Source organism: Rathayibacter sp. AY2B9 (assembly GCF_002931595.1).
GTDB lineage: Bacteria > Actinomycetota > Actinomycetes > Actinomycetales > Microbacteriaceae > Rathayibacter.
The window spans coordinates 231,230-286,727 of sequence record NZ_PSUB01000002.1 but is presented as its reverse complement, the minus strand read 5'-3'; the positions used below and the strand labels follow the sequence as shown (position 1 = coordinate 286,727).

Below are 55,498 nucleotides of genomic sequence, written 5' to 3'. Positions count from 1 at the left end.
ACGTTGATCGTCCCCTGCCCGCCGTGGAGGCGCTCCAGCACTCGGCCGGGCTCGAGCGTCGAGCGCCCGGGGAGGTCGAGCAGCCGCAGCTCGACGTCGACGTTCTCGGGGTGCCCGGCCGTCCCCTCCGGATACGCGAGGTAGAGCAGGTGCGCGCCGTCGGGCGACTCGTGCGGGAACCAGTCGACCGTGTCCGACTCGACCAGGCGGGAGAGCGCGGAGCCGTCGAGGCCGATGCGGAACAGCTGCGCCCCGCCCCCGGCCCGCTCGGAGTTGAAGACGAGGGTGCGGCCGTCGGCCGAGACGTCGACGCCGTCGTCCGCCGGCTCGTCGTCGGTCAGGGCGGTGAGCGCGCCTCCTCCGGCCGGCATCGTGTAGACGTCGGTCCGCCACCGCCCGGAGGCGTCGCCGCCGCCGATCAGCGCGAGGGTCGCGCCGTCGGGCGAGACGCCGTGCAGGTAGTGCTTGAAGCGCGCGCCCTCGCGCTCGGCGGTCAGGCGGCGGGCGGGGGCGGAGCCGTCGAGCTCGACCGCGTAGAGGTGCCCGTCGCGCGCCGAGACGTAGGCGAGCCCGCCGGACGGGGCGAGCACGTGGTCGTTGTTGAGCTCGGCCGGCACCCCGTCGAGCGGGATCGGCTCGAGCACGGCCGCCCCCTCGAGCGGCAGCCGGAAGAGGCCGCCGTCGCCGTTCACGATCAGGGCGGAGCCGTCCGGAGTCCAGTTCGGCGCCTCCACGAGGACGGAGTCGGACTCGAAGACGGTCGTCGACTCCCCCGTCGCGAGGTCGTGGACGCGGAGTCGGCAGAGCTGGTCGGGGAGGAGCGAGCGGGCCATGCTCCCCACGGTAGGGCCCTGGCGGATCACGACGGGGCCGTCAAGCCTCTCCGCACTCAGGTTCCGCGGGAGGGCGCTCCGATATTCTTGACCGACTTATGCGCTGGGTACACCTTGGGAGGAACATGTGATGCTCCTCATCCTCGTGATCTCGTTCGCGATCGCCGTGGTGACCCCCTGGCTGGTGGACCGGTTCGGGCCGAAGACGTTCTACGCGCTGGCGCTGATCCCGGCCGCGAGCTTCGTCGCCACCGCGACCGCCCTGCCGACGATCCTCGACGGCGGCGAGATCCGCGAGTCCGTGCCGTGGATCCCCGCGCTCGACATCGCCCTCTCCTTCCGCCTGGACGCGCTCTCGATCGTCCTCGCCCTCGTGGTCAGCGGAGTCGGCGCCCTGGTCCTCGCCTACTGCGCGACGTACTTCAGCCGCGACGAGCCCTCGCTGGGCCGGTTCGCAGCGCTCCTGTCCGCGTTCGCCGGAGTGATGTACGGGCTGGTCACGGCCGACGACGTGATCATCCTCTTCGTCTTCTGGGAGGCGACGAGCGTCCTCTCCTACCTCCTCATCGGCCACTACAGCGGGCGCAAGGAGAGCCGGGGTGCCGGTCTCCAGGCGCTCCTGGTCACGACTCTCGGCGGGCTGGCGATGCTGGTCGGGATCATCGTCCTGATCGTGCAGGCCGGCACCACCAGCCTCTCCGGGATCGTCGCCGCCGCCCCCTCCGGCCCGATCGTGTCGACGGCGCTGGTGCTGGTGCTGCTCGGCGCGTTCTCGAAGTCCGCCCTGGTGCCGTTCCACTTCTGGCTGCCGGCCGCGATGGCCGCTCCCACGCCGGTCAGCGCCTACCTGCACGCCGCCGCGATGGTGAAGGCGGGCATCTACCTCGTCGCGCGCCTCGCGCCGGGCTTCGCCGACGACTCCGTCTGGCTGCCCGTGGTGGTGAGCGTCGGAGTCTGGACCATGCTCGTCGGCGGCTGGCGCTCGCTCCGGCAGTACGACCTCAAGCTCGTGCTGGCCTACGGCACCGTCAGCCAGCTCGGCTTCCTGACCGTCGCCGTCGGCTTCGGCTCGCGCGACGCCGCGCTGGCCGGACTGACCCTGCTCGTCGCCCACGCTCTCTTCAAGGCGCTGCTCTTCCTCACCGTCGGCATCGTCGACCACCGCGCCGGCACGCGCGACCTCCGCAAGCTCAGCGGCCTGGGACGGCAGGCGCCGGTGCTCGCGGGCGCCGCCCTCGTCGGCGTGCTGTCGATGGCGGGCATCCCGCCGCTGCTGGGCTTCGTCGCCAAGGAGGCCGTGTTCACGAGCCTGATCTCGGCGATCGAGCAGGGCTCGTTCTGGGCCTGGGTCGCGCTGGTCGGCCTCGTCCTCGGCTCGATCCTCACCGTGGCCTACTCCGCGCGCTTCTTCTGGGGCGCCTTCGCCCGCAAGAAGGGGCTCGAGGACACGCACCTGCACGCCGAGCCGTGGACCTTCACCGCCGCCCCGGTGCTGCTGGCCGCCGCCAGCGTGATCGGCGGGATCGCCGCCTCCGTGCTCGACCCGCTCGTCGCCGTCTATGCGGACACCCTCCCCTACGCCGCCCCGGACGCCGACCCGGAGCTCGCCGCCGCTGCGGAGACCTCCGACCACGGCGGCTACCACCTCGCGCTCTGGCACGGCTTCGAGCCCGCGCTGGCACTCAGCGCCCTCGTGATCGCCGTCGGACTCCTGCTCTTCGCCAAGCGCGTCGCCGTCGCGCGCGCGCAGTCGATGCTGCCCAACCGGATCGACTCGGCCGAGGGCTACTGGGCCACCGTCCGCTGGCTCGACCGTGTCGCCAGCACGGTCACCGAGTTCGTCCAGCGCGGCTCGCTCCCCCGCTACCTGACGGTGATCTTCGCGGTCTTCGTCCTCGGCGTCGGCGGTGCTGCCGCCCTCAACCGCACCTGGCCGGGCGATCTCGTCTTCTGGGACAGCCCGGGCCAGCTCGCGGTCGCGGCCGTGATGATCCTCGCGGCGGTGCTGTGCGCGATCGCCCGCAACCGGGTCGCCGCCGTGCTGCTGGCCGGCGCCACCGGCTACGGGATGGTGGCCCTCTTCGCCCTGCAGGGTGCACCGGACCTCGCCCTCACCCAGGCGCTGATCGAGACGGTGACCCTCGTGGTCTTCGTCCTGGTGCTGCGCCGCCTCCCGACCCGCATCGCCGCGAAGCACCAGCCGATGCGCAAGCGCCTGCGCGCCGTCATCGGCATCGCGGTCGGAGCGGTCATGGCCCTCGCCGCCACCATCGCCCTCGGCGCCCGGACCGCGACGCCGATCTCGGCCGAGCTGCCCCGCCTCGCCTACGAGGAGGGCAAGGGCCGCAACATCGTCAACGTCCTGCTCGTCGACATCCGCGCCTGGGACACGATGGGCGAGATCTCGGTCCTCGTCGTGGTCGCCACCGGCGTCGCGAGCCTGATCTTCCTCTCCAGCCGGGCCGGAGGCGCTCCCCGCCTCGAGTCGCAGAGCGCCGACGACCGCCGCGAGCGCGCGATGGACCTGACCGCCTCCTCCGCCGACGCCGAGCGCGACGGCGACCGCGGCTCCTGGCTCGTCGCCGGGCGCACGCTCCGGCCGGAGAACCGCTCGATCGTGCTCGAGGTGCTGGTGCGCCTGCTCTTCCACCCCGCGATGATCGTGTCGGTCTACCTGCTCTTCACCGGACACAACACCCCGGGCGGAGGCTTCGCGGGCGGCCTGCTCGCCGGTCTCGCCCTCGTCGCGCGCTACCTCGCCGGCGGCCGCTTCGAGCTCGGCGAGGCCGCGCCGATCGACGCGGGCAAGGTCCTCGGACTCGGCCTCTTCTTCGCCGTCGGCACCGCCGTCTCCTCCCTCGCCTTCGGCCTCGAGGTCCTCGAGTCGAGCTGGCTCGACCTCGAGGTGCCGGTGCTGGGCGAGCTCCACCTGGGCACGTCCACCCTCTTCGACATCGGGGTGTACCTGATCGTGATCGGCCTCGCCCTCGACATCCTCCGCAGCCTCGGCGGCGAGGTCGACCGCCACGGCGAGGAGGCCGAGCAGGGCTCCCCCTCGGGCGACGGCGTCACGCACTCGACGGACAGCACCCCCGGCCCCGGCCAGGGCACGGTCGACGGGCTCGAGACCTCGCTCCCCACCGGCTCCACGGTCGTCGGCGGACCGGGCAGGGGGGACGGCGCATGAGTATCACCCTCGTCCTCGTCGTCGTCATGGCGGTGATGTATGCGGCGGGCGTCTACCAGATGCTCGAGCGCAGCCTCACCCGCATCCTGATCGGGTTCCTGCTCGTCGGGAACGCGACCAACATCCTCATCCTGCTGATGGCCGGCCGCTCGGGGATCGCGCCGTTCGTCACCGACGACGGGCGCTCCTACGAGCAGATCGCCGCCGAGATGGCCGACCCGCTGCCGCAGGCGCTGATCCTCACCGCGATCGTGATCACCTTCGGGGTGTCCGCCTTCCTCCTCGCGATGATCTACCGCCGCTGGCGCCTCGCCAACGCCGACCAGGTGGAGGACGACGAGACCGACGCCTCCGTCCGCGAGGACGCGGCGGGCATCTCGGCCCAGACCACCGCCGACGACCGGGCGCTCGACGTCCTGCTCGAGTCCAGCGACGAGGGCACCGCCGCCAAGCACGGGGAGAGCGCCATGACCGACGACAGGAAGGAGGACCGATGAACGCCCTGATCCCGCTCGTCGTCACCCTCCCCCTCCTGGGAGCGGCCGTCGCGCTGATCCTCGGACGCCACCGGCGCGCGCAGATCACCGTGAACATCGTGACCCTCTCGAGCGTTCTGGTGATCTCCTCGGTGATGCTCGTGCTGGTCCTCACCGGCGACGGAGGCGGCAGCGCCGTCTACGTGGGCGGCTGGGAGCCGCCGTGGGGCATCGTGCTGGTCGTCGATCCGCTCGCCGCGCTGATGCTCGTGATCACCTCGATCACCCTGCTGGGCGTCCTGCTGTTCTCGGTCGGCCAGGGCCTCGTCGACGGCAACCGCGAGACGCCGGTCACGATCTTCCACCCGACCTACCTGATCCTCTCGGCGGGCATCCTCAACGCCTTCGTCGCGGGCGACCTCTTCAACCTCTACGTCGGCTTCGAGATCCTGCTGGCCGCGAGCTACGTGCTGATCACTCTGGGCGGCACCGCACCGCGGATCCGCGCCGGCACGACCTACGTGGTCGTCAGCCTGGTCTCGAGCGTGTTCTTCCTCTCGGCCATCGGCCTGCTCTACGGCGCCACCGGCACGGTCAACATGGCGCAGCTCTCGATCCGCATCGCCGAGCTCCCCGCCGACGTGCAGCTGGTGCTCCACGTGGTGCTGCTGCTCGGCTTCGGGATCAAGGCGGCCGTGTTCCCCCTGTCGTTCTGGCTCCCGGACTCGTACCCCACAGCTCCGGCGCCGGTCACCGCCGTCTTCGCCGGACTCCTCACCAAGGTCGGCGTGTACGCACTGATCCGCACCGAGACCCTGCTCTTCCCCGGCGGGAGGCTGAGCGAGGTGCTGCTGGTGGTGGCGCTGCTGACGCTGATCGTCGGCATCCTCGGCGCCGTCGCGCAGGCCGACATCAAGCGGATGCTGTCCTTCACGCTGGTCTCGCACATCGGCTACATGGTCTTCGGGATCGCCGTGGGCACCCCGGCCGGCTACGCGGCGACGATCTTCTACGTCATCCACCACATCACCGTGCAGACGACGCTCTTCCTCGCGACCGGCCTGATCGAGCGCGTCGGCGGCACCACCTCGATCCTGCGCCTCGGCGGGCTGCTCAAGGCCTCGCCGCTGCTGGCGCTGCTCTACTTCATCCCCGCGATGAACCTCGGCGGGATCCCGCCGTTCACCGGCTTCCTCGGCAAGGTGGGGCTCTTCGTCGCCGGCACGGAGTCGGCCGTCGACCAGCCCTCGTGGCTGATCTGGGCCGTCATCGCCGCCGGAGCCGTGACCTCGCTCCTGACCCTCTACGCCGTCGCGCGCGTCTGGAACATGGTCTTCTGGCGCCGCCAGGAGGAGGTGCCCGGCTACGAGTCGCCCCTGATCGACCAGCTGCAGGAGGACCCCCACGACACGGGCAGCATCCGCACCCGCCACTCGCCGCCGATGATGGTGCTCGCCACCGCGGGGATGGTCGTGGTCGGCGTCGTGCTGACCGTCGGCGCCGGTCCCCTCTACGACGCGAGCGAGCGAGCGGCGAGCGCGGTCGCCGACCCCGCGACCTACATCGCGACCGTCTACCGCGACTCGTCCTTCGGAGAGGAGGGGCCGCGATGAGCCCCCGCCGCCGCGTCGACATCTGGAACCGCGTCGCGATGTTCGTGACCCTCGTCGGGATCTGGGTGCTGCTCTGGGACGACGTCTCGGTGCTGTCGATCGTCACCGGCTTCCTGGTCGCCCTGCTGATCACCCGGGTGTTCTACCTGCCGCCGGTCGAGTTCTCGAACCGCATCAACCCGTGGTTCGTGCTCCTCTTCCTCCTGCGCCTGCTGGCCGACATCGCGGTGGCCTCGGTGCGGGTGTCCTGGCAGATCCTGACCCTGCCCGTCCCGGTGCACAACGCCATCGTCGCCGTGCACCTGCGCAGCCGCTCCGAGGGGATGCTCGTCTGGACGACGGAGGCCGTCTCGCTCGTCCCCGGCTCCCTGGTGATCGACGTGGACCCGCAGCTGAACGTCCTCTACCTGCACGTGCTCGGCGTGACCCACGACGAGGGCGAGCGGATCGACGAGGTGCGCCGGACGGTCCTCCGGACGGAAGCGCGCATCGTCCGGGCCATCGGCTCCCGCGAGGACGTGCAGCGCGTGAATCGGCCGATCGAGGCCGGATCGGGGGTGGTCCGGTGATCGACTGGCTGATCTGGATCCTGGTGCCGGTCTTCGGCGCCGCGTGCCTGCTCGCGCTCGTGCGGATCCTCCGCGGTCCGTCCGTGCTCGACCGGGTCGTCGCGGCCGACGTGCTCGTCGCGACGATCATCTGCGGGATCGGCGCCGAGATGGCGGTCAACCACCACGCGCGGACCCTGCCCGTCGCGCTCGGGCTCGCGCTGTTCGCCGTCTTCGGATCGATCAGCGTCGCCAAGTTCATGGCCAACCGCGAGGAGGACTGACATGGACCTGTTCTTCGACGTGCTCACCGCTGTGCTGCTGCTGGTCGGCGCCCTGCTCTCGCTGCTGGCCGCGATCGGCCTGATGCGGTTCGACGACCTGCTCTCCCGGATGCACGCGGGCACGAAGCCGCAGGTGCTCGGACTGATCTGCGTGATGCTCGCGGTCGCCATCCGGAACCCCGGCTTCGCCGCCGCGGGGACCATCGTGCTGGTGATCGGCTTCCAGCTGCTGACCGTGCCCGTCTCGGCGCACATGGTCGGCCGGGCGGCCTACCGGGCCGAGGCCGTCTCTCCCGGGTACCTCGTCGCCGACGAGCTCGCGGAGGCGGTCACCCGCGCCGACGAGCAGGCCCGCGCGACCGGGCCCGAGACCGCGCACGCGTCCGAGGAGCGGGCGCGCACCTCCTCCGCGCCCCCGCCCGAGGACGAGGACTGCCCGGCCGCGACCGCCTAGGCGACGAGGACGAGCTGCACGGCGGAGGCGCCGGTCATGCTGCGCAGCGCGAATCCGCCGATCGCGAGGGTGACGGCGACCAGGCCGCCGACCAGCAGCACCAGCAGCGGCACCACCCACAGCAGCGCCCGTCGGCGTCGGGCTCGGGCCTCGTCCGGCGTCTCTTCGATCACCCGTCGACTGTACGGGACGGCGGGGGCGTGCCCCCGGCGCCCACGAGCCGCCCGATAAACTGGACCTCATGACCCTGGACTCCGCTCTCTCCGGCGCGCCCGAGAACTCCCCCGGCCCCGACTCCGAGGCCGAGCACCGCCGGGGAGCCGAGTGGTGGCGCACCGCCGTCATCTACCAGATCTACCCGCGCTCCTTCGCGGACGCGGACGGCGACGGCATCGGCGACCTGCCCGGCATCGCCTCGCGCCTCGAGAGCCTCGCCGAGCTCGGCGTCGACGCGATCTGGCTCTCGCCCTTCATGACCTCGCCGCAGAAGGACGCGGGCTACGACGTCGCCGACTACTGCGACGTCGATCCGCTCTTCGGCACCCTCGCCGACTTCGACGCGATGCTCGCCCGTGCTCACGCCCTGGGCATCCGGATCATCGTCGACCTCGTCCCCAACCACTCCTCCAGCGCCCACCGCTGGTTCCAGGAGGCGCTCGCCGCTCCCGCGGGCAGCGCCGAGCGGGCGCGCTACCTGTTCCGCGACGGCCGGGGCGAGTCGGGCGAGCTGCCCCCGAACAACTGGGAGTCTGTCTTCGGCGGCCCCGCGTGGACCCGCGTCATGGAGCCCGACGGCTCGGCCGGCCAGTGGTACCTGCACCTCTTCGACACCTCGCAGCCCGACTTCGACTGGACGAACGAGTGGGTGCGCGAGCGCTTCCGGGAGGTCCTCCGCTTCTGGCTCGACCGCGGCGTCGACGGCTTCCGCGTCGACGTCGCGCACGGGATGATCAAGGCCGAGGGGCTGCCTGACTACACGCCGCCCGCCGACAGCGGGTCGATGGGCGGAGTCGCTCCCGCCGACGGCGAGGAGCCCGCCACCGCCCCCTACTGGGCGCAGGACGGCGTCCACGAGATCTACCGCGACTGGCACTCCCTGCTCGCCGAGTACCCGGACGACCGCGTGCTCTGCGCCGAGGCGTGGGTGCAGCCCCTCTCCAAGCTCGCCCGCTGGGTCCGCCCCGACGAGATGCACCAGGCCTTCAACTTCGCCTACCTCGAGACCCCGTGGAGCGCACCCGCCCTCCGCGACATCATCGACTCCTCCGTCGAGGCCTTCGCCGCCGTCGGCGCCCCGTCGACGTGGGTGCTGTCGAACCACGACGTCGTGCGCCACGCGAGCCGCCTGGCCCTGACGTCCGACAACCCGCAGGGCTACGGCATCGGCCCGCGCACGCCGGGACTCCCCGACCCCGTCCTGGGGCTGCGCCGCGCTCGTGCCGCGACCGCCCTCATGCTCGCGCTCCCCGGCTCCGCCTACGTCTACCAGGGCGAGGAGCTCGGGCTCCCCGAGGCGATCGACCTGCCGGACTCGGCGCGTCAGGACCCGACCTGGTTCCGCACCGGCGGCGAGCGCTACGGCCGCGACGGCTGCCGGGTGCCGATCCCGTGGGAGGCGGACGCGCCCGCGTACGGCTTCAGCGGCTCCGGCGACTCCTGGCTGCCGCAGCCCGGCGACTGGGCGCCGCTCGCCCGCGACCGCCAGCGCGGTGTCGAGGGCTCGACGCTCGAGCTGTACCGGTCCCTGCTCGCGGTGCGCCGCGCCGAGGACCTGGGCTCCGGCGCCGTCGAGTGGCTCGGGGGCTACCCGGAGGACGTCGTGGCGTTCCGCAACGGAACGGTCACGGTGATCGCGAACCTCGGCGAGGCTCCGGTCGAGCTGCCCGTCGGCTCCGTGGTGCTGTCCTCGGAGGAGCTGCACGAGCCGGCGCTGCCGGCCGACACCACGGTCTGGCTGCGCGCGGAGTAGCGGGCCGCGGGGTCCGCCCGGCGGCTCCCGCGTCCCGCCGCCGGGTCAGCGCCCGGCGTTGGCTTTGAGCCAGAGGTAGGAGTCGACCTTCGTCACGCCGTCGAGGCGGATCTCGAAGTGCAGGTGCGGGCCGGTCGACATGCCGGTCGTGCCCACCAGGCCGAGCAGCTGGCCGACCTTCACCGGGTCGCCCTCGTTCACGGCCGCCGAGCCGTGCTGCATGTGCGCGTACACGCTCGAGACGAGCTGCCCGTCGATCTCGTGGTCGACGATCACGTGCACGCCGAGCGAGCCCTCGCCGTCGATGACCGTGCGCACGACGCCGTCGGCGATCGCCTGGATGGGCGAGCCGTCGCCCGGGTTGAAGTCGGTGCCGCCGTGGTTCACCGAGCAGCCCGCGCAGTTGCGGTAGCCGAAGCGGTCGCCCACCGGCACGCCGACGGCGAAGGGCCACTGGATCGACGCGTTCGGGTCGTTCGTGAAGCCTGTGTCGGAGGTGCGGACGATGTCGGCGACGTTGGTCTGCGTCTTGCGCTCCTGCACGCCGAAGCCGTCGCGGGCGACCGTCTCGGCGCTGACCTCGCCGGCGACGAACGACTGCGCGCCGCGGCGGGCGTCGGCGCCGAAGGGGGTCGAGAGGCTCTGCGCCTGCACGTCCTCCGCGGTCAGGAGCGATGTGGCCGGCAGAGAGGTCGCCGCCACGATGGCCGCGACGAAGGAGAGGGCGACGAGTGGGCCGACCCGGGCCCGGCGCACGGGCCGGAGCGGCGTCGCGCGCGGTGCGGGGACGGGGGCCGGGGCGCTGCGGACCGAGGCGACGCGGCGCTCCGCCTCGCGCAGCTGCTCCGCCGTGGGAGCCGCGAGGAGGTCGTCGGAGCCGCTCGCGAGCGAGACGTCGGAGGCGAGGGCCAGAGCGCGCTCACGCTCGCGGAGCTCGCGACGGGAGAGGGGTGGAGTCGATTCGCCGGGGGTCGATGCAGGGGCAGCGGGGGCGGGCGAATCGGGGCTCACGAAGTCGATGTCTTCCGTCGGGGGCAGGGGACGAGCGGGCCTCCAGGGAGAGGCACCGCTCGGTTACGTGAGCGCAGCCTGTGCGAACATCACGAATTCATAAAGGATAACCGCGGCCGGCGGGATCCGGCCAGAGGCCGCCGCGCACAGGCGCGATCGGGGCACGACTCGCGGCGAGCCCCGGCGGGATCCTGCGCCGATCCGCCTCTCGACGCACGGAATCCTTGCCGGCTCGGCCTGGGAGAGCGGTTACACCTCGTCCGCACGCAGGCGGCGCAGCAGATCCTCCAGCTCGGCGAAGAGAGGATCCGGTGCCGCGATGAGCAGCCCGGAGCCGAAGGGTGCGCCGTCGAGTCCCGCGACCCGCGCACCCGCCTCCTCGGCGATGAGGGCGCCCGCAGCGAGGTCCCACGGGTTCAGGCCCCGCTCGTAGTACGCGTTCAGCCGCCCGGTGGCCACCGAGCACAGGTCGAGCGCCGCCGAGCCGATGCGGCGGATGTCGCGGACCGAGCCCAGGAGCTCCTGCACTACGGCGCCCTGACGCATCCGGCGGCCCGCGTCGTAGCCGAAGCCGGTGCCCACCAGCGCGAGCGAGAGGGAGGAGGGAGCCGAGACCTGCAGCACGACTCCGTCCCGCTCGGCTCCCCCGCCTCGGCTGGCCGTGGTCACCTCGCCCGTCGCTCCGTTCACGACCGCGCCGGCGAGCGCGGTCCAGGTCGCGGGATCCGGCTCCCCCTCCACCACAGCGATGCTGACCGCGTAGGAGGGGATGCCGTAGAGGTAGTTGACGGTCCCGTCGATCGGATCGACGACCCAGGTCAGCCCGCTCGTGCCGCCCCCCGACCCCGACTCCTCGCCGAGGAAGCCGTCGTCCGGACGCGCCTCGGCCAGGCGCCGGCGGATCAGCTCCTCGACCTCCCAGTCCGCGGCCGTCACCACGTCCTCCGGAGACGACTTCGACGCGGCGATCTCGACACCGTCCTCCCGCCGCTGGCGGGCGAGGTGCGCCGCCTCGACGGCGATCGAGCGGGCGATGGCGAGGAGGGGTGCGTTGTCGCTCATGGCCCCAGCCTAGGGATCGGGCCCATCATGAGGGGATGAGCACCCCTATCGCCCTCACCGGAGCCACCGGAGCCGTCGGCGGCCGCGTCGCGCGCGAGCTCGCCGACGCCGGTCACGCCCTCCGCCTGCTGGTCCGCGACCCGTCCCGCGCGCCCGAGCTCCCCGGGGCCGAGGTGGTGCGCTCCTCCTTCGCCGACGCGGGCGACTCGCTCGAGGGCGTGCGCCTCCTCCTGATGGTCTCCGCCTCCGAGAACGAGGAGCGCCGCGCCGAGCACCTCGCATTCGTCGACGCAGCCGCCGCCGCGGGTGTCGAGCACGTCGTCTACACCTCCTTCGCCGGAGCCGCACCCGACGCGGTCTTCACCCTCGCCCGAGACCACGCGGCCACCGAGGACGCGATCCGGAGCTCCGGCATGGGCTGGACGTTCCTCCGCGACAACCTCTACCTCGACTTCCTGCCCGCGATGCTCGGCGAGGACGGCGCGATCCGCGGACCCGCGGGATCGGGCCGGGCCGCCGTCGTCGCGCGCGAGGACGTGGCCCGCTCGGCCGCGGCTGTCCTCCGCTCCCCCTCCGAGCACCGCGGAGCCGCCTACGAGCTGACCGGGCCCGAGGCCCTCACCCTCGACGAGGTCGCCGCGACACTGACGGCGGCGGGCCGCCCCGCCGTCTACGTCGATGAGACCCTCGAGGAGGCGTACGCATCTCGCCGCCGGTGGAACGCACCGGACTGGCAGCTGGACGCCTGGGTCAGCACCTACTCCGCGATCGCCGCCGGACAGCTGGAGCACGTCTCGGGCGACGTCGAGCGGCTGACCGGACGGCCGCCGCTCTCCCTCGCGGGGTTCCTGGAGCAGGAGGCGCGGGGCTGAGGCGACGGCGCGGGCCGGACCGACGGCGCGGGCCGGGACGACGGCGCGCGAGGTGCGACGGGACGAAGAGGCCGGGCCCGGCGATTCGCCGGAGCGGCGATCCGCCGGAGCGGTGCTCCCCCGGAAAGGCACTCCCCCGGAAGGGCGATCCCCCGACATGCGGAACGCCCCGCGCATCTCGTGATGCCGGGGCGTCTGCTGGTGTTCCTGCTCGGTGGCGAGTGAGGGATTCGAACCCCCGAAGGCTACGCCGTCTGATTTACAGTCAGATCCCTTTGGCCGCTAGGGTAACTCGCCGTGGCGCACCCGACCGCGTGTTCACAACCGGAGGCGCTCAGCAAGGATACCCACGCGACCGGCGGATCGGAAATCGGTGCCACGCGGCCTCAGTCCGCCTCCGCCGCGTAGCGGGACGCCGCCTCCGCGACCTTCCCCGCGTAGCTCCCGGCCGGGTTGTAGGCCGCGATCGCCGCCCGCCATCCCGACTCCGTCGAGAGGTCGCCGCCGGCGTCGCAGAGGTACCGGGCGGCGGTCACCGCCTGCTGGTCCACGTTCTGCGGATCCCATCCGCTCGACGCCCACGCCATCCACGTCGCCGGGATGATCTGCAGCGGACCCATCGCCCGGTCGACCTCGGCGTCGCCGTCCAGAGCCCCGCCGTCGTTGTCGGGGACCCGGTCGAAGCGCGTTCCGTCCAGGCGCGGACCGTAGATCGGCTCCGTCGGCCGCCCGTCCTCGCCCAGCTCGCCGCCGTCGATCGTGCCGTGCCTGCTCTCGACGTAGCCGATGCCGGCCAGGGTCGCCCAGTCCAACCGGCAGTCGGGGTCGACCGACGCCGTGAGGAGGGCCGTGCCCGCGTAGGCGGTGAGCGCACGCAGCGGGATGCCGCTCCCCTCGGACGCCGTGCCCAGCCACGCCTCGTCGGCGAGCAGTCGCACCGGCGTCGCCGCGGCCTGCTCGGGATCCTCCAACACGACGGGGTCGGCCGCGACGGGAGCGGTCGCCGCGGGAGGGACGGTGGACAGGCCCTCCTCGACCGTCAGCGCGGGCGGCCGCTGGCCGCAGCCGGCCAGGAGGAGGCCGGCGAGCGGGACGAGGACGAGAACGGGGAGGCGGCGCACCCCTCAGAGGTACCAGCCGCGCCTGGGGCCGGGCTCCGCCACGCCTGAAAGCTAAACTCGGAGCCATGGCAGATTCAACGTTCGACGTCGTCAGCAAGATCGACAAGATGGAGGCGGACAACGCCCTGAACCAGGCCCACAAGGAGGTCGAGCAGCGCTACGACTTCAAGAACGTCGGCGCCTCGATCGCCTGGAGCGGCGAGAAGATCCTGATCAAGGCCAACACCGAGGAGCGGGCGAACGCCATCCTCGACGTCTTCCAGTCGAAGCTGATCAAGCGCGGCATCAGCCTCAAGAGCCTCGACGCGGGCGAGCCCTTCGCGTCCGGCAAGGAGTACCGGATCGAGGCCACCCTCAAGGAGGGCATCGACCAGGAGCACGCGAAGAAGATCAACAAGCTCATCCGCGACGAGGCGCCGAAGTCGGTCAAGTCGCAGATCCAGGGCGACGAGCTCCGCGTCTCCTCGAAGAGCCGCGACGACCTCCAGGCGACCATGGCGCTCCTGCGCGGGGCCGACCTCGAGCTCGACCTCCAGTTCGTCAACTTCCGCTGAGGAATGACGCACACGGGAGCACGCGCGTGACCGCCGGAATAGACGAGCCCGACCGGCGGGGCCGCACCGGACTCGACAGGGACGGGCTCGACCTCGTCGGGAACCCCGACGTGGTCGTGAAGGAGGTCACCCTCCTCTCGAGCGACTGGTACGTCCTCCGCACCACCCGCTTCGACTACCGGCACCGCGACGGCAGCTGGACGAGCGAGCAGCGCGAGACGTACGACCGGGGGAACGGCGCGGCGGTCCTGCTCTACGACGCCGACGCGCGCACCGTCGTCCTGATCCGGCAGTTCCGCTACCCCGCGTACGTGAACGGCGACCTCGACGGGATGCTCCTCGAAGTGCCCGCCGGTCTCCTGGACGAGGACGGGCCCGAGGAGGGCGCCCGCCGCGAGGCGTCCGAGGAGACCGGACTCGAGGTCGACCGGCTCGAGCACGTGTTCGACGCGTTCATGAGCCCCGGCTCGGTCACCGAGAAGCTGCACTTCTACGCGGGGCGCTACCGCGCGGGGACCCGCAGCGGAGCGTTCGCGGGACTCGCCGACGAGGGCGAGGACATCGAGGTCCTCGAGCTCTCGTTCGACGAGGCGCTGACCCAGATCGGCGTGCAGATCGTCGACGCGAAGACGATCATGCTCCTGCAGTGGGCGGCCCTGTCCGGCCCGTTCTCGCGCTGACCCGCGGACGTCGCGGCTGCGGACGCGTCAGCGCGCGTACTCGGCGAGGGCGCGTCCGGTCAGCGTGTCCGCCGCCGCGAGCCCGACCGGAGTCCCCTCGAAGACGATCGTCCCTCCGTCGTGCCCGGCTCCGGGCCCCACGTCGATGATCCAGTCCGCGTGCGCCATCAGGGCGCGGTGGTGCTCGATCACCACGACCGAGTTCCCGGAGTCGACCAGCCGGTCGAGCAGTCCGAGCAGCGTGTCGACGTCCGCGAGGTGCAGGCCCGTGGTCGGCTCGTCGAGCAGGTAGACGGATCCGGACGAGGCCATGTTGATCGCGAGCTTGAGGCGCTGACGCTCGCCCCCGGACAGCGTGTTCAACGGCTGTCCGAGCGTGAGGTAGCCGAGACCGACGTCGACGAGACGGGCGAGCACCGTGTGCGCCGGTCCGCTCGCGAAGAACTCCGCGGCGTCGACGATCGGCATCGAGAGCACCTCGTGGATGTTCCTCCCGCGGAGGCGGTACTCGAGCACCTCAGCGGTGAACCGCTTGCCGTCGCACTCCTCGCAGACCGACGAGACCGTCGCGGCGGGGCCCAGCTCGGTGAAGATCATCCCGGCCCCCTTGCAGACGGGGCAGGCGCCTGCCGAGTTCGCGCTGAAGAGCGCCGGTCTCACACCGTTCGCCTTCGCGAAGGCCGCCCGGATCGCGTCGAGGACACCGGTGTAGGTCGCCGGATTGCTGCGCCGCGACCCGCGGATCGGCGACTGGTCGGCCACCACCACGCCCGGCCGACCCGCGAGCGAGCCGTGCAGGAGCGACGACTTGCCCGAGCCGGCGACTCCGGTGACGACGGTCAGCACGCCCAGCGGGACGTCCACGTCGACGCCGCGGAGGTTGTGCGTGGAGGCCCCGCGGATCTCCACCGCCCCGGTCGGACGGCGCACGGCCTCCTTCAGCGGGACGCGGTGACCGAGATGACGGCCCGTCAGGGTGTCCGACGTGCGCAGCTGCGCCACCGTCCCCTCGAACCGCAGCTCGCCGCCGTGCGCGCCGGCCCTCGGACCGAGGTCGACCACGTGATCGGCGATCTCGATGATCTCCGGCTTATGCTCGACCACCAGGACGGTGTTGCCCTTGTCCCGCAGGCGGCGCAGCAGCTCGATCATCCGCGAGACGTCGTGCGGATGCAGACCCGCCGTCGGCTCGTCGAAGACGTACGTGACGTCCGTGAGGCTCGACCCCAGATGCCGCACCATCTTGACCCGCTGCGCCTCACCGCCCGAGAGGGTGCCCGACTCCCGATCGAGCGACAGGTAGCCGAGGCCGACCTGGACGAGGGCGTCGAGCGTCCCGAGGAGGGTCTCGACGATCGGAGCGACGGACGGCGCCTGCAGTCCGCGGAGCCACGCGGCGAGGTCGGTCGCCTGCAGCGCGGCGCACTCGGCGATGTTCCGGCCCCCGATGCGCGACTCCAGTGCGGCGCGGGTGAGCCGGCCGCCTCCGCACTCGGGGCAGGCGGCGAAGGTGGCCACCCGCTCGGCGAAGGCGCGGATGTGCGGCTGCGCCGCCTCCTTCGCCAGGTAGAGGCGGGTGACCTTCACCAGGAGGCCCTCATAGGTCATCGTCATCCCGGCGATGGCCATCTTCGTGGCCGGACGGTAGAGGAACGCGTCCATCTGCTCGGGCGTGAAGTCGGCGATCGGCACATCGGCCGGATAGAGGCCGGACTCGGCGAGGCCCTTCCAGTACCAGCCGCCGACGACGAAGTTGGGGATCGCGTCGAGAGCACCGCCCTCGAGCGACTTCGAGCGGTCGATCAGCGCGTCGAGGTCGATGCTCGACACCCGGCCCGTCCCCTCGCACCGGGGGCACATCCCCTCCGGCAGGTTGAAGGAGAACGCACCGCTCGTGCCCGCGTGCGGGTCGCCGATCCGGCTGAAGAGGATCCGCAGCATCGTGTACGCGTCGGTCGCCGTGCCGACCGTGGACCGGCCGTTCGACCCCATCCGCTCCTGATCGACGACGATCGTGGCCGACAGTCCGTCGAGCGACTCCACGTCCGGGCGAGCCGGCGACCCCATGAACTGCTGCACGAAGGCGGAGTAGGTCTCGTTGATGAGGCGCTGGGACTCGGCCGCGATGGTGCCGAAGACCAGCGACGACTTGCCGGAGCCCGAGACCCCGGTGAACACGGTGATCCTCCGCTTCGGGATGTCGACGTCGATCCCCCGGAGGTTGTTCTGGCGCGCACCGCGCACCCGGATGACGTCGTGGGGCGCGGCCGTGGTCATGCTGTCTCCGTCCAGAGCGGTGCCCGAATCCTAGAGGAGGCGCAAGGCGTCCACGCCGGAACGACGAACGGCCCTCCGGACTGCACCGGAGGGCCGTTCGGAGACCACGCGTCAGAGCGCTGCCGGCTCCGCCCGCGAGATCGCGATCATGTCCTCGCGGGGAACGACCTTCACCCGCGCACGGCCCTCGGGCTCGCCGAGCGCCATCTCGTGCTCGTCCAGCCGGTGCCAGCCGTCGAGATCCGTGTAGGCGATCTCCCGCTCCTCGAGCAGGGCGACCACGGCCGCCTCCTCGGGGTGCTCGGGCGTCCACCAGGACGCCTGGTCGTTGAGCACGTGCGCGACAGTCTCCATGGCGTCGGACTTGGTGTGCCCGATGAGGCCCACCGGTCCGCGCTTGATCCAGCCGGTCGCGTAGACGCCGTGGACCTGCTGGTCCTCGTCGTCCAGGACCTGGCCCTCGCGGTTCGGGATCACGCCGCGCATCTCGTCGAACGGGAGGCCGTCGAGCGGCGAGCCGAAGTAGCCGACCGCGCGGTACACGGCCTGCACGGGGACCTCGCGGATCTCACCCGTGCCGCGCACTCCGCCCTCGCCGTCCGGCTCGGTGCGCTCGTACCGGATCGCGCCGACCCGACCCGATCCGTCGTCCACGAACTCGAGCGGCTTCGCCCAGAAGTGCAGGTGGAGACGACGCGAGGCGCTCCCGACCTCGCGGGTGCGCCACTGGTTGAGCACCCGGTTGATGACCATGACCTGCTTGTTGGTCGCGATGGCGGCCTCCGAAGCGGGATCGAGGTCGAAGTCCTCGTCGGCGACGATCATGTCGACGTCGCGCAGCTCGCCCAGCTCGCGCAGCTCCAGCGGCGTGAACTTCACCTGAGCGGGACCGCGGCGCCCGAAGACGTGCACGTCGGTGACGGGAGAAGCCTTCAGCCCCTCGTAGACGTTCGGCGGGACCTCGGTGGGCAGGAGGTCCTCGGCGTGCTTCGCCAGCATCCGCGAGACGTCGAGCGCCACGTTGCCGTTGCCGATGACGGCGACGGAGGACGCCTCCAGCGGCCAGGTGCGCGACACGTCGGGGTGGCCGTCGAACCAGCTGACGAAGTCGGCCGCACCGTAGGAGCCCTCGAGCTCGACACCCGGGACGTCGAGCGGAGCGTCCCGGACGGCGCCGGTCGCGAAGATCACGGCGTGGTAGTGCCGCTTGAGATCCTCGAGCGTGATGTCGGTCCCGAAGTGCACGTTGCCGAAGATGCGGATGTCGCCCCGGTCGAGCACCTCCCGCAGCGCGGTGATGATCCCCTTGATGCGCGGGTGATCGGGCGCCACGCCGTAGCGGACCAGGCCGTAGGGCGCGGGCAGGTGCTCGAACAGATCGATCGAGACGTCGTACTTCTTCTCGGCCTTGATCATGAGGTCGGCGGCGTAGATGCCCGCGGGACCCGCACCGACGATGGCCAGCCTGAGCTTGGTCATTGCGTTCCTCCTGCCGGGGCGCCGCAGCGCACAACCGGTCTCATTCCTGCGGCGCAGGGCGCGCCGCGACGATCGGGGTCAGCCGTTGCGCTCGACGACGGTGTCGGCGAAGCGCGTCAGCGCCTTGCGGACGGAGCCGTCGGGCAGCGGAGCGAGGGCGGCGACGGCCTCGTCGGCCCACCGGTGGGCCTCGGCGAGGGTCTGCGCGGTGACGTCGTGATCGCGCAGCTGAGCGATGGCGTCCGAGATGTCGGCGCTCTGCTCCTCCGTGTGCGCGATGGCGTCGTTCGAGCGGCTCACATAGCTCTCGATGCGGGCGAGGAGAGCCGCGGCCTCCCTATCGGAGGAGGCGCGCTCGCGCAGGCGCAGGATCGGCAGCGTCGACACGCCGGCGCGGATGTCCGTGCCGGGGTTCTTGCCGGTCTCCTCCGGCTGGGGAGAGAGGTCGATGACGTCGTCGACGATCTGGAAGGCGACGCCGATCTTCTCGCCGAAGACGCGCATGGCCTCCTCGTACTCCTCCGGAGCCTCCGAGAACGCGACTCCCGTGCGGCCCGCCGCGGCGATCAGGGACCCGGTCTTGTCGGCCAGGACGGACAGGTAGTGCTCGACCGGGTCCTCGCCGTCGGTCGGGCCGACCGTCTCGTGCAGCTGCCCGAGGACGAGCCGCTCGAACGTGTCGGCCTGGAGCCGGATCGCCTTGTCGCCGAGCTCGACCATCAGCTGGTTCGCGCGGGCGAAGAGCAGATCGCCCGTCAGGATGGCCACGTTGTTGCCCCACACGGTCTGCGCCGACGGGACGCCGCGGCGCTTCTCCGCCTCGTCCATGACGTCGTCGTGGTAGAGCGATGCGAGATGGGTGATCTCGATCGCCTGCGCGCCCAGCAGGACCTGCGGCGTGTTTCCACGGCCCAGCGACGCGGCCAGGAGGGTGAGCATCGGGCGCACGCGCTTGCCGCCCGCCTCGAGGAGGTACCGGGTGGAGACGTCGGCCACGGCGTCCGCGAAGGACAGCTGCCGGACGAGACCCTCCTCGACCTGCTCCAGACCCGCGTCGATCGTGCGGGCGAGAGCCCGGTCCGACGAGGAGGAGAAGATGCGCTCGGAGAGGCCGAGCTGCGCCGTCAGAGACGGGCTGCGACGGGCGACGGGCGCAGTGGCGTTCACAGGGAAACCCTAACGTCTCGGCCTGTGCGGACCCCGGTCGTCATCGGGTCGCCGCGATCGGCTTGACGCCGCGGTGCAGCGCCACGATGCCCGCGGTCAGATCGCGGTAGGCCACACGCTCGAAGCCCGCCACGCGGAGCCAGGCGGCGACGACGCTCTGCTCCGGCCAGGCCCGGATGGAATCGCCGAGATAGTCGTACGCGGGATTGTTCGACGACGCGAGGCGCACAACGGCGGGCATGACCCTCGACAGGTAGAAGTCGTACGCGGCGGCCAGCGGAGCGATCGGCGGAGTCGAGAACTCGCAGATCACGACCCGGCCGCCGGGCTTCAGCACACGCAGGAACTCGGCGAGCGCCGTCCTCGGCTCGGCCACGTTGCGCAGACCGAACGAGATGGTCACGGCATCGAACGACTCGTCCTCGAACGGGAGATCCATCGCGTCGGCCTGGACGAACTCGATCCGGTCGTTGCCCGCCTGACGGCGACGGCCGACGGCGATCATCCCCGGGGAGAAGTCGGCTGCGACGACCTGGGCGCCCGACCGCGCCAGCGACGCGCTCGACGTGCCGGTGCCGGCCGCGATGTCGAGGATGCGCTCACCGGGAGCAGGGTTGACGGCGCGCGTCGTCGCGATCCGCCAGAGCCGGTCGTTCCCCACCGAGAGGAGTCCGTTCACCAGGTCGTAGGCAGGAGCCACGGTGTCGAACATCGAGGCGACCTCGTCGGGCCGTTTGGTGAGGTCTGCCTTCGTCACGATCCGCAAGTCTACGGCGAGACGCGGGACGGCGGCTGTGCATCCGCCGTTCCGCGTCCGGTCGGCGCGCTCCCCCATGGGGAAGCGCCGGGACCGCCCCGCTCCGCCTCGCGCGGCGGCCCCGGACCGGATCACGGTAGCAACGGAGCCCTGCGCCCCGAGCCCCGCGGCATGGGACGTCCCACCTTCTGGCGCGGGCGTACCCTGCTGAGGTGACGCTCATCGGCGCTGGAACCCCCCTGCTGCGTGCGGAGACGACTCCACTGGACTCTCCGCAGTCGCTCCTCTCCCACTCCGACCCGAGGCGGCCCCTCCTCTGGCAGCGCGACGGCGCCGGCCTCAGCGGACGCGGCGAGGCCCTGCGCCTCGAGTTCTCGGGCCCGGAACGGCTGCGGGATGCCGCGGCGGCCTGGCGGCGGCTCTGCGACGCGGCGACGGTGGAGGACCGGGTCGAACTGCCCGGGACGGGGCTGGTCGCGTTCGGGACCTTCGCTTTCTCGAGCCGATCCGAGGCGACGAGCGTGCTGATCGTGCCGCGCACCGTGATCGGGACGCGCGACGGCCGGTCATGGCTGACGCGGATCACGATCGGCGAGGCGGAGAGACCGTATACGCCGGGCGAGGAGCCGCTGGGGGCGGAGTACCACGTGCCGCTCTCCCCGGGTGCGCTGTCGCCGGACGGGTACCGCGCAGCGGTAGCTGCCGCGGTGGAGACGATCCGGGCGGGTGAGCTGTCCAAGGTCGTGATCGCGCGCGATCTGAAGGGGCGGCTCCCTCCGGGGGCGGACCTGCGCCGGATGCTGGGTGCGCTCACCGAGCGTTACCCGGACTGCTGGGGCTTCGCCGTGGACGGATTCCTCGGCGCCAGTCCGGAGACGCTGGTCGCGGTCGATCGGGGCGAGATCTCGGCGAGGGTGTTGGCCGGCACGGCTGCACGCGGAGCGGACCCCCTCGCCGACGCGGACGTGGAAGCCGCTCTGCTCGAGAGTCCGAAGGACCGCTCAGAGCACGCTTTCGCTCTCGCCAGTCTGGTCCGGGAGCTCGAGCCCCACACACGGGAGCTGACGGCCACCGCCGCCCCGTTCACGCTCCGCCTGCCGAACCTCTGGCACCTCGCGACGGACGTGCGAGGAATTCTGGACGACTCCTCCAGCGCGCTCGATCTCGTCGATGCTCTTCACCCGACCGCCGCAGTGGCCGGCACTCCGACCGCCGACGCCCTTGCGCTCATCGAGCACCTGGAGCCCTTCGACCGCGGTCGGTACGCAGGACCCGTCGGCTGGATCGACGGCAACGGCGACGGCGAGTGGGCTGTCGGACTCCGCAGCGCCGAGGTCACGGCCGAGGGCGCGGTCACGGCCTGGGCGGGCGCCGGCATCGTGGCCGACAGCGTTCCCGAGTCCGAGCTCGCCGAGACCCGCATGAAGTTCCGCCCGATCACCGACGCGCTGGCCTGACGCACGTCGGGAGTCGTTGAAGCCGTCGGCTACCCGGCGCCTACCCCGCCGGGTCCCCGTCGAGCCGGGGAGCACCCGGCCGTTGTCCTGCGCCCACCGGCGGACGCCCGGGCAGCGCCGGCGGCCGGGTCGTCACGCGACGGCCGGTCGGTGTGGTCCAGTCCGCTGTGCCGTCCGGATGGAGCAGATACGTCCAGCGGTCGCCGTGGCGCACGTGGTGGTGGGCGACGCACAGGGAGGCGAGGTTGTCGGGAGTCGTCTCTCCCCCGTTCCGCCATTCGACGCTGTGGTCGGTCTCCGTCGAGGACGCCGGCCGGGTGCAGCCCGGGAAGCGGCAGGTCTGGTCGCGGAGGCGGACCAGCAGCCTCATCCTCGGCGGCGGGAGGCGGTGGCGGCGCCCGACGGAGACGACCGCGCCGGTCTCCTCGTCGGTCAGCACGGGAGTGAAGGCGGCGTCGTCGTCGATGAGCGCTCGCACCGCCCTGGCGGGGATCGGCCCGTAGCCGTCGAGCTCGGCGGCCGCCTCGTCGTCACCCGCGGCGGTGCTCGCTGCCACGGTGACTCTCACCTCGGCGCGCAGCCCGGTCGAGGGCGCCGCGGCGCCCTCCGGAGTGGTCCCCGCCACGTCCCCGCGGCAGAGCAGGTCGGCCCACGCATCGGCGCGGAGCTGCGCCAGCGTCCGCAGATCGCGGTCCCCTCCGGCGCCGTCCCGCAGGTCCCTCGCGATGCGGTCGAGTCGGGCGAGCGCTCCGACGGCCTCGGGCGCGGGGACGTGCGCGCAGACCGTCGCCATGCCGTCGATCCCGGCTGTCATCCACACCCGGCGGTCCTCGCGGGCGCGAGCGTGCCGCTCGGTGAGGGGCTCGTCGTGCAGCTCCTCCCGCACCCGCGCGAGGGCGTGGCGCAGCTGCCCCGGGGTCAGCGTCTCCGCGAGGTCGACGGCCCGGTCGTCGTAGGCCGCGCGCGCCGCTGCGGGGAGGGTCGCCGCGACGGAGCAGATGAGCTGGCCGGCCTCCCAGCGCATTCTGGCGTCGGCGAGCGCGGAGCGGGTCCGCGGCAGCTCCTCCATCAGGAGCGAGGCGTGCAGCAGCTCCCTGGCGGCGGTGCGCTCGGAGACCCCGAGGGCGACGGCGAACTCCGCTCGGATCGACCGTTCGACGAGGTCCGTCGCATCCTCGCTGTCCGCCGAGGAGCCTCGGGCGAACGCGTCGGGACAGGTCAGCGCCGCGCAGTGTCCCGCGTACAGCGCCTCCGCCGCGGACAGGAGCACCGGGGAGGCACTCCTCGCGAGCGCCGCCGCCCGGTCGCCGAGGGCGAGGACCTCTCCTCGCACGGTCTCCGCATCAGCCATTCCTCCAGCGAAGCAGCAGCTGACGAGCTGCGGAGCTCGAACGAGGCGTCCCCGGGAGAACAGCGTCCGACGACGACCTGTGGAGGACCGTCCGACCGGACCCGCGCGGACTCAGCGCTCGAGCCGGATCTCCACGATGCCCGGCCCGTCACCCGGCGAGGTCAGCGCCTGCTCCAGCTCGCCGCGCGTCGCCGCACGACGGTGGCCCCACCCGTAGGCGCGCGCGAGAGCCTCCAGATCGGCGTTCTGCGGGGTGAACTGCACGCGGTCGAACGCATCGGGATGCGAGCTCGACGCGACCTCGAGTCCGTCGAAGATCGTGCCGCCCCCGTCGTTCACGACGACGAGCTGCACGCGCGGGCGTCGCTCTCCGGGCGGGAGGAGGAGGCCGCCGGCCTCGTGGAGCAGAGTGAGATCGCCGAGGACCGCCCGGGTGACTCCGCCGGCTCCCTGCTCGGTCGCCTGCGAAGCCACCGCGATCCCGAGAGCCGTCGAGATCGTGCCGTCGATGCCGGCGAGGCCGCGGTTCGCCAGGACGGATATCCGCTTGCCCGGCAGGGTCCCGTCGGCGACGCGGATCAGCCGCGACGCTCCGAACAGCAGCCGGTCGTGCGGCCAGGTGACCTTCCAGACCGCGGCGACGACGAAGTCGCGGGTGAGCGGTGCCCTGATCGCGGCGAGGGCGTTGCGCGCGTAGCCGAGGCGGTCCTCGATCGACATCGACCCGGCGTCGGGGACCTCGTCCAGCTCGTCGGGGTCGACAGTCAGGGCGCGGCTCGCGGACACCCAGGATCCGGCCCAGGCGCGCTCGCCGCGCTCGGGACGCGGCGATCCCTCGGGGCGGACCACGTCGACGCCTCCGACGCGGCGGGCGCGCCGGCCGGGATTGTAGAACTGCTCGCGCACGGCGTCCACGACGATCACCTCGACGTCCTCGCGCCGCAGCAGCTCGGGGACCTCGCGGGAGAGCGTCGGGTGTCCGAGCACGATCGCCCGGCGGATGCATCCGCCGAAGTCGGGCTCGCCGAGCAGGCGACGCCAGGCGACGACGAGCTGCGGTCCGAAGCGGGCGCCGGAGGAGACCTCGGCCAGCAGCGGCCAGTCGCCGGCGCGAGCGATCTCCTCGGCCGCGGCGCCCGCATTGTCCCCGGCGATGACGACCGTGAGCGGCTCACCGGGACCGGCGGTCACGACGGCACGCGGGATCCCGGATCCGACAGCGGGCGACGAGACCGGTTCGATCCCCTCCATGTCGGGCAGAGCGGAGGAGAGCGGGTCGCGGAAGGAGAGGTTCAGGTGGACCGGCCCGCGGCGCGCCGCGGTGACGGCACGATCGGCGAGCGCCCGCGCGTCCTCGGGCCGGGAGGCGTCGTCCGGAGCAGCGACGTCCTCGAACAGCCGCACGGCTCGCCCGTACAGCTCGCGCTGCTCGGCCGTCTGGTTCGAGCGGATGCCGCGCAGCTCGTCGGGCCGGTCGGCGGTCAGGACGATCATCGGCACGTCCGAGGCGTCCGCCTCGAGCACGGCCGGGTGCAGGTTCGCGGTCGCCGTGCCGGAGGTCGTGATGACGAGCGCCGGCATCCCGGATTCGAGGGCGAGGCCCAGCGCCAGGAACCCAGCGGAGCGCTCATCGATCCGCACGTGCAGCCGGACGTCGCCGCGGGTCTCGAGCTCGGCCGCCACCAGGGCGAGCGCCTGCGAGCGGGAGCCCGGAGCGACGACGACGTCGCGGACGCCGAGCGCGACGAAGCGGGTGAGGAGGTCGACCGCGAATCGGGTGGAGGGGGCGACCGGCCGGTGCTCAGGCATCCCGGCGGCCGGGGCCGTCGGCCTCGCCCTGCTCGTCCATGTCGGCGAGGTCGCGCTCGAGCTGGGCGATGCGCTCGGCCTGCAGGCGTTCCTCCTCGGGGTCGCGCTCGGTGCGGAGGGTGCCGAGGAAGTCGGGGTCGTCGTCCGGAGCGGTGTAGCGGCGGCCGGCGGCGCGCTGCTTGCGGGGACGGCCGATCCAGAACCACAGTCCCGCACCGATGACCGGGAGGATCAGCACCACCAGGAGCCAGGACCACTTCGGGATCGCCCGCACGGCGTGACGGTTGCTCATCGCGACGTCGATCACGGTGTAGACCGTGAAGACGGCGAGGGCCACGAGCAGGCCGATGACGAGGCGGATCATGGACACGAGTCTACGTCCGGCACCCCCGTCGGGGAGGGTCCGCACGGACGCTGGACAGGAGGCTCCCACGGTGCTCACGGAAGCGCGTGCAGGGGCCGACGTACACTGTCCCGGTGAAACTGAGCCGCGCGGTCGTCGTCTACTCGCTCCTGCGCCTGGCGATGTTCGCCGGCGTCTTCGTGCTGGTGTACCTGCCGGCGCGCACCTTCGTCGACTCGGAGCTGACGGCAGCGGTCACCGCGGGCTTCGTCGCCGCGATCGCGAGCCTGTCCCTCTCCTACATCCTGCTGAGGAAGCCCCGCGAGCGCATCGCGGAGGCGATCTACGAGCGCCGCAAGGACGTCCCGCGCGCTCCGACCGACGACGACGTCGAGGACGCCGCGGTCGACGCGACCCGCGACGACCGCTGAGCCGGGCGATCCCGCCGGCGAGGGCTCCCCTCGGACGCGCTGACCCCGCTCGCACCAGGCCCGGCACGCAACAGCCGATTTCACCCGAATCCGGCCCACCCGAGCCCGCCTCGTGCGAGCCGCCGCTCTAGAACGCCAGCGCCGCCCCGAGGATGACCGCGTAGGCGAGCCCGCCCAGGCTTGTCAGCTGCAGCGCCAGGATGAGCTCCTTCGCCGTCTTCGCCGTCAGGGTGATCAGGATGGCCGGCAGGATCATCAGAAGCACGAAGAGCGTCAGCCACGCCAGCGGGTAGAACAGCGCGAGGATCACCGCGATGCCGAACGGGATCAGCACGAAACCCGTGTAGATCGCTCGGGACACGGCCGGTCCTGCGAGCACCGCGAGGGTCCGCTTACCCGAGAGGCGGTCGGTCGGGATGTCGCGGATGTTGTTGACCATGAGCACGGCGCAGGCGAACAGGCCCGCCGCCACGGCGCCGAGCCACGACTCCTGGTTGGTGCGGCCGATCTGCACGAACGTGGTGCCGACGGTGGCGACCAGGCCGAAGAACACGAAGACGAAGAGCTCGCCGAGCCCGAGGTAGCCGTAGGGGCGGCGTCCGCCGGTGTAGAACCAGCCGGCCGCGATCGCCGCCGCGCCGACGATCAGGAACCACCACTGCCCCGAGAGGGCGGTGAGCACGAGGCCGGCGACGGCCGCGATCCCGAAGAAGACCAGGGCGACGGTGAGCACCTGGCGGGGCTTCGCCGCTCCGGAGCCGGTCAGCCGCGAGGGTCCGACGCGGTTGGCGTCGGTGCCGCGCACGCCGTCGGAGTAGTCGTTGGCGTAGTTGACGGCGATCTGCAGGGCGAGCGAGACGGCCAGGCAGAGCAGGGCGCGCACCCAGTGCCAGCCCTCGTCGACGACCTGGGTCGCTCCGGTGCCGATGAGCACGGGGGCGACGGCCAGCGGGAGGGTGCGGAGGCGGGCGCCGGCGATCCACTCGCGGGGACCGGCGGGCTTCACGACGACCGCTCGCGGGCTGCCCCCGGGGCGGCCGCTGGAGGACTTCTTCTTGCGACTCGTACTCGACACGGAGGGAATCCTACCCACCGGCCCGTCGACGCTCGGAGCCGGTCAGGCCTGCTCGGCGAGCACCTCGAGGGCGCGGCGGTCGGGCTTCCCGGAGGCGAGGAGGGGGATGCGGCCGACCGGCAGCACGGCCGCGGGAGCGGCGGCGCGCCCGAGGCGGTCGGCGATCAGGGCGCGCAGGTCGGTGAGCGCGGGAGCCTCCTCCGCCGTCACGACGACCGGGACCTCGCCCCACTGCTCGTCCGCCCGCCGCACGACGACCGCGTCGGGGACGGTCCCCTCGCGCAGCACGGCCTCGACGGCGTCGAGCGACACCTTCTCCCCGCCCGACACGATCACGCGGTCGAGCCGACCGGTCACCCGGAGGCGCCCGTCGACGATCGACCCCGCGTCGCCCGTGCGGTACCAGCGCTCCCCGTCGAGCTCGAGGAAGGCGGAGGCGCTGCGCTCGTGGTCGATCGCGCCGTCGGCGTCGAGGTAGCCCTCCGCGAGGGTCGGGCCGCCGAGCAGCACCTGCCCGTTCTCGACGCGCATCCGCACGTCGTGGAGCGGGACGCCGTCGTAGACGCAGCCGCCGGACGTCTCGCTCGATCCGTAGGTCAGGCGGATGCGCGCACCGAGGGCGGCGGCGCGGTCCCGCAACGGCTGCGGCGTCGCCTGGCCGCCGATCAGGAGCGCGTCGAACGAGCGGAGCGCCTCGGCCGCGGCCGGATCGCGCTCGGCGAGATCCAGCAGCCTCGCGAGCTGCACGGGGACCAGCGAGGAGTACCTCCGCTCCCCCGCCGGCATCGTCCGAGCGAGAGCGAGGAAGGCCGCCGCGTCGAAGCCGCCGGCCGGGAGGACGACCGGGTCGGCCTCCGCCGTCAGCGAGCGGACGAGCACCTGCAGTCCCGCGACGTAGTGCGTCGGCAGGCAGAGCAGCCAGCGTCCCGGCCCGCCCAGCTCGGCGAGGGTCGCGGAGGCGCTGGTGAGCAGGGCCGCTGTCGAGAGCGCGACCCGCTTGGGCGGCCCCGACGAGCCCGAGGTCTCGACGACGACGGCGACGCGCTGGGGCACGACGGCGCCATCGGAGGCGGTCGCGGCGCCGGGGGCGGAGACGCGGATCGCCGGGCCGCTGCCGTCCAGGGCCGCGCGCAGAGCGAGGAGGACGGCCTCGACCGTCGCGTCGACACCGGCGAGCGGGCGGGTCACCTGCGTGCCCTCCGGCTCAGAACTGCCACGGGAACGGCGACCAGTCGGGCTCGCGCTTCTCGAGGAAGGAGTCGCGTCCCTCGACGGCCTCGTCGGTGCCGTAGGCGAGGCGCGTGGTCTCGCCCGCGAAGAGCTGCTGGCCCACGAGGCCGTCGTCCACGGCGTTGAACGCGTACTTCAGCATCCGGATGGCCGTGGGCGACTTGGTGAGGATCGTCTCGGCCCACTCCACCGCGGTCGTCTCGAGCTCGGCGTGCGGGACGACCGCGTTCACGGCGCCCATCTCGTAGGCGCGCTGCGCGGAGTACTCCCGCGCGAGGAAGAACACCTCGCGCGCGGCCTTCTGCCCGATCTGGCGGGCGAAGTACGCCGAGCCGTAGCCCGCGTCGAAGGAGCCGACGTCGGCGTCCGTCTGCTTGAAGCGCCCGTGCTCGGCGGAGGCGAGGGTGAGGTCGCAGACCACGTGCAGCGAGTGCCCGCCTCCCGCGGCCCAGCCGGGGACGGCCGCGATGACGACCTTCGGCATGAAGCGGATGAGGCGCTGCACCTCGAGGATGTGCAGGCGGCCGTTCCGCGCGGAGTCGATGCCCTCGGCGGTCTCGCCGTCGGAGTACCGGTAGCCGTCGCGGCCGCGGATCCGCTGGTCTCCCCCGGAGCAGAACGCCCAGCCCCCGTCGCGCGGGCTCGGGCCGTTGCCGGTGAGGATGACGACGCCGACGCGCGGGTTCGTCCGGGCGTCCTCGAGGGCGCGGAACAGCTCGTCGACCGTGCGCGGCCGGAACGCGTTGCGGACCTCGGGCCGGTCGAACGCGACCCGCGCGATGCGGCCGGAGCGGTCGTGGTGGTAGGTGATGTCCTCGAGTGCGTCGAAGCCGTCGACGGCCGCCCAGCGGTGCGCGTCGAACAGTTCGGAGACCTGCGTGCTCATGTCATGACCCTACTGATCCGGACTGCACGGCGACTCGACACCGCTCGGGCAGACGGAAGGGGACCCCGCTGACGCGGAGTCCCCTTGCCGGTGCTCGCCCCTACTTGGCGGCGGAGGTGGTGCGGTTCTCGGCCGACACCATCCAGGCGTACTGCTCGAGGCTCTGGATGATCGCGTGGAGGAGATCCGCGCTGGTCGGGTCCTCCTCGTCCACCTGGTCGTGGACCTCGCGCATGGTGGCGGCGGTGTTCTCGAGGCGGATCGTGACCAGGTCGACGGTCTCGGCCGTGTCGATCTCGCCGTGCGGGTACTCGGGGAGGGTGGTGGTCGCGGCGACGGTGTCGCTGCGGCCGTCCGGGATCCCGTGGAGGGCGCGCATGCGCTCGGCGATGTCGTCGCTGAACTCGCGCGCGGCCTCGATGATCTCGTCGAGCTGCAGGTGGAGGTCGCGGAAGTTCTTGCCGACGACGTTCCAGTGGGCCTGCTTGCCCTGGACGTGGAGCTCGATCAGGTCGACGAGGACGATCTGGAGGCTGTCGAGCAGCTCCTTGGAGGCCTTGAAGCCCTTCTCGGCGTTCTGACGGCGGCTGGTCTTGGCACCGGAGCCCGCGGGGGCTTCGACGTGGCGTTCGAGGGTGGTGGTCATGGACCGTTCCTTTCTCTTGCAGTGCCGGGTGCGGTGTCCCGCCCCGAGTCTGGCTTCTTCGGCTGGACGGCGCCCGCACGCGCGGGGTGCGCGCGCTGGGCGGGGCCCGTGGTTGCGGGGATCAGATCGTGGCGACGGATCCGGAGTCGACGCGGTAGTTCGAGCCGTTCACGAACGAGGCGCGGTCGGAGCAGAGGAAGGCGATCACGGCTGCGACCTCCTCGGCCTCGCCCCGGCGCTTCAGCTCCATGTACGGCCGCTCCTCGTCGAGGAAGGACGAGATCGCCTCGTCGACCGAGGTGCCCCTCTGCTCGGCGCGCTTGGACATCATCGCGTCGGTCATCGGAGTGCGGATGAACGCAGGCGAGACCGTGTTCACGAGCAGGCCCTCCTGCGCGTAGGAGCGCGAGAGGCCCTTGGCGAAGGCGAGGACGCCCGCCTTCGCGGCGCAGTAGGGCAGTTCGTCGTCGTAGGGCTGCACGGCGTCCTCGGAGGCGGTGAGCACGAGCCGGCCCCAGCCTCCGGTGCGGAGGTCGGGGAGGAACTCGCGCACGAGCCGCACGGGACCGAGCAAGTCGACCTCGAGGGTGCTGGTCCAGCCCTCGTCGTCGATCTCGGGGAAGAGGCCCTGCGCCCCCGTGACTCCGGCGCACTGCACGAGGATGTCGATCGCGCCGACCGCTCCGGCCACGCGGCGGTGCAGCTCGGCGAGCTGCTCCGTGCTGGTGACGTCGGCGGCGAAGGCGTGCAGGCGGCCCTCCGGAGCGTCGAGCCCGGCCGCCGCCCGGTCGAGCTCCGCCTGGTCCTTGTCGGTGATCACGACGGTCGCGCCCTCGGCGAGGAGGAGCTGCGCCGTGGCCAGGCCGATGCCGGAGTCGCCTCCGGTGACGAGGGCGATGCGGCCGCTGATGCCGAGATCCATGCTGAGGTGCTCCTTGTGGGTGCGGTGCGAGGGGGTGGTACCGGTCTACGCCCCTCGGAGCCGGCCCTCAACGGGTTGCGCGGACGCCGTCGGCGGGGTTACGCGCGGCCGACCTTCTCCGGCGCCAGCTCCTCGATGGTGATGGCCGCGTTGATCAGCGCGAGGTGGCTGAGCCCCTGCGGCAGGTTGCCCCAGAAGGCCAGGTCGTCGACCGCGATCATCTCGGACATGATCCCGACGTCGTTCGGGACCGTGGCGACGAGCTCGTCCATCAGGGCGACCGACTCGTCGTGCCGACCGACGCAGGCCAGGGCGGACGCGAGCCAGAACGAGCAGGCCACGAACGGGTGCTCCTCGCCCTCCATGCCGGAGTAGCGGAACAGCAGCGCGCCGCGGCCGAGCTCCTTCACCAGGGCGTCGATGGTGGAGATCATCCGCTCACCGCGCTCGTAGCCGCTGGGCGCGTGCAGGAGCACCGAGGCGTCCAGCTCCTCGCTGCCCGGGTACATCACGTAGGAGCCGAGCTCCTCGGACCAGCAGTGCTCCTCGATCCACTCGCGGATGCGGTCGCGCTCGAAGCGCCAGCGGTCGGGGCTGCCCGCGACCTGGCCGAGCTCCGCCAGGTGCACGGCTGCGTCGAGCGCCTGCCAGCAGCCCATCTTCGAGGAGGTGTAGTGCTGCTCCTCCTCCAGCTCCCACATGCCCGCATCGCGGTTCCGCCACAGGTCGCAGGTGGTGTCGGCGACGCGGGCGAGGAGCCGACCGGTCTGGATGTCGAGGACGTTGCCCTCGTCGACGTAGATGCGGCAGATGTCGAAGAGGTCGCCGAAGACGCCCAGCTGCAGCTGGCTCTGCGCTGCGTTGCCGGCGACGACCGGGCCGATGCCGGCGTAGCCCGGGACGTCGAACTCCTCCAGGACGGTCGGCATGGAGCCGTCGAGTCCGTAGAAGATGTGCAGGTCCGGCCCGTGCTCCTTGATCGTGCGGAGGAGCCAGGACAGCGCGGCGTGCGTCTCCTCGCGCAGGCCGAAGCGCACCAGCGCGTGCATCGTGTACGCGGCGTCGCGCACCCAGGCGAAGCGGTAGTCCCAGTTCTTGCCGCCGTTGGGCGACTCCGGGAGCGACGTGGTCGCGGCCGCGGCGATGGCTCCTGTGGGCGAGTAGATCAGCAGCTTGAGCGCGAGGGCGCTGCGCTGGACGGCCTCGGACCACGGGCCGTCGTAGGAGAACTCCTCCGACCAGTCCTGCCAGCTGCGGATGGTGCGGTCGATGCCGCGGTCGACGTTCTTCGCGACCGGGAAGTGCAGCGGCTCGTCGTGCGTGGCCGACACGACCAGGACGTGCCGCACGGCGTCCTTGCCCGCGGTGACGACGAAGGAGCCCGTCAGCTCGTCGCCGGCGCCGGAGGGCGCGTCGTCGCCGTCGGGCCCGTGCTCCTGGCCGGTGACGCCGATGGTGATGTCGCCGGCGCGGATGAGCGAGCGGCCGTCGGCGTTCTGGATCCACGGGGAGAACCGGCCGAGTCCCGTTCCGGGACGCACGGCCCACCGCATCCGCACCTCGCCGTCGACACCGTCCACGCGGCGCGCGAGCTCGGCCCACGGGAGGCGGCCCGCGATCCCGGTGACGAGCGCGTCCGTCACGCGGACGGTGCCCGACTCGGTGGTGAAGGTGGTCTCGAGGACGTTCGTGTCGCGGATGTAGGCGCGCGAGACCTCGGCGGGCTCCTCGGGGGCGAGCTCGACGCAGCCGCCGGACTCGGCGTCGATCAGGGCGGCGAAGGCGGGGGTGGAGCCGAGGTCCGGGACGGGCATCCAGTCGACGCTGCCGTCCTTCGCGATCAGGGCGACCGTGCGACCGTCTCCGATCGCGGCGTAGTCGCGCAGGGGCCTGGTCGAGCGGGGTGCAGCCATCCCCTCACCGTAGGGCGCGGGCGGTGCGCCGATTCGGGCTTGCGGGCGGACGGGCTTGCTTGTAGCGCCCGGTCAGGTCGCGGCTACTCCGCCGTACTCCTCGAGGCGGTCGGTGAACTCGCCGCGGTCCTCGTCCTGCAGGACCCCGTTCGCGTACCCGGCGAGGAACGCGCCCTGCGGGTCCGGCGAGAGGCCGACTCCGTCGAGCATGTCGGCGACCAGGCCGGTCGGATCGGCGTCGAGGTCGACGAGGCCCAGCTCGATCGCGGGCACGAGGTCGGCGGAGGAGCGCGCGGTGACGATCCAGAGCGCGGCCGAGGCCTCCTCGTCCGAGAGGTCGCCGTCGAGCTCGTAGCCCGCCTCCGACCACTCCTCGGGGGTGTCGGCCACCTCGACGTCGTCGAAGCCGAGGGGCGCGAGCGCTGCGGTGAAGCGGTCGACCGCCGCCTGCCTGTCGGCGTCGGTCGAGACGTCGGCGGCGGCGTACTCGGTCGCCGAGATGTAGTCGTAGAGGAGGGAGGGCCCGCCGTAGGCGTTCTGCGACTGCTCGTAGTACTCGTCGTCGGCCGAGGTCCACTCCTCGGGGACGGCGCCCTCGACGGCCGCGACGGCCTTCTCGGCACTCGCGCGCACGTCCTCCGCGGACGGCTGGCCGAGGATCGTCGCGGCGTCGCCGTCCTGGTAGCCGGGGTAGTCGTAGAGCGGATCGGACGGGTCCCCGCTGCCGAACGGGTCGTCCGTCGGGTCGCCGAACGGCTCGGACGGAGCGCTCGTCGACGCGCTGCCGGCGGCGGAGTCGAGCGCGCCGCCCACTCCGACGGCGACGAGCGTGCCGAGCACGCCGGTGTAGACGACGCCCACGAGGAGGCTCGTGCCCAGCGCGATCCAGGCGCCCCTGCCGAGCGGGCGGTGGGAGGGGACGGAGCCCTGCGTCGGGCCCGGGGCGGGCGCGGGCGGCGGGCTCATCGGCATCTGGCTCATCGCACTCCTCCGGACTCCAACGGCAGCCTCGTCAGTCTGGCACCTCGGCGGTCGCTCGGAGGAGGGACCCCGGGGGCTTGCGCGCGCGTCGCCGACCTCCTGCGCCCGGGTGGCCGCCGCGTGGCCCCGGCCGGTGGACAATGGCCGGATGGACGACGTCGTGCCCGCCTCCCCGCTCCCCTCCCTCGGCGAGATCGACGCGGGACTCCGCGTCGTCGCTCTGCCGCTCCGCACCCGCTTCCGCGGCGTCGACAACCGCGAGATCGCGCTCGTGCGCGGCCCCGAGGGCTGGACCGAGTTCTCGCCCTTCCTCGAGTACGGCGCGGAGGAGTCGGCGGCGTGGCTCCGGGCGGCGATCGACTACGGCTGGAGCGAGCAGCCGGCACCGCTGCGCGACCGCATCCCGGTGAACGCGACCATCCCGGCCGTCGCACCGCACGAGGTCGCCGCCGTGCTCGCGAGCTACCACGGCTGCCGCACGGCGAAGGTGAAGGTCGCCGAGCGCGGCCAGACGCTGGCCGACGACGTGGCCCGGGTCGTCGAGGTCCGCCGCCTGCTCGGTCCGGAGGGCCGGATCCGCGTGGACGCGAACGGCGGCTGGAACCTCGACGAGGCCGAGCACGCCGTCCACGCCCTCGCGGAGTCCGACCTCGAGTACGTCGAGCAGCCGTGCGCGAGCGTCGACGAGCTGGCGGAGCTGCGCTACCGGGTGAAGTACATGGGCATCCCGATCGCCGCCGACGAGAGCGTCCGCAAGGCCGCCGATCCGCTCGCCGTCGCCCGGGCCGGAGCCGCGGACCTGCTGGTCGTGAAGGCCCAGCCGCTCGGCGGGACGCGCCGGGCGCTGGCCCTCGTCGCCGAGGCGGGGCTGCCGGCGGTGGTCTCGAGCGCGATCGACAGCTCGGTCGGACTCGCCATGGGCGCCGCCCTGGCCGCGGCGCTCCCCGAGCTGCCCTTCGACTGCGGACTCGGCACCGCGTCCCTCCTCGCCGCGGACGTCACGGAGCGGCCGCTGCGGCCGGTCGACGGCAGCATCCCCGTCGGCCGCGTGGAGGTCTCGGAGGAGCTCCTCTCCCGTCACGCCGTGTCGCCGGAGCGGCTCGACTGGTGGCGGGCGCGGCTCCGCGACTCCTACGCGCTGCTCTGATCGTCGGCGGCGGGCGCCGCGTCCGAGGAGCGGCAGAATGGGAGCGTCGGCCGCCGGTGCCCGACGCATCCCCCACCCTCGAGCATCGGAGCACCGTGAGCGCATCGACCGTCCCCGTCTTCCTCGACTGCGACACCGGCATCGACGACTCGCTCGCCCTGGCGTACCTCCTCCGCTCGCCCCGGGCCCGCCTCGTCGGGATCAGCACGGTCAGCGGCAACACCGACGCCCGCCGGGCCGCCGTCAACAGCCTCGGCCTGCTGGCGCTGGCCGGCCGCGACGACGTGCCGGTCGCCGTGGGGGCGCACCACTTCCTCGAGGAGGACTACGCCGGCGGATCTCCGCACGTGCACGGCGACGACGGCATCGGCGGGGTCGCGCTGCCCGAGGGCGGCGAGCCGGTCGACGAGGATCCGGCCGACCTCCTCCTCCGTCTCGCCCGCGAGCACGAGGGCGAGCTGCGGCTGGTCGCGATCGGCCCGCTGACGAATCTCGCGCTGGCCCTCCGCGCGCACCCGGAGATCGCGTCCCTCGTCCACTCGGTGACAGTGATGGGCGGAGCCGCGCTGGTCCCCGGCAACGTGACCGCCGTGGCGGAGGCCAACATCTGGCACGACCCGGCGGCCGCCGCCGAGGTCGTCGCGGCCGACTGGGATCTCACGCTCGTGCCCCTGGACGTGACCATGCGGCACCTGCTGACGGAGGAGGACCGCGCCGTCCTGCTCGCGTCGCCCGATCCCCTCGCGCAGGCCATCGGGCAGGCGCTCGACTTCTACTTCGACTTCTACGTCGGCCACTTCGGCGAGCGCATCGCTGCCATGCACGACCCCATGGCCGCCGCGATCGCCGTCGACGCCGTCGCCCTCACCTCCGCCCCGCGCGTCCACGTCACTGTCGACGCCACCCACGGCCCCGGCCGCGGCCAGACCGTCGCCGACCTCCGCGGCATCTACCGCGGCGTCCACCCCTTCGACGCCCGCACCCGCGTCGTCCTCGCCCTCGACGCCCCTTTCGCCCCCCACCTCATCGACGTCGTCACCGCCGTCTGACCCGCGCGGGGCCACCCGAAGCCCGTCCGTGCCCCCGGCCGCGACACGCCCGTTCCTCGATCAGCACGCACCGACCCGGCGCTTCCGTACGCGGGAACTCGACAGGCTCGCTCCGAGCGTTCGTGTCAGGGGATCTCGATACTCGCGCTGCTCACTACTCGATCAGCATGTCCCGTCGACCGCCGTCCCCCCGCCCTCCCGCGAAGCGCAGCTCCCCAGAACCCGACCGCGCAGCGGAGCGCTCCCCCACGGCGATCGCGAAGCGGAGCCCACCCACCTCGGCGACCGCGAAGCGGAGCCCACGCAGACCCGACCGCGAAGCGGAGCCCACCCACCACCGCGACCGCGAAGCGGAGCACTCCCCCACGGCGACCGCGAAGCGGAGCCCACCCAGACCCGACCGCGAAGCGGAGGGCCTCCCGCGGCGACCGCGAAGCGGAGCCGTCCTCAAAGCGCGTCCTGGTGGGCGGTCGGCGGGGCCTGGTGGGGTCGATCGCAAGGCGGAGGCGTCGGGCGTAGCGGGAGCTACGTTCGTCGCCGACAACGCCGCGAGCGGCCCCGCCAGGCCCCGCCGATCACATGCCGGTGTCGAGGCCGGAGTAGGCGTGGAGTCCCTTGAAGAACACGTTGACGACGCCGAAGTTGAACATGACGGCGGCGAAGCCGACGATGGCGAGCCAGGCGGAGGGGGTGCCGCGCCAGCCGCGGGTGGCGCGGGCGTGGATGTAGCCGGCGTAGATGGTCCAGATGATGAAGGTCCAGACCTCCTTGGTGTCCCAGCCCCAGTAGCGGCCCCAGGCCTTCTCGGCCCAGACGGCGCCGGCGATGAGCGTGAAGGTCCAGAGGATGAAGCCGAGGATCGTGACGCGGTAGGCGAGGTTCTCGAGGGTGAGGGAGCTGGGCAGGGTGCGCAGGAAGCGGAGGACCGAGCGGGGGCTGTCGCCGGAGGATTCGCGGCGGGCCTGGAGGAGCTGGGTGACCGAGAGCGCGAAGCCGAGGGCGAAGAACGCGGTGCCGAGGATCGCGACGAGCACGTGGATGACCAGCCAGTAGGACTGGAGTGCCGGCGGGAGCGGGACGACGGCGACGTAGTAGTTGACGGTCGCGATGCCGAGGAGCACCAGGACGAGGCCGGTGATGAACGCTCCGAGGAAGCGGAGGTCCCAGCGCAGCTGGACGGCGAGGAAGACGCCGATGATGATGAGCGTCCCGGTCATCGAGAACTCGTACATGTTCGCCCAGGGGACGCGGCCGGCGGCGACGCCGCGGAGCACGGTCGCGGCGAGGTGGAGCACGAAGCCGAGGAGCGTGAGCGAGAACCCGATGCGCATGGTCTTCGAGCGGGCGGGGGCGCGGTAGACCTCGTCCTCGACGCGGCTGCCGATGCGGGAGAGCGTCGCGGTGCGTCCGGAGCCTGCGGCGGCGACGGTGGCCTTGCCGCTGGCCGCGCGGTCGGCGGCGGCCGCGGAGGCGACGCGCTCCGCCTCCTGCACGACCTCGATCGACTCGCCGTCGGCCAGGGAGGCGCGGCGGGCGAGGTCGATCGCGAAGAAGACGAACGCCATGGCGTAGATGCCCATGGCGGAGGAGAGGCACAGCACCGAGTACTGCGAGAGGGTCGCGATCACCTCCTCAGGGTAATCGCTCGCCGCCCCGCCCGCCCCTTCGCGCTTGCACAGACTCGGCCCCTGCCCAGCCGGGCGGCGCCTGTGGAGGGGCCTCCGGGGCGTCCGGGAGGCGGGTCAGTCGAGCGGGGCGTGCCGGTCGGCGATCGTCCGCACGGCGCGCACCAGCTGGGGGTCCTCGCCGCGGGCGAGTCCCGCGTACTCGAGGAGGAGGCCGCCGTCGTCCTGGGCGGTCGCCTTCACCCACACGCGGCGCCGCGGGACGAACAGCGAGGTGAGGAGTCCGGCGAGCACGAGGATCGCGAAGAGCAGCACCCAGCCCTGGGTCGCGTCGTGGTGGATGTCGAACGAGGCGAAGCGCTTGACGCTGTCGGTGCCGATCCGCGTGGGGTCGGCGCCCGTGTTGTCGAAGGTCACGCTGCCGAGCCCGTTCGGGAGCTCGGCCGTGTCGCCGGGCTTGAGGGTGATCGGCGCGACGCCGGTGGTGCCGCCGGTGAGCCGGGTCAGCGAGTCGGTGTTGAGCACGTAGACGGACGTGGGCACTCCCCCGTCGAGGCCGAGGTCGCCCGAGAAGACGTTCAGCGAGAGCACGGGGTACTGCAGGTCGGGGAAGATCGAGGTCGAGGCCCCGGAGGCCAGCGTGTCCTGCGTCGGGTAGAAGAAGCCGGTGAGGCCCAGCTGCTCGGAGAGCCCGTCCGGCACCTTCACGACGCCGACGGAGGTCAGATTCGCGTCCTGCGGGAGGAACGGCACCGAGTCGGTGAAGATCGCCCGGCCCGAGGGGTCGCGGACCGTGATCGTCGGGGCGTAGCCGTTGCCGAGGAGGTAGACGTTCGTGCCGCCGATCGCGAGCGGGTCGTTGACCTTGATCGTGCGGTCCTCGGTGCCCCCGCCGCGCTCGGAGGTCGTGACGTTCGCGGTGAAGTCGACGGGCTGGCCGAGCGCCGACTGGTTCTGCTCCTCGTACTTCACGTCGAGGCTGTCGAGAGTCAGCTGGTACGGGTCGAGCTGGCTGCTGTCGAAGAAGCGGCCGGGGTTGAAGGAGTCGTAGGCCGCGAGGTTGTTCGCGAACCCCTGGGAGCCCTCGACCAGCACGCGCTGCCCGCTGTAGCCGAATCCGCCGCCCACTCCGACGGCGACGAGGATGCCGACCAGGGCGGAGTGGAAGACCAGGTTGCCGGTCTCGCGGAGGTAGCCGCGCTCGGCCGAGACGCTCGACCAGCGGCCGCGCGGGTCGTCGTAGCGCTCGACGCGGTAGCCCGCCCGGCGCAGGACGGAGTGGGCGGAGGCGACGGCCTCCTCCTCCGTCGCGCCCTCGACCTCGCGGACGGTGTAGCCGGCGAGGCGCTGCAGGCGTGCCGGGGTGCGCGGCGGCCGCGATCGCATCGCCTGGAAGTGGTGGCGCGTGCGCGGGACGATGCAGCCGATCAGGGAGATGAACAGCAGCAGGTAGATGCTCGAGAACCAGGCGGAGGTGTAGGTGTCGAACGCCTGCACCTTGTCGAGCAGGGGCGCGAGGTCGGGGTTGTCGACGAAGTACTGGGTCACGCCGTTGGGGTCGGAGGAGCGCTGCGGCACGAGCGATCCGGGGACCGCCGCGATCGCCAGCAGCAGCAGCAGGAACAGCGCCGTGCGCATGCTGGTGAGCTGGCGCCACATCCAGCGGAGCCAGCCGGTGAACCCGAGCGCCGGCTGCGTGACGGTGCCGTCGGAGTCGTAGTGGTCGGCGGGGCGGAAGGAGGCGTCCGTCCTCCGCTGCGCGGCCTCGTCGGGGCGGCGCGTGCTCTCCTCTGGCTCAGATCGCCGGCTGGAAGCCATCGATCACCGCCGAGAGGGATCCGTAGACGAGGGTGTTCCAGATGCCCGTGACCATCAGGACTCCGATCAGGACGAGGGCGGCGCCGCCGAGGATGTTGACCACGCGGATGTGGCGCTTCACGAAGGCGAGCGTGCTGGTCACCCAGCTGAAGCCGAAGGCGACGAGGAGGAAGGGGATGCCGAGTCCGAGGCAGTAGACCAGGGCGAGGAGGGCGCCGCGCCAGGGCGAGCCCACGCCGTAGCTGAGGGCGAGGATCGAGCTCAGCGTCGGGCCGAGGCAGGGCGTCCAGCCGACGCCGAAGACGATGCCGAGCAGCGGCGCTCCGATCAGCCCGGTGGCGGGACGGATCCCGGGTCGGAGCGTGCGCTGGAGGAACGAGAACTGCCCGATGAAGACGAGCCCCATCGCGATCACGACGAGCCCGAGGACGCGGGTGATCAGGTCGGTGTACTGGCGCAGCCAGAAGCCGACCGTGCCCGCCGCCGCCCCGTAGAGGACGAACACCAGCGAGAATCCGAGCACGAAGAGGAGGACGCCCAGCACGACCCGGCGGCGTCCGCGTGCCGCGCGCTCGTCGGCGTCGGTGAATCCGCCGACGTAGGCGAGGTAGCCGGGCACCAGCGGGAGCACGCAGGGCGACGCGAAGGACACGAGCCCGGCCAGGAGCGCGATCGGCACGGCCAGCAGGAGCTGACCGCTGACGACGATGTCGCCCACGCCGCTACTCCCCCTCGGCGAGCGTGTCGCCCACGAGGGTCGAGAGGATCGACGCCTCCTGGAGCTGGCCGAGGATGCGCGACGCGACGCGCCCCTCCCTGTCGAGGACGAGCGTCGTGGGCACGGCGTTCGGCGGGACGGTGCCGGTGAAGGCGAGCTGCACCGACGAGTCGGTGTCGACGATGGAGGGGTAGCCGAGCCCGAAGGTCTCGGCGAAGGCGGCCGCGGTGGGGGCCTGATCGCGCACGTTGACGCCGACGAACGACACGCCCTTGTCGGCGAACTCCGTGTTCACCGTCTCGAGGTCAGCGGCCTCGGCGCGGCACGGGGCGCAGCTGGCGTACCAGAAGTTGACGACGACGACCTGCCCGGCGAGGTCGGCGGAGTCGATGGTGGCGCCGGTCTCGTCGGTGCCGGAGAAGACGATGGGGTCGTCCCGGTCGGCGGCGGCGATCTCGGTGACGGTGCCGTCCCCCGAGATGTAGCCCTTGTTGCTGCCGTTGCGGTACTGGTCGGCGAGCGGATCCTCGGAGCAGCCCGTCAGCGCGAGCGCGGCGGCCAGCGCGAGGACGCCCGCTGCGCGGAGCCGCCCCGTCCGGCGCATCAGACCGCTCCCACGTCGGTGGCCAGGCCCTGCAGGCCGGCGGCCGGGTCGGAGTAGCCGACCTCGACGAAGCCGTCCCCGCGCCGCTCGAGGGTCGTGATGCTCGAGAGCGCGCAGCGGCGCTTGCGCGGATCGTGGAAGAGGCGCTCGCCGGCGAGGGCGCGGTGGACCGTCCAGATGGGGAGCTGGTGGCTGACGATCGCGGCGTCGCCCTCCTCCGTGCTCTCCCACGCCGACTCGATCGCCGCGTACATCCGCGCGGAGATGGAGAGGTACGGCTCGCCCCAGCTGGGCTCGAAGGGGTTGCGGAGCCAGGGCCAGTGCTTGGGGTTCCGCAGGGCGGAGCTGCGCGCGGCGAGGGACTTCCCCTCGAAGCGGTTGCTCGGCTCGATCACCCGCTCATCGGTGCGGATCTCGAGCTCGAACGCCTGCGAGATCGGCTGCGCGGACTCCTGCGTGCGCTGGAGCGGCGAGGCGATCAGCGCCGTGACGTGGCGCCGGCGCTCGAGCAGGTCGTCGGCGGCGGAGCGGGCCATGCGGTGGCCCAGATCCGAGAGCCGGAAGTTCGGGAGTCGCCCGTAGAGGACCCGGTCGGGGTTGAACACCTCGCCGTGCCGCACGAGATGGATCTGATCGGCAACCACGAGCGTCAAGTGTACGGAACGCGGCGTGGGGGAACGCCGGGAAAAGGGTCGCCTGAGCCGGACCTGAGCGGAGCCTCAGCGGCGCGCCGAGACCGCCGCCGACAGCCGCCGCACGAGCGGTCCGGGCAGATGCCGCACCACGGCCATCGGGACCCCGAAGCGCACCGACGGCACCGAGACGACGGAGCCGCGCGCGACGTCCCGGAGGAACTCCTCCACCACCGCGTCCGCATCGAGCCAGAGGAAGGAGGGGATGGAGGAGGTGTCCATCGCCGCCCGCTCGTGGAACTCAGTGCGCACCCAGCCCGGGCAGAGCGCAGCCGAGCGGACGCCGGTGCCGCGCAGCTCGACGGCCAGCGACTGCGCGAAGGCGGTCGCCCACGCCTTCACCGCGGAGTAGGGGCCGAGGTGCACGAAGCCCGCGACGCTCGACACCGTGAGGATCGCGCCGCGGCCGCGGGTGGTCATCGCCTCCGCCGCCGCACCCGAGAGCACGGCGACCGAGCGCACCATCACCTCGAAGGCGTGGTCCTGGGCGGCGACGTCCGGCTCGGCGAAGGTCCCGTCGATCCCGAAGCCGGCGTTGTTGACGAGGACGCGGACCGGTCGGGCCGGATCGACGAGCCGCGCGCGCACGCGCTCGACCTGCTCGCGATCGCCGAGGTCCGCGGGCAGGACCTCGACCGCCGCGGCGCCGAGGCCGTGCAGTCCGGCCGCCGCCTCCTGGAGGCGCTGCTCGCTGCGGGCGACGAGGACGAGGCTCCAGCCGCGGCGCGCGAACGCCCGGGCGAAGGCGAGGCCGATGCCGGAGGACGCGCCGGTGATCAGTGCGGTGCTCATGCTCCGACGCTACCCGTCGCCGCCCGGCGGCCCCCGAGTAGACTCCCCTACCGTGACCGACGAGACCCGCCTCCCCCGAACCACTGTCAAGAAGCTCGCCGCGCTCGAGGACGGACCCGTCCGCGTGTCCGGCTGGGTCGAGACCGTGCGCGACCAGAAGAAGGTGCAGTTCGTCGTCCTGCGCGACGAGTCCGGTGCCGTGCAGCTGGTGAACCCGGCCGTGCGCGAAGCCGTCGAGGGCGACGACGCGTCGGCTGCGCGCCTCGTGATCACCGAGGAGATCTCCGGCCTCGCCCAGGGCTCCTTCATCACCGTCACCGGCGCGCTCAAGCACGACGAGCGCGTGAAGCTCGGCGGCATCGAGGTCAAGCTCGAGACGCTCGAGGTCGTCGCCGCGTCGATCCCGGAGGCGCCGATCGCGCCCGACTCCGGCATCGACAAGCGCATGGACTGGCGCTTCCTCGACCTGCGCCGTCCCGAGCAGAACCTCATCGCCCGTGTGCAGACCACGTTCGAGCACGCGCTGCGCACGTACTGGATCGAGCACGACTTCATCGAGATCCACACCCCGAAGCTCATGGCGAGCGCCTCGGAGTCGCGGGCCGAGCTCTTCGAGGTCGAGTACTTCGAGACGAAGGCCTACCTGGCGCAGAGCCCCCAGTTCTTCAAGCAGATGGCGCAGCCCGCCGGCTTCGGCAAGGTCTTCGAGGTCGGCCCCGCCTTCCGCGCCGACCCCAGCTTCACCTCGCGTCACGCGACCGAGTTCACGAGCGTCGACGCCGAGGTCTCCTGGATCGACTCGCACGAGGACGTCATGGAGCTGCACGAGCAGCTGATGGTCGCCGGCCTCACCGCCGTCGTCGAGAAGCACGGCGCCGAGGTCAAGGCGCTCTTCGACATCGACCTGACCGTCCCGACCACGCCGTTCCCGCGCATCCCGCTCGCCGAGGCCAAGCGCATCGTCGCCGAGCGCGGCTACGAGGTGCCCCGCGCCGACGACGACATGGACCCCGAGGGCGAGCGCCGCATCGCGGCCTACGTGCAGGAGGAGTTCGGGCACGACTTCGTGTTCCTCACCGACTACGCGTCGAGCATCCGGCCGTTCTACCACATGCGCCGCGAGGGCGACGGGACGATCACCAACAGCTACGACCTCATCTACAACGGCGTCGAGATCTCGACCGGAGCGCAGCGCGAGCACCGCGTCGACGTCCTCGTCGAGCAGGCCCGCGAGAAGGGCCTGGACCCGGAGGAGCTCGAGTTCTACCTCGACTTCTTCCGCTACGGCGTCCCGCCGCACGGCGGCTTCGGCATGGGCCTCTCGCGCGTGATCATGCTGATGCTGAACCAGGCGAACCTCCGCGAGGTCACCTACCTGTTCCGCGGCCCGACCCGCCTGCTGCCCTAGGCGCGCACCACGGTCGAGGGAGCCCCGAGCCGTCGAGACCGCCGCGGACGGCGGGTCCCCTCGACGGGCCGGGGTTCCCTCGCGCCAGCGGCTAGGGAGCCGGCAGCACCACGAGATCGAGGTAGTCGGCCAGGCACGCCACCATGTCCACCGCGTCGCGCTCGAGCAGCCACTGCAGCTGCACGCCGTCCCAGAGCGCGATGATCGACGCCGCCACCCGCTCCGGATCGGACCCCTCGCGGAGGCGCCCGGCGGCCTGGAGCTCGCGCAGCTCGGCCGTGTACTCGCTGCGGAGCCGGCGGAACCGCGCGGCGAAGAAGTCGCGCCCCGGGTGCTCCTGCGTCGTCGACTCGCCGCAGAGCACGGCGTACAGCTCGATCACTCCGGGCGCCGTCTCGTTGTAGCGGGTCTGCCGCAGGATGCCGGCGACCAGCCCCTCCTCCGGGTCCGGCGGCGAGGAACCGTCGCCCGTGATCAGGTCGCGGTGCTCGAGGACCGCGAAGAGCAGGTCGGTCTTCGACGGGAAGTAGTGCAGGAGGCTCGTCTGGCTGAGCCCGACGCGGTCGGCGACCTCCTGGAGGGAGCCGCGGGCGTAGCCCCGCGCGGCGAAGACCTGGTGCGCGGCCTCGATGATGGCTCGCCGGCGCTCGGCCGACTTCGCGTACGGGCCGCGTCGCCTCGTCGCCTCCGCCATCGACCCCTCCTCAGCACTGGAGGCGCCTCGCCGTGCCCCTCGAACGGCCAGCGTAGCGGCGGCGGAGGAGCAGTGCCGCCAATTTCGAGTACCTACTCGAATTCGTGGTAGCGTCCCGATCATCGCCGGGTGAGACTCCCCGGCTCTCCACCACGACGAAGTGAGGGAAGATGCATCCGTTCACCCGGAGACAGCTCATCGCCGCCGGTCTCGGCACCGCGGCACTCGGGAGCCTGACGGCCTGCGCGACACCGGGCACCGTCTCGGTCAACACGGCGCCGACGATCGCCCCGGCCACCGGCCCGGTCCGCCTGCAGTACTGGGGCTGGCTGAAGGACCTGCAGAAGGTCTGCGACGTCTGGAACGCCTCGCACCCCGAGATCCAGGTCGAGGCCGTCTGGATCCCCGGCGGCAACGCGGGCGGGTACCAGAAGCTCTACTCGGCCCTCGCCGCGGGCGGCGGGCCGGACCTCGGCCAGGTCGAGATCCGCTCCGTCCCCGAGTTCATGCTCGTCAACGGCCTGGTCGACCTCACCCGGTACGGCGTCGAGCAGTACCGCGACCTGTACGACCCCACGCTCTGGGGCCAGGTCAGCTACACGGGCGGCGTCTACGGCATCCCTCAGGACAGCGGCCCGATGGCGCTCTTCTACCAGCCCGAGGTGTTCGGGAAGGTGGGTGCGGAGCCGCCGACGACCTGGGACGACTGGGCCGCGGTGGCGACGGAGCTGCGCGGAGCCGGCTCCTACATCGACTGCTTCCCGCTCGCCGACGCCTCGGTCTTCGCCGCGTTCGCGACGCAGGCCGGCGCGCAGTGGCTGCGCCCGGAGGAGGACGGCTGGGTCATCGACATGACCGACGACGCCACGACGCGCGTCGCCTCCTTCTTCGACACGGCCATCGACCAGGACCTGGTGCAGACCGGTTACGGCGCGTACTCCCCCGCGTGGTTCGCGGCCGCGGCGAAGGGCGGGATCGCCTCCTGCGCCACCGGCAGCTGGGGCGACGCCCTGATCGAGGGGGTCAGCGGAGGCTCGGGCAAGTGGCGCGCTGCGCCCATGCCCGTCTGGGGCGACACCGGCTTCGGCTCGAGCTTCCTCGGCGGATCGACTGCGGCGGTGTTCTCGAGCAGCAAGCACCCGGAGGAGGCGATCGAGTTCGCCGTCTGGATGACCACCACGCAGGAGGGCATCGACGCGATGATCGCCAACAGCGGCATCGGCTGGTCTCCCGCGGTCGGCGAGATCGGCACGGCCCGCAAGGGTCCGAGCGACTTCTTCAGCGGGCAGAACTACAACGAGGACGTCCTCGTGCCCGCATCGAAGGAGCAGAACCCGGACTGGTCCTGGTGGCCCGTCACGCAGCAGTCCTTCAACATCCTCAGCGACGGCTTCCGGAAGAAGGCGTCGGGGCTCTCGCTCGTGGACGCGGTCGCCGAGGCGGAGCAGCAGATCATCACGGTCTTCGAGAACAAGGGCCTGAGCATTAGGAGGGCCTCCGCATGACCACCACGACCTCCCCCGCCGCCGCCGCGGTCGCGGCCACCACGCGGACGCCGGGCGCGCCCCGGCGCAGCCGCGCGGTCGCCCGCGCCCCGTGGATCCTCCTCGGACCCTTCCTGGCCCTGTTCGTCCTCACGTTCATCGTCCCGATCGTCGTCGCCGTCGGCTCCAGCTTCACGAAGGTGACGCGCTCCGGCCTCTTCGGCGAGGCCGGGGTCACCAGCGGGTTCGCGGGCTTCGACAACTACGCGCAGGCCCTCGCCGACGGCAACTTCATCGCCTCCATCGGGCGGATGTTCCTCTTCGGCATCGTCCAGGTGCCGGTGATGATCGCCCTCTGCACCGTCCTCGCGCTGATGCTCGAGTCGGCGTCGGCGAAGTTCCCCGGCTTCTTCCGGGCGGCCTACTTCCTCCCTTACGGAGTGCCCGGAGTGATCGCGACGATCCTGTGGTCGTTCCTCTACGTGCCCGGCCTCAGCCCGCTCATCGACGCGGCGAACGTGGTCGGGCTCCAGCCCGACTTCCTCGGTGCGGACACGGTCCTCTGGTCGATCGCGAACATCTCGCTCTGGAGCTACACCGGCTACAACATGCTGATCATCGTCGCCCAGCTCAAGGCGATCCCGGTCGAGCTCTACGAGGCGGCGAAGGTCGACGGCGCCTCCACCTGGCGCGTCGCCCGCAGCATCCAGCTGCCGCTCATCCGCCCCGCGCTGGTGCTGACGACGATCTTCTCGATCATCGGAACGCTCCAGCTGTTCGCCGAGGCGCAGGTGCTGAAGACGGTCGCTCCGGCGATCGACAGCCAGTACACGCCGAACCTCAGCGCGTACACCACGGCCTTCGCCTACAACGACTACAACGTCGCCGCCGCCCAGGCCGTCCTGATCGCGCTGGTCGCGTTCCTGCTCTCCTTCACGTTCCTCTCGATCTCGAACAGGAGGTCGTCATGAGCCGCACCGAGACCCCGCCGACCACGACCACCGGAGTCGTCACCGCCGACCGCCCCGTGAAGGCCGGACGCGGGCCCGACCGCTCGGCCGGCCGCAACCGCGCCTCGACCATCATCGTCACCGCGATCCTCGTCGTCGTGGCGGTCTACTTCCTCATCCCCGTCTACTGGGTCGTCGTCGCGGCGACCAAGACGACCGAGGACCTCTTCGCCACCTACGGCTTCTGGTTCGCCCCGACGTTCGCGCTCTGGGACAACCTGACGCAGGTGCTGACCTACGGCGACGGCATCTTCGTCCGCTGGTTCCTCAACTCCGTCCTCTACGCCGGAGTGGGCGCCCTGCTCGCGACCTACCTCGCCGCGGCGGGCGGCTACGCGCTGGCCAAGTACGAGTTCCGCGGCAGCAGGCTCGTGTTCGGGACGATCCTCGCGGGCGTCCTGGTGCCGGGCACCGCGACCGCTCTGCCGCTGTTCCTGCTCTTCAGCCAGATGGGCATCGCGAACACCTACTGGAGCGTGCTGATCCCCTCGCTCGTCTCGCCGTTCGGGCTGTTCCTCTGCCGGATCTACGCTCAGGCGACCGTGGACACCGCGATCATCGAGGCGGCGCGCATCGACGGCGCCGGGGAGCTGCGGATCTTCCACACGCTCGGGCTGCGCATCCTGACTCCCGCGCTGGTCACCGTGTTCCTCTTCCAGCTGGTCGGGATCTGGAACAACTACTTCCTGCCCCTGGTGATGCTCTCGGACACGAACCTGTTCCCGATCACACTGGGACTGAACAACTGGCTCGGACAGGTCGACCGCCTGCCCGAGTTCTACGAGCTGACGACCGGCGGCGTCCTGCTGTCGATCATCCCGCTCGCCATCGCCATGATCGTGCTGCAGCGCTTCTGGCGCGGCGGCCTGACGGAAGGCTCCGTGAAGTGACGACTCCCCCGACGACCTCCCACTACCTGACGGACACCGGACCGGGCTCCGGCCGCCGCCGGGCCCCCCGCTCGTGGCTGCACACCGACGCCCCGGCGCTCCCGCTGGACGGGGAGTGGCGCTTCCGCCTGCTCCCCGCCGCTCCGGGGACCCCGGGCGGCGCCGGCGTGCTGCCGGAGTGCGAGGGCGTGGACGCCGTCGGGGACGAGTCGTTCGACGACTCCGGCTGGGACCTGATGCCGGTGCCCTCGCACTGGGTGCTGCAGGGCGACGGGCACTACGGACTGCCGGCCTACACGAACGTGCAGTTCCCGTTCCCGACCGAGCCGCCGTTCGTTCCGGACGCGAACCCGACGGGCGACTACCGCCGCACCGTCGTGGTCCCGGAGGAGTGGGACTCCGCCGAGGCGGTCGTCCTGCGCTTCGACGGGGTCGAGTCGCGCTACCGCGTCTGGGTCAACGGCGTCGAGATCGGCATCGGCTCCGGCAGCCGGCTCGCGCAGGAGTTCGACGTCACCGGCGTCGTCCGCCCGGGCGAGAACCTCGTCGTGGTCCGCGTGCACCAGTGGTCGGCCTCGAGCTACGTGGAGGACCAGGACCAGTGGTGGCTGCCGGGGATCTTCCGCTCGGTGCACCTGCTCGCGCGCCCCGTCGGCGGGATCGAGGACGTGTGGCTGCGCTCCTCCTTCGCCGGCGGCGCGGGCCGGATCGAGGCGGAGGTGACCGCCGCGGCCGACGCGTTCCCGCTGACGCTGCGCGTGCCCGGGCTCGGGATCGAGACGGTCTGGGCCTCGGCGGAGGAGATCGCCGCGATCGAGGTCCCCGAGGTCGACCCGTGGTCGGCGGAGGCTCCGCGCCTCTACGACGCGACGCTCGCCTCCGCCGGTGAGACGGTCTCGCTGCGGCTCGGCTTCCGCACGGTCGAGATCCGCGGCGACCGCTTCCTGGTCAACGGCGAGCGCGTCGTCTTCCACGGTGTCAACCGCCACGAGACGCACCCCGACCGCGGTCGAGCGTTCGACGAGGACTCCGCCCGCGAGGACCTCGCGATGATGAAGCGCTTCAACGTGAACGCCATCCGCACCAGCCACTACCCGCCGCATCCCCGTCTGCTCGATCTCGCCGACGAGCTCGGCTTCTGGGTGGTCCTCGAGTGCGATCTCGAGACCCACGGCTTCGAGCGGGTCGGCTGGGCGGGCAACCCCAGCGACGACCCCGCCTGGCGCGAGGCCTACCTCGACCGCATCGAGCGGACCGTCGAGCGCGACAAGAACCACCCGAGCATCGTGCTCTGGTCCCTCGGCAACGAGGCGGGCACCGGCGCGAACCTCGCCGCGATGTCCGCCTGGGTGCACGGCCGCGACCCCGAGCGCCCCGTCCACTACGAGGGCGACTACACCGGCGGGTACACCGACGTGTACTCGCGGATGTACTCCTCGATCCCCGAGACCGAGCGGATCGGCACCGACGGCTCGCTCACTCCGCTGCTCGGCTGCTCCCCCGGCGAGTCCGCTCGGCAGCGCTCCAAGCCCTTCCTGCTCTGCGAGTACGTGCACGCGATGGGCAACGGCCCGGGAGCGATCGACCAGTACGAGGACCTCGTCGACCGCTTCCCGCGGCTGCACGGCGGCTTCGTCTGGGAGTGGCGCGACCACGGCCTGCGGGCGCGCACGCCGGAGGGCGTCGAGTACTACGCGTACGGCGGCGACTTCGGCGAGGTGGTGCACGACGGCAACTTCGTGATGGACGGCATGGTGCTCTCCGACGGCACGCCCAGCCCGGGCCTGTTCGAGTGGAAGCAGATCGTCGCTCCGGTGCGCCTCACGGTCCGCGGCGACGGCGTCGTCATCGAGAACCGCCGGCACGACGCCTCCACCGCCGATCTGCGCTTCGCGTGGCGGGTCGAGCGGGACGGGCGGGTCACCGCAGAGGGAGTGCTCGACGCCCCGGTGGTCGCGGCCGGCGACGCCGTGCACGTGGAGCTCCCCCCGCTCGAGGTGCGCCCCGGCGGCGAGACCTGGCTCACCGTCGACGCGGTCCTCGACGCCCCGACCGCCTGGGCGGAGGAGGGCCACGTGCTCTCCACCGGTCAGCACCTCCTCGCCGCGCCGTCGGCGGTGCCCGCGTGGACCCGCGCCGTCCGCTCGGCTCCGCCCCTCGAGGGCGGCGCGCTCGGAGTCGCGCGGTTCCGCGACGGCCGGCTCGCCTTCCTCGCCGGCCTGCCCGTCGACGGACCGCGCGCCGAGCTCTGGCGCGCCCCGACCGACAACGACGAGGGCGCGGGCTTCCCCGGCTACGTCACCGGCGACCCGTACGACGGCGACGGCCGCGGGCTGCCGGCCCCCTCCTCCGCCGCCCGCTGGCGCGAGGCCGGACTCGACCGCCTGGTCGGCCGCGTGCAGGAGGTGGACGCCTCCGCCGGGCTCCGCCGCGTGACCCGCTTCTCGGCCGCGGATCTCGATGCGGGACTCCTGATGGAGGAGCGCTGGAGCGTCGACGGGGAGAGCACGGTCCTCCGCGTCGACCTCGTGCCGACCCGGGGCTGGGACTCCGTCTGGCCGCGGCTGGGCATCCGGATCGACATGCCCGCGTCGATCGACGGCGCGGAGTGGTTCGGCACCGGCCCGCTCGAGTCCTACCCCGACAGCCTCCGGGCCGCGCGGGTGGGGCGCTTCACGGCGGAGATGGACCGGCTGACGACTCCGTACGCCCGCCCGCAGGAGAGCGGTCACCGCAGCAGCGTGCGCGAGCTGACGCTGACGGAGGCGGGCTCGCCCCGGCTCCGCATCGAAGCCGCGCGCGACCTGCACGGGCGCCTTCCCGGCTTCACCCTGGCGCGGCACACGCCGCAGGAGATCACGGCCGCCGCGCACCCGCACGAGCTGCCGGAGTCGGAGCGCGCGGTCCTCGTGATCGACGCCGCCCAGCACGGCCTGGGCTCCCGCGCGTGCGGTCCGGACGTGTGGCCCGACTTCCAGCTGCGGCCGGAGGCGCGGACGATCCTCCTCCGCTTCACCGCGGCCGGCTGAGCGCCGGGAGAGGACGAGGGAAGGCCCGCGGGATCGCGTCCCGCGGGCCTTCCCTCGTCCTCGGGACGCGTCAGTCGCTCTGCGTGCGCGGCAGCGGTCCGCCGATGAAGAGGTCCGTGTTCATGCGCCGGCGGCGCATCACGACCAGGACGGCCGCGCAGGCGACGAGCGACGCGGCGACCGCACCGCCGCCGATCATCAGCGCGGTGGTCGGCGTGATGCCGGCCGGTCCCGCCGAGGCGGCCGTGCTGAGGAAGGCGGTGCGCGCGGCGCTGATCGCGGTGCCGCAGACCTGCTGCGCCTCCCACGGTGCGGCCGTGGTGTCGCTGTCACGGTAGGAGACGGTCACGGCTGCCGTGCGGTGCGACTCGCGACCGAAGGCGACGACGCAGTAGACGGAGGGGTCGGGGTCGGCGACGACCGCGTCGCCCAGCGCCAGCTCGGCCCAGCCGATGGAGTCGGACTGCACGGCGACGTCGCCGGCGGCCAGGTCGGCGCGGGCTCCGGAGGTCTCGAAGGCGCCCACGGCGACCTCCTCGTCGGCGTCGAAGCCCCAGACGGCGCCGCGGGGCGCCTCGGTGCTGCCGTCGCCGAGCTCGCGCGGCTCGAGCAGGAGGCCGTTGCCGGTGGAGGGCGCGAGCCGGAAGACGACCTTGGCGGCGGAGCCCTGGTCGCCCGTGAGGTCGACCGTGAAGGCGCCCGACTTGGTGATCAGCGCGGTCGGCACGGTCGCGGTGCCGCTCCCCGCCTCGAGGGTCAGCGGGGTCTTGGTGCCGTTCGGGTCGCGGAGGACCGCGGAGACGGCCTCGCCGCTGGCGAAGCCGGTGTACGAGAAGCCGACGCCGTAGAACCGGGCGAGCTCGACGGTGAGCGCCTCCGGCTGGACGGCGAGCTCGCGGGTGAGGAAGACGTCCGCGGTCGCGGCACCGGCCGCCGGCTTCGCGCCCTCGGTCGAGGTGCCGAGCTCGGTGCGTCCGGGGGCCGACGCCGCCGGAGTGACGGCGCCCGCACCGGAGGAGCCGGCGGTGCCGGACGTGGTGGTGCCGGAGGTGGTGCCGCCGCCGGAGGTGCCGCCGGACGTCCCTCCGCCGGTGGATCCGCCGCCGGAGCCGGAGCCGGAGCCGCCGGAGGACGATCCGCCGCCGGTGGAGGGCTGGCCGCCGCCGGAGCCGCCCTGCTGGCCGCCGCCGGTCGAGCCGCCGCCGGTCGAGCCGCCGCCGGTCGAGCCGCCGCCGGTGGATCCACCGCCGGTGGAGGGCTGGCTCGGCTGCTGGGGCGCGGGGTCGACCGGTGCCGGATCGACCGGCGCGGGGTCCACGGGCGCGGGGTCGACGGGAGCGGGCTGCTCGGGTTCTGCCGGCTCCTCGGGCACTCCGGGAACGGACGGCTCCTCGGGGACGCCGGGAACGGGGTCGGAGCCGCCGTCGCCCGGCTGCTCGGGATCCTCCGGCACGCCGGGGATGGTCGTCGCGGCCGGCTGCTCGACCGTGGTCGAGACCGTCGAGGCGGAGGGGGCCGCGACGGCCGCTCCGGGGAGGGCCAGGCCGAGCACGAGCGCCGCGAGAGCGGCGGCGGGCAGGGCGAGTCGGCGGGATGACGGCATGGCGGTTCCTTCCTCCACGGGCGACGATCTGCGTCCGCGCACGGAGGAGCGCACTCCCCCCTCACGAGGGTAAGGGCGAGAGGCGAGCTATCGCGAGCCGTCCTGTCCCCCGTCAGAGGGACGTCGCGGTCGTGCTTCCGTCCGGACGGCCCGGTCGAGGCTCACCCGCGATCGAGGAGGGCCCGCCGGAGACGCACGGGATCGACCCGCCAGAAGGTGTGCACGCGCCCGTCGATCAGCACCACCGGGATCTCCTCGACGAAGCGCTCGTGCAACTCGGGATCGTCGAGGATCGACACCTCCGAGACGGCGACCGACGCCTCGGCGCCCAGGTCGGCGACCACCTGCTCGACCACGGTCCGCGCGTCATCGCAAAGATGACAGCCCGGCTTGCCCACGAGCGTCAGCTCCACGTCCACCATGCGGTCAGTGTACGGCGGCCCCGGCGACGGGCGCCGAGACGGCGAGCGCCGCCGGGATCATCCGTGAACGCAGACGAGCGCCCGACCCCGGAAGGGCGGACGCTCGAGTGGGAAGAGGCGCGAGCCTACTTCTTGTTGCGACGCTGGTGGCGAGTCTTGCGAAGCAGCTTGCGGTGCTTCTTCTTCGCCATACGCTTGCGACGCTTCTTGATGACAGAACCCACGAAGACCTCACAACGTTCAGGGGGTCGACCGCCCGACGGGCGGCCGCTTACGAAAAACTGGCTCCCGCGAGCTTACACGACCCGGGGCTCCACCGGTTCCGGCTCCTCGGCGCCCCTCACTTGCGGATGCGTAGCGCCTCCGCCACCTTCGTCGCTCCTTCGCTGACGCCCCGCTGGATGTCCTGCACCACGGTGCTGACCTGGTGGGTGCGCTCGGCGAGCGCCCGACCCAGCGACTCCGCCCGGGCCGCGGTCGGAGCGTCGAGCAGGGCGCCGGCCGCCTCGTCCTCGGCGAGGAAGGGCAGCAGCCAGTCCTCGACCTCCGCCAGCGGCGCGTACTCGAGCGCGTAGAAGCGGTGCTGTCCGCTCTCGCGCACCGTGACGAGGCCGGTCTCGCGCAGCACCTTGAGGTGCTTGGAGACGGTCGGCTGGCTCAGCTCGAGGCGCGCCACGATCCGCGACACGCTCATGCCCTCGGCCGAGCCGTCCCGCCGCTGCTCGAGCAGCAGGGCGAGGATGTCCCGGCGGGTCCCGTCCGCGATCACCCCGAAGATGTCAGCCATGCGCCCAGGCTAGTCAGCGCCCCGGGGGCCCGGCACCGAGCGGGTAGCATGGCCGCGATCGAGTGGAGGATCCGCCGTGGTGGTTCGGCAGCAGTTCCGCAGCCCCGTGGGCGTCTCGCCCGTCTCCCCCTGGTCGGGGTTCGAGCGGGCCCGCGACCTCATCGACGACTTCGCCGGACGCTCGCCGTCCCGCTTCGCGATCCTCATCTTCTCGGCGCTCGTGCTCGTCTTCACCCTGCTGTTCTCGCTGCCGGTGTCGAGCACCACGGGCACCGTCACTCCGCTGCACGACGCCTTCTTCACCGCGATGTCGGTGATCTGCGTGACCGGCCTCGCGACGGTCGACATGGCGACGCACTGGTCGGCGTTCGGCCACTCGATCATCTTCGTCGGCGTGAACATCGGCGCTCTGGGAGTGCTGACGCTCGCCTCGATCATGGGCCTGGCGATCTCGCGCCGCCTCGGGCTCCGGGCGAAGCTCATGGTCGCCAGCGACTCGAATCCGCTGCGGATCCACTCCGGCCCCGTCGCCGAGGGCCAGGCCGTGCGCCTGGGCGAGATCGGCGGACTGCTCGCCACCGTCGCGATCAGCGCCGCCGCGATCGAGATCATCGTCGCGCTGCTGCTGTTCCCGCGGATGCTGATCGACGGGATCCCGATCGGCGAGGCCGTCTGGCACTCCTTCTACTACTCCGCGATGGCGTTCACGAACACCGGCTTCGCCCCGAACGCCGCGGGACTCACCCCGTTCGAGGACGACTACTGGTTCCTCGGCATCCTGATGCTCGGCGTCTTCCTCGGCTCGATCGGCTTCCCCGTCATCTACGCCTTCTCCCGCGGCTGGCGGCGCCCGCGCAAGTGGTCGGTGCACGTGAAGCTGACGCTGGTCACCTCCGTGATCCTGCTCGTCGCCGGGGCCGTCCTCTACATCGTGCTCGAGTTCGACAATCCGAGGACCTTCGGCAGCCTCGATGCGGGAGACACCGTCTTCCAGTCCTTCTTCCTCTCGACGATGACGCGGTCGGGCGGCTTCTCGACGATCTCGGTCCCCGACCTCAACGGCTCGAGCCTGCTCGTGACGGACATGCTGATGTTCATCGGCGGAGGATCGGCCTCCACGGCCGGCGGGATCAAGGTCACGACCCTTGCGATCCTGTTCCTGGCCGCCTTCGCCGAGGCCCGCGGCAACAACGACATGGAGGCCTTCGGCCGCCGGATCCCGAACGACGTCCTGCGCCTGGCCGTCTCGGTCGTGCTGTGGGGCGCGACGACGGTCGCCGTGTCGTCCGTCCTGATCCTGCACATCACCAAGGCCTCGCTCGACCACGTGCTCTTCGACGTGATCTCGGCCTTCGCGACCTCCGGGCTCTCGACGGGGCTCACCGCGGAGCTGCCGCCGTCCGGGGTCTACATCCTCGCGCTGACGATGTTCATGGGCCGCGTTGGTACCGTGACTCTCGCCGCCGCGCTCGCCGCGAGCCAGCGGAGGCAGTTGTTCAGACGACCGGAAGAGAGGCCCATCGTTGGTTGACCGCATCAGGTACGACGCCCCGGTGCTGGTGATCGGCCTCGGGCGCTTCGGAGCCGCCACGGCCGGCCAGCTCGACCGCCTCGACCGCGAGGTCCTCGCCATCGACGCCGACGCCGGTCTCGTGCAGAAGTGGTCGGAGCGGGTCACCCACGCGGTGCAGGCCGACGCCCGCTCGCTCGACGCCCTCGCGCAGATCGGCGCGCAGGACTTCCAGGTCGCCGTCGTCGCGGTCGGCTCCTCCATCGAGGCGTCCGTGCTGATCACCGCGAACCTCGTCGACCTCAAGATCCCGCAGATCTGGGCGAAGGCGATCTCGCGCTCGCACGGCAAGATCCTCGAGCGGATCGGCGCGAACCACGTGATCTACCCCGAGGCGGAGGCGGGCGAGCGCGTCGCGCACCTGGTCTCGGGCCGCATGCTCGACTTCATCGAGTTCGACGACGACTTCGTGCTCGCGAAGATGTACCCGCCCAAGCCGATCCGGGGGCTGACGCTCACGGAGTCGGGCGTGCGCCGCAAGCACCGCGTGACCGTCGTCGGCGTCAAGAGCCCGGGCAAGCCCTTCACCTACGCGACCGAGCAGACCGTGGTCTCGAACCACGACCTCATCGTGGTCAGCGGCACCCCCAGTGACATCGAGCGCTTCGCGGCCCTCGGCTCCTGACCGGCGCCCTCTCCCTCCTCCTCCTCTGCGGGATGCCGCTCCGGTACGCCCGCTCCGGGGTGTCGCGTACCCGAGCGGCGTCTCGCGGAGAGGAGGGCGGAGTCAGGAGGCGGCGAGCTCGCGGGCGCGGGCCAGCGCGGCGT

Annotated in this window: 52 protein-coding genes and 1 tRNA gene (2 of these 53 cut by a window edge); 21 read left to right on the top strand and 32 right to left on the bottom strand. The window is 72.2% G+C overall.

The genetic code is table 11. The annotated features are described in order from the left end of the window. On the bottom strand, positions 1–833 hold the 5' portion of the coding sequence (locus tag C5C25_RS04005; protein ID WP_104249792.1) for a PD40 domain-containing protein. 58 nt of this gene lie to the left of the window's left edge; 833 of the gene's 891 nt are visible here — the first part of the coding sequence; it begins with the start codon at positions 831–833; the stop codon falls past the left edge of the window. 130 nt (positions 834–963) lie between these two features. Here C5C25_RS04005 and C5C25_RS04000 point away from each other — a divergent pair, with 130 nt between their 5' ends. Genes C5C25_RS04000 through mnhG form a run of 6 tightly spaced genes read left to right on the top strand, consistent with a single transcriptional unit; the run spans position 964 to position 7,395 of the window. Continuing rightward, the gene (locus C5C25_RS04000; protein WP_104249791.1) at positions 964–4,020 is read left to right on the top strand and encodes a Na+/H+ antiporter subunit A; all 3,057 of its coding nucleotides are present in this window, start codon (positions 964–966) and stop codon (positions 4,018–4,020) included. Then, positions 4,017–4,517: a Na(+)/H(+) antiporter subunit C gene (locus C5C25_RS03995; RefSeq protein WP_104223614.1), complete on the top strand. Its 501-nt coding sequence runs from the start codon at positions 4,017–4,019 to the stop codon at positions 4,515–4,517. The genes C5C25_RS04000 and C5C25_RS03995 overlap by 4 nt, the downstream gene beginning before the upstream one ends. Then, positions 4,514–6,109 (top strand): Na+/H+ antiporter subunit D, encoded by a 1,596-nt coding sequence (locus tag C5C25_RS03990; RefSeq protein WP_104223613.1) that lies wholly within the window; start codon positions 4,514–4,516, stop codon positions 6,107–6,109. Before C5C25_RS03995 ends, C5C25_RS03990 begins: the two co-directional genes overlap by 4 nt. After that, the gene (locus C5C25_RS03985) at positions 6,106–6,678 is read left to right on the top strand and encodes a Na+/H+ antiporter subunit E (RefSeq protein ID WP_104234245.1); all 573 of its coding nucleotides are present in this window, start codon (positions 6,106–6,108) and stop codon (positions 6,676–6,678) included. The genes C5C25_RS03990 and C5C25_RS03985 overlap by 4 nt, the downstream gene beginning before the upstream one ends. Next, positions 6,675–6,941, top strand: a complete 267-nt coding sequence (locus C5C25_RS03980) for a monovalent cation/H+ antiporter complex subunit F (RefSeq protein ID WP_308470711.1) — start codon at positions 6,675–6,677, stop codon at positions 6,939–6,941. The genes C5C25_RS03985 and C5C25_RS03980 overlap by 4 nt, the downstream gene beginning before the upstream one ends. Position 6,942: 1 nt before the next feature. Further along, on the top strand, positions 6,943–7,395 hold the full coding sequence (mnhG, locus tag C5C25_RS03975; RefSeq protein ID WP_104249790.1) for a monovalent cation/H(+) antiporter subunit G: 453 nt from the start codon (positions 6,943–6,945) through the stop codon (positions 7,393–7,395). On the opposite strand, the gene C5C25_RS16420 is transcribed toward mnhG, so the two are convergent. Further along, positions 7,392–7,568 carry a hypothetical protein gene (locus C5C25_RS16420; RefSeq protein WP_181067860.1) on the bottom strand — a complete coding sequence of 59 codons (177 nt, stop codon included), beginning with the start codon at positions 7,566–7,568 and terminating at the stop codon, positions 7,392–7,394. The genes mnhG and C5C25_RS16420 overlap by 4 nt on opposite strands. A 68-nt stretch (positions 7,569–7,636) precedes the next feature. Here C5C25_RS16420 and C5C25_RS03970 point away from each other — a divergent pair, with 68 nt between their 5' ends. After that, on the top strand, positions 7,637–9,364 hold the full coding sequence (locus tag C5C25_RS03970; RefSeq protein ID WP_104249789.1) for a glycoside hydrolase family 13 protein: 1,728 nt from the start codon (positions 7,637–7,639) through the stop codon (positions 9,362–9,364). Between the two features lie 45 nt (positions 9,365–9,409). On the opposite strand, the gene C5C25_RS16935 is transcribed toward C5C25_RS03970, so the two are convergent. Then, the gene (locus tag C5C25_RS16935) at positions 9,410–10,375 is read right to left on the bottom strand and encodes a M23 family metallopeptidase (RefSeq protein WP_181133625.1); all 966 of its coding nucleotides are present in this window, start codon (positions 10,373–10,375) and stop codon (positions 9,410–9,412) included. A gap of 249 nt (positions 10,376–10,624) precedes the next feature. Beyond that, the gene (locus C5C25_RS03960; RefSeq protein WP_104249787.1) at positions 10,625–11,437 is read right to left on the bottom strand and encodes an inositol monophosphatase family protein; all 813 of its coding nucleotides are present in this window, start codon (positions 11,435–11,437) and stop codon (positions 10,625–10,627) included. Between the two features lie 35 nt (positions 11,438–11,472). On the opposite strand from C5C25_RS03960, the gene C5C25_RS03955 reads away from it, so the two are divergent. After that, positions 11,473–12,309 carry an SDR family oxidoreductase gene (locus C5C25_RS03955; RefSeq protein WP_104249786.1) on the top strand — a complete coding sequence of 279 codons (837 nt, stop codon included), beginning with the start codon at positions 11,473–11,475 and terminating at the stop codon, positions 12,307–12,309. Between the two features lie 215 nt (positions 12,310–12,524). Here C5C25_RS03955 and C5C25_RS03950 read toward each other — a convergent pair. Both C5C25_RS03950 and C5C25_RS03945 read right to left on the bottom strand, forming a co-directional pair. Continuing rightward, positions 12,525–12,606: transfer RNA gene (locus C5C25_RS03950), tRNA-Tyr, on the bottom strand. Positions 12,607–12,695: 89 nt separating this feature from the next. After that, positions 12,696–13,430: a hypothetical protein gene (locus C5C25_RS03945; protein ID WP_104247936.1), complete on the bottom strand. Its 735-nt coding sequence runs from the start codon at positions 13,428–13,430 to the stop codon at positions 12,696–12,698. A gap of 65 nt (positions 13,431–13,495) precedes the next feature. Between C5C25_RS03945 and C5C25_RS03940 the strand changes: the two genes are divergently transcribed. Continuing rightward, entirely contained in the window at positions 13,496–13,984 is a 489-nt protein-coding gene (locus C5C25_RS03940; RefSeq protein WP_104223606.1) for a YajQ family cyclic di-GMP-binding protein, read from the top strand. Between the two features lie 26 nt (positions 13,985–14,010). Next, positions 14,011–14,664, top strand: a complete 654-nt coding sequence (locus tag C5C25_RS03935; protein ID WP_104249785.1) for an NUDIX domain-containing protein — start codon at positions 14,011–14,013, stop codon at positions 14,662–14,664. Positions 14,665–14,691: 27 nt separating this feature from the next. Here the strand turns inward: C5C25_RS03935 and C5C25_RS03930 are convergent, their stop codons facing one another. The 4 genes from C5C25_RS03930 to ubiE all read right to left on the bottom strand — a co-directional run bounded on the left by C5C25_RS03930 (position 14,692) and on the right by ubiE (position 20,344). Continuing rightward, entirely contained in the window at positions 14,692–16,941 is a 2,250-nt protein-coding gene (locus tag C5C25_RS03930; protein ID WP_104249784.1) for an excinuclease ABC subunit UvrA, read from the bottom strand. A 111-nt stretch (positions 16,942–17,052) separates the two neighbouring features. After that, a complete protein-coding gene (locus C5C25_RS03925; protein WP_104249783.1) occupies positions 17,053–18,420 on the bottom strand; it encodes an FAD-dependent oxidoreductase in 1,368 nt (455 codons plus the stop codon). A 78-nt stretch (positions 18,421–18,498) separates the two neighbouring features. Continuing rightward, complete coding sequence (locus C5C25_RS03920; protein WP_104249782.1) at positions 18,499–19,587, bottom strand: polyprenyl synthetase family protein; 1,089 nt, start codon at positions 19,585–19,587, stop codon at positions 18,499–18,501. Positions 19,588–19,627: 40 nt separating this feature from the next. Next, positions 19,628–20,344: a bifunctional demethylmenaquinone methyltransferase/2-methoxy-6-polyprenyl-1,4-benzoquinol methylase UbiE gene (ubiE, locus tag C5C25_RS03915; protein WP_258069331.1), complete on the bottom strand. Its 717-nt coding sequence runs from the start codon at positions 20,342–20,344 to the stop codon at positions 19,628–19,630. A 212-nt stretch (positions 20,345–20,556) separates the two neighbouring features. Between ubiE and C5C25_RS03910 the strand changes: the two genes are divergently transcribed. Next, positions 20,557–21,801, top strand: a complete 1,245-nt coding sequence (locus C5C25_RS03910; protein WP_374955567.1) for an isochorismate synthase MenF — start codon at positions 20,557–20,559, stop codon at positions 21,799–21,801. Positions 21,802–21,841: 40 nt separating this feature from the next. Here the strand turns inward: C5C25_RS03910 and C5C25_RS03905 are convergent, their stop codons facing one another. From C5C25_RS03905 to C5C25_RS03895, 3 genes are all read right to left on the bottom strand, one after another. Next, positions 21,842–23,152, bottom strand: coding sequence for an HNH endonuclease signature motif containing protein (locus C5C25_RS03905; RefSeq protein WP_104249780.1), 1,311 nt, complete (start codon positions 23,150–23,152; stop codon positions 21,842–21,844). Between the two features lie 111 nt (positions 23,153–23,263). Continuing rightward, positions 23,264–24,961, bottom strand: a complete 1,698-nt coding sequence (gene menD / locus C5C25_RS03900; RefSeq protein ID WP_104249779.1) for a 2-succinyl-5-enolpyruvyl-6-hydroxy-3-cyclohexene-1-carboxylic-acid synthase — start codon at positions 24,959–24,961, stop codon at positions 23,264–23,266. After that, on the bottom strand, positions 24,954–25,325 hold the full coding sequence (locus C5C25_RS03895; RefSeq protein ID WP_104225908.1) for a PLD nuclease N-terminal domain-containing protein: 372 nt from the start codon (positions 25,323–25,325) through the stop codon (positions 24,954–24,956). The genes menD and C5C25_RS03895 overlap by 8 nt, the downstream gene beginning before the upstream one ends. Before the next feature lie 113 nt (positions 25,326–25,438). Here C5C25_RS03895 and C5C25_RS03890 point away from each other — a divergent pair, with 113 nt between their 5' ends. Continuing rightward, a complete protein-coding gene (locus C5C25_RS03890) occupies positions 25,439–25,735 on the top strand; it encodes a DUF4229 domain-containing protein (protein ID WP_104239140.1) in 297 nt (98 codons plus the stop codon). A 127-nt stretch (positions 25,736–25,862) separates the two neighbouring features. On the opposite strand, the gene C5C25_RS03885 is transcribed toward C5C25_RS03890, so the two are convergent. The 7 genes from C5C25_RS03885 to C5C25_RS03855 form a co-directional block, all read right to left on the bottom strand. After that, a complete protein-coding gene (locus tag C5C25_RS03885) occupies positions 25,863–26,810 on the bottom strand; it encodes a 1,4-dihydroxy-2-naphthoate polyprenyltransferase (RefSeq protein ID WP_374953116.1) in 948 nt (315 codons plus the stop codon). A 42-nt stretch (positions 26,811–26,852) separates the two neighbouring features. Beyond that, a complete protein-coding gene (locus C5C25_RS03880) occupies positions 26,853–27,998 on the bottom strand; it encodes an AMP-binding protein (protein ID WP_181133624.1) in 1,146 nt (381 codons plus the stop codon). Between the two features lie 16 nt (positions 27,999–28,014). Then, positions 28,015–28,926 carry a 1,4-dihydroxy-2-naphthoyl-CoA synthase gene (locus tag C5C25_RS03875; RefSeq protein WP_104249778.1) on the bottom strand — a complete coding sequence of 304 codons (912 nt, stop codon included), beginning with the start codon at positions 28,924–28,926 and terminating at the stop codon, positions 28,015–28,017. 100 nt (positions 28,927–29,026) lie between these two features. Beyond that, positions 29,027–29,572 (bottom strand): Dps family protein, encoded by a 546-nt coding sequence (locus C5C25_RS03870; RefSeq protein ID WP_104223596.1) that lies wholly within the window; start codon positions 29,570–29,572, stop codon positions 29,027–29,029. A gap of 121 nt (positions 29,573–29,693) precedes the next feature. Next, on the bottom strand, positions 29,694–30,494 hold the full coding sequence (locus C5C25_RS03865; protein ID WP_104249777.1) for an SDR family NAD(P)-dependent oxidoreductase: 801 nt from the start codon (positions 30,492–30,494) through the stop codon (positions 29,694–29,696). A 98-nt stretch (positions 30,495–30,592) separates the two neighbouring features. Beyond that, the gene (locus C5C25_RS03860; RefSeq protein ID WP_104247930.1) at positions 30,593–32,407 is read right to left on the bottom strand and encodes a glycoside hydrolase family 15 protein; all 1,815 of its coding nucleotides are present in this window, start codon (positions 32,405–32,407) and stop codon (positions 30,593–30,595) included. Between the two features lie 72 nt (positions 32,408–32,479). Beyond that, positions 32,480–33,388, bottom strand: a complete 909-nt coding sequence (locus tag C5C25_RS03855; protein ID WP_104249776.1) for a hypothetical protein — start codon at positions 33,386–33,388, stop codon at positions 32,480–32,482. Between the two features lie 148 nt (positions 33,389–33,536). Here C5C25_RS03855 and C5C25_RS03850 point away from each other — a divergent pair, with 148 nt between their 5' ends. Both C5C25_RS03850 and C5C25_RS03845 read left to right on the top strand, forming a co-directional pair. Then, positions 33,537–34,535, top strand: a complete 999-nt coding sequence (locus C5C25_RS03850; protein WP_104249775.1) for an o-succinylbenzoate synthase — start codon at positions 33,537–33,539, stop codon at positions 34,533–34,535. A 95-nt stretch (positions 34,536–34,630) separates the two neighbouring features. Beyond that, complete coding sequence (locus C5C25_RS03845) at positions 34,631–35,584, top strand: nucleoside hydrolase (RefSeq protein ID WP_104249833.1); 954 nt, start codon at positions 34,631–34,633, stop codon at positions 35,582–35,584. Between the two features lie 575 nt (positions 35,585–36,159). Here the strand turns inward: C5C25_RS03845 and ccsB are convergent. From ccsB to C5C25_RS03815, 6 genes are all read right to left on the bottom strand, one after another. After that, complete coding sequence (ccsB, locus tag C5C25_RS03840) at positions 36,160–37,164, bottom strand: c-type cytochrome biogenesis protein CcsB (protein WP_104249832.1); 1,005 nt, start codon at positions 37,162–37,164, stop codon at positions 36,160–36,162. 162 nt (positions 37,165–37,326) lie between these two features. Further along, on the bottom strand, positions 37,327–39,027 hold the full coding sequence (locus tag C5C25_RS03835) for a cytochrome c biogenesis protein ResB (protein ID WP_104249774.1): 1,701 nt from the start codon (positions 39,025–39,027) through the stop codon (positions 37,327–37,329). Further along, complete coding sequence (locus C5C25_RS03830; protein ID WP_244230512.1) at positions 39,005–39,745, bottom strand: cytochrome c biogenesis CcdA family protein; 741 nt, start codon at positions 39,743–39,745, stop codon at positions 39,005–39,007. The genes C5C25_RS03835 and C5C25_RS03830 overlap by 23 nt, the downstream gene beginning before the upstream one ends. 4 nt (positions 39,746–39,749) lie before the next feature. Beyond that, the gene (locus tag C5C25_RS03825; protein WP_104249773.1) at positions 39,750–40,349 is read right to left on the bottom strand and encodes a TlpA disulfide reductase family protein; all 600 of its coding nucleotides are present in this window, start codon (positions 40,347–40,349) and stop codon (positions 39,750–39,752) included. After that, the gene (locus C5C25_RS03820; protein WP_104224864.1) at positions 40,349–40,993 is read right to left on the bottom strand and encodes a histidine phosphatase family protein; all 645 of its coding nucleotides are present in this window, start codon (positions 40,991–40,993) and stop codon (positions 40,349–40,351) included. Before C5C25_RS03820 ends, C5C25_RS03825 begins: the two co-directional genes overlap by 1 nt. 75 nt (positions 40,994–41,068) lie before the next feature. Beyond that, positions 41,069–41,833, bottom strand: a complete 765-nt coding sequence (locus C5C25_RS03815; protein ID WP_104249772.1) for an SDR family oxidoreductase — start codon at positions 41,831–41,833, stop codon at positions 41,069–41,071. Between the two features lie 52 nt (positions 41,834–41,885). On the opposite strand from C5C25_RS03815, the gene aspS reads away from it, so the two are divergent. Further along, the gene (aspS, locus tag C5C25_RS03810; RefSeq protein WP_258069330.1) at positions 41,886–43,241 is read left to right on the top strand and encodes an aspartate--tRNA(Asn) ligase; all 1,356 of its coding nucleotides are present in this window, start codon (positions 41,886–41,888) and stop codon (positions 43,239–43,241) included. 91 nt (positions 43,242–43,332) lie between these two features. Here the strand turns inward: aspS and C5C25_RS03805 are convergent, their stop codons facing one another. Next, a complete protein-coding gene (locus tag C5C25_RS03805; RefSeq protein ID WP_244230513.1) occupies positions 43,333–43,935 on the bottom strand; it encodes a TetR/AcrR family transcriptional regulator in 603 nt (200 codons plus the stop codon). Positions 43,936–44,105: 170 nt separating this feature from the next. Between C5C25_RS03805 and C5C25_RS03800 the strand changes: the two genes are divergently transcribed. Genes C5C25_RS03800 through C5C25_RS03785 form a run of 4 tightly spaced genes read left to right on the top strand, consistent with a single transcriptional unit; the run spans position 44,106 to position 50,348 of the window. Further along, positions 44,106–45,440, top strand: coding sequence for an ABC transporter substrate-binding protein (locus tag C5C25_RS03800; RefSeq protein ID WP_104225917.1), 1,335 nt, complete (start codon positions 44,106–44,108; stop codon positions 45,438–45,440). Further along, positions 45,437–46,390 (top strand): carbohydrate ABC transporter permease, encoded by a 954-nt coding sequence (locus C5C25_RS03795; RefSeq protein ID WP_104225918.1) that lies wholly within the window; start codon positions 45,437–45,439, stop codon positions 46,388–46,390. Before C5C25_RS03800 ends, C5C25_RS03795 begins: the two co-directional genes overlap by 4 nt. Further along, the gene (locus C5C25_RS03790; protein ID WP_104225919.1) at positions 46,387–47,319 is read left to right on the top strand and encodes a carbohydrate ABC transporter permease; all 933 of its coding nucleotides are present in this window, start codon (positions 46,387–46,389) and stop codon (positions 47,317–47,319) included. The genes C5C25_RS03795 and C5C25_RS03790 overlap by 4 nt, the downstream gene beginning before the upstream one ends. Beyond that, positions 47,316–50,348, top strand: coding sequence for a glycoside hydrolase family 2 TIM barrel-domain containing protein (locus C5C25_RS03785; protein ID WP_219814374.1), 3,033 nt, complete (start codon positions 47,316–47,318; stop codon positions 50,346–50,348). Before C5C25_RS03790 ends, C5C25_RS03785 begins: the two co-directional genes overlap by 4 nt. Positions 50,349–50,418: 70 nt before the next feature. On the opposite strand, the gene C5C25_RS03780 is transcribed toward C5C25_RS03785, so the two are convergent. The 4 genes from C5C25_RS03780 to C5C25_RS03765 form a co-directional block, all read right to left on the bottom strand. Continuing rightward, complete coding sequence (locus C5C25_RS03780; protein WP_104249771.1) at positions 50,419–51,951, bottom strand: hypothetical protein; 1,533 nt, start codon at positions 51,949–51,951, stop codon at positions 50,419–50,421. A gap of 161 nt (positions 51,952–52,112) precedes the next feature. Then, positions 52,113–52,373, bottom strand: a complete 261-nt coding sequence (locus C5C25_RS03775) for a glutaredoxin family protein (protein ID WP_104233428.1) — start codon at positions 52,371–52,373, stop codon at positions 52,113–52,115. Positions 52,374–52,498: 125 nt separating this feature from the next. Beyond that, positions 52,499–52,597, bottom strand: coding sequence for a 30S ribosomal protein bS22 (locus C5C25_RS03770; protein ID WP_003792170.1), 99 nt, complete (start codon positions 52,595–52,597; stop codon positions 52,499–52,501). 116 nt (positions 52,598–52,713) lie between these two features. Further along, entirely contained in the window at positions 52,714–53,160 is a 447-nt protein-coding gene (locus C5C25_RS03765) for a helix-turn-helix transcriptional regulator (protein ID WP_104224854.1), read from the bottom strand. A 160-nt stretch (positions 53,161–53,320) separates the two neighbouring features. Between C5C25_RS03765 and C5C25_RS03760 the strand changes: the two genes are divergently transcribed. Continuing rightward, positions 53,321–54,691 carry a TrkH family potassium uptake protein gene (locus C5C25_RS03760; RefSeq protein WP_244229642.1) on the top strand — a complete coding sequence of 457 codons (1,371 nt, stop codon included), beginning with the start codon at positions 53,321–53,323 and terminating at the stop codon, positions 54,689–54,691. After that, positions 54,684–55,355 (top strand): TrkA family potassium uptake protein, encoded by a 672-nt coding sequence (locus C5C25_RS03755; protein WP_068255410.1) that lies wholly within the window; start codon positions 54,684–54,686, stop codon positions 55,353–55,355. The genes C5C25_RS03760 and C5C25_RS03755 overlap by 8 nt, the downstream gene beginning before the upstream one ends. 102 nt (positions 55,356–55,457) lie before the next feature. Here C5C25_RS03755 and proC read toward each other — a convergent pair whose 3' ends face one another. Beyond that, positions 55,458–55,498, bottom strand: the 3' end of a protein-coding gene (gene proC, locus C5C25_RS03750) for a pyrroline-5-carboxylate reductase (protein WP_104249770.1). 814 nt of this gene lie beyond the right edge of the window; only the last 41 of its 855 coding nucleotides appear in the window; its start codon lies beyond the right edge, outside the window; its stop codon occupies positions 55,458–55,460.

Bases quoted from the DNA above. Each gene is read 5' to 3' on its own strand.
- C5C25_RS04000 (WP_104249791.1), top strand. From the start codon at position 964: ATGCTCCTCATCCTCGTGATCTCGTTCGCGATCGCCGTGGTGACCCCC.
- C5C25_RS03995 (WP_104223614.1), top strand. From the start codon at position 4,017: ATGAGTATCACCCTCGTCCTCGTCGTCGTCATGGCGGTGATGTATGCG.
- C5C25_RS03990 (WP_104223613.1), top strand. From the start codon at position 4,514: ATGAACGCCCTGATCCCGCTCGTCGTCACCCTCCCCCTCCTGGGAGCG.
- C5C25_RS03985 (WP_104234245.1), top strand. From the start codon at position 6,106: ATGAGCCCCCGCCGCCGCGTCGACATCTGGAACCGCGTCGCGATGTTC.
- mnhG (WP_104249790.1), top strand. From the start codon at position 6,943: ATGGACCTGTTCTTCGACGTGCTCACCGCTGTGCTGCTGCTGGTCGGC.
- C5C25_RS03970 (WP_104249789.1), top strand. From the start codon at position 7,637: ATGACCCTGGACTCCGCTCTCTCCGGCGCGCCCGAGAACTCCCCCGGC.
- C5C25_RS03960 (WP_104249787.1), bottom strand. From the start codon at position 11,437: ATGAGCGACAACGCACCCCTCCTCGCCATCGCCCGCTCGATCGCCGTC.
- C5C25_RS03955 (WP_104249786.1), top strand. From the start codon at position 11,473: ATGAGCACCCCTATCGCCCTCACCGGAGCCACCGGAGCCGTCGGCGGC.
- C5C25_RS03940 (WP_104223606.1), top strand. From the start codon at position 13,496: ATGGCAGATTCAACGTTCGACGTCGTCAGCAAGATCGACAAGATGGAG.
- C5C25_RS03930 (WP_104249784.1), bottom strand. From the start codon at position 16,941: ATGACCACGGCCGCGCCCCACGACGTCATCCGGGTGCGCGGTGCGCGC.
- C5C25_RS03925 (WP_104249783.1), bottom strand. From the start codon at position 18,420: ATGACCAAGCTCAGGCTGGCCATCGTCGGTGCGGGTCCCGCGGGCATC.
- C5C25_RS03905 (WP_104249780.1), bottom strand. From the start codon at position 23,152: ATGGCTGATGCGGAGACCGTGCGAGGAGAGGTCCTCGCCCTCGGCGAC.
- menD (WP_104249779.1), bottom strand. From the start codon at position 24,961: ATGCCTGAGCACCGGCCGGTCGCCCCCTCCACCCGATTCGCGGTCGAC.
- C5C25_RS03895 (WP_104225908.1), bottom strand. From the start codon at position 25,325: ATGATCCGCCTCGTCATCGGCCTGCTCGTGGCCCTCGCCGTCTTCACG.
- C5C25_RS03875 (WP_104249778.1), bottom strand. From the start codon at position 28,926: ATGAGCACGCAGGTCTCCGAACTGTTCGACGCGCACCGCTGGGCGGCC.
- C5C25_RS03870 (WP_104223596.1), bottom strand. From the start codon at position 29,572: ATGACCACCACCCTCGAACGCCACGTCGAAGCCCCCGCGGGCTCCGGT.
- C5C25_RS03865 (WP_104249777.1), bottom strand. From the start codon at position 30,494: ATGGATCTCGGCATCAGCGGCCGCATCGCCCTCGTCACCGGAGGCGAC.
- C5C25_RS03860 (WP_104247930.1), bottom strand. From the start codon at position 32,407: ATGGCTGCACCCCGCTCGACCAGGCCCCTGCGCGACTACGCCGCGATC.
- C5C25_RS03855 (WP_104249776.1), bottom strand. From the start codon at position 33,388: ATGAGCCAGATGCCGATGAGCCCGCCGCCCGCGCCCGCCCCGGGCCCG.
- C5C25_RS03850 (WP_104249775.1), top strand. From the start codon at position 33,537: ATGGACGACGTCGTGCCCGCCTCCCCGCTCCCCTCCCTCGGCGAGATC.
- ccsB (WP_104249832.1), bottom strand. From the start codon at position 37,164: ATGGGCATCTACGCCATGGCGTTCGTCTTCTTCGCGATCGACCTCGCC.
- C5C25_RS03835 (WP_104249774.1), bottom strand. From the start codon at position 39,027: ATGGCTTCCAGCCGGCGATCTGAGCCAGAGGAGAGCACGCGCCGCCCC.
- C5C25_RS03825 (WP_104249773.1), bottom strand. From the start codon at position 40,349: ATGCGCCGGACGGGGCGGCTCCGCGCAGCGGGCGTCCTCGCGCTGGCC.
- C5C25_RS03815 (WP_104249772.1), bottom strand. From the start codon at position 41,833: ATGAGCACCGCACTGATCACCGGCGCGTCCTCCGGCATCGGCCTCGCC.
- C5C25_RS03805 (WP_244230513.1), bottom strand. From the start codon at position 43,935: ATGGCGGAGGCGACGAGGCGACGCGGCCCGTACGCGAAGTCGGCCGAG.
- C5C25_RS03800 (WP_104225917.1), top strand. From the start codon at position 44,106: ATGCATCCGTTCACCCGGAGACAGCTCATCGCCGCCGGTCTCGGCACC.
- C5C25_RS03795 (WP_104225918.1), top strand. From the start codon at position 45,437: ATGACCACCACGACCTCCCCCGCCGCCGCCGCGGTCGCGGCCACCACG.
- C5C25_RS03790 (WP_104225919.1), top strand. From the start codon at position 46,387: ATGAGCCGCACCGAGACCCCGCCGACCACGACCACCGGAGTCGTCACC.
- C5C25_RS03780 (WP_104249771.1), bottom strand. From the start codon at position 51,951: ATGCCGTCATCCCGCCGACTCGCCCTGCCCGCCGCCGCTCTCGCGGCG.
- C5C25_RS03775 (WP_104233428.1), bottom strand. From the start codon at position 52,373: ATGGTGGACGTGGAGCTGACGCTCGTGGGCAAGCCGGGCTGTCATCTT.
- C5C25_RS03765 (WP_104224854.1), bottom strand. From the start codon at position 53,160: ATGGCTGACATCTTCGGGGTGATCGCGGACGGGACCCGCCGGGACATC.